This window comes from Variovorax sp. LjRoot130, from assembly GCF_964253755.1.
In the GTDB taxonomy this organism is placed as follows: Bacteria; Pseudomonadota; Gammaproteobacteria; order Burkholderiales; family Burkholderiaceae_C; genus Variovorax.
Genome location: NZ_CAXURM020000002.1, coordinates 503,445 through 558,624, shown reverse-complemented (window position 1 = coordinate 558,624; position 55,180 = coordinate 503,445). Strand labels below are relative to the sequence as shown.

Here is a 55,180-nt window from a genome sequence, read left to right as displayed (position 1 = left end):
TGTTGGCGGCGAACATGACGGAGGCGGCCGTCAGCTTGTGAATCTCGCCGCGGCCCGCGTCGCCACCGTGCAGCGCACTGACCGCCCGCAGGGTTTGGTAGGTGAACAGCCGCATGGCCTCCACCCCGACGTACATCTTCGCCAGCTTGTCCTGGATCATCTGGAAGTTGCCGATCGACTGGCCGAACTGCTGGCGCGTGCGCGCGTACTCGATGCTCAGCTCCAGCGCGCGCTCGGCGATGCCCAGGCACAGCGGCGCGATCATGGCGCGCTCGAGGTCAAGCCCGCTCATCACCACCTTGACGCCGGTGTTCTCCTCGCCGATGCGGTTGACGGCCGGCACGCGGCAGTTGTCGAACACCAGCTCGCCGGTCTGGCTGCCGCGAAAGCCCATCTTTTCGAGCTTCTGCGCCACGCGGAAGCCCGGCGCGTCCTTGTCGACCAGGAAGGCCGAGATGCCGCGCGAGCCCAGCGACTTGTCGGTCTTGGCATACACCAACAGCACGTCGGCGACCGGCCCGTTGGTGATGAAGATCTTCGTGCCGTTGAGCACGTAGTCGTCGCCGTCGCGCACCGCCGTCGTGCGCATCGAGCCCAGCGCGTCGGAGCCCGCGCCCGGCTCGGTCAGCCCGAGGGCACCGACCCGCTGGCCGCTGCACATGCCGGGCACGTAGCGCGCCTTCTGCTGCTCGTCGGCGTTGCGCAGCACGTTGTGCAGGCACAGGTTCTCGTGCGCCACCCAGCTCAGGGCCAGCGCGTGGTTCCAGCGCGCAAAGGCCTGCAGGACGAGGCCGCTCGTGAACAGACTCAGCCCGGCACCACCCAGCGCTTCCGGCGCGGTGATGCCGAAGTAGCCGTTGGCACCGATCTTCACGAACGCCTCGGCCGGCCACCATTCCTCGTCGTCCATGCGCTGTGCCAGCGGGTAGAGCTCGGCCTTGGCGAAGCGGTCGGCCTGCGACAACATTTCCACCTCGTCGTCGGACAGGCCACTGAAGACCTGTGCGATCGGGCGTTGGGCTTCGGACAAAACACTCTCGGACATCGGTACTCCAGACGGTCGGCGGCCGAAGACGGCGCCTTGTTCACAAGCTTCCACTGTGAAGCATTAATTGAGTCAGCCTCATAAAGTTACCACCACAAGCGCTATCTTCGACTGGGGAAAACCATCATGGGATTAAATGAGTTGAACTCAATAATGGAAATCCGACGGGCCGAAGGCTCGCAAATATGGAGTGCAAGTGCAAAAAGACTGGCCGTTTGATTCGGTACTGATCGCCAACCGGGGCGAGATCGCGCTTCGCATCGTTCGCAGCGTGCAGCGGCTGGGACTCAAGGCGGTGGTGGTCCACCACGCCGTCGATGCCTCGTCGCTCGCGGTGCGCCACGCCGATGCGGCGGTCGAGATCCACGGCAGCACGCCGGTGGCCGCCTACCTCGACGGGGCGCAGATCATCGAGGCTGCCAGGCAGTCGGGGGCCGGCGCCGTCCACCCCGGCTACGGCTTCCTGTCGGAGAACGCCGGCTTCGCGCGCGCCTGCCAGGCGGCCGGACTGGTGTTCGTTGGGCCCGCGCCCGAAGTCATCGAAGTGATGGGCGACAAGGTCACGGCCCGCGCCTTCGTCGCGCGCAGCGGCTTCCCGGTCGCGCCCTCGGCCATCGAGGACGACGACCCGGCCAGCTTCGTCGAACGTGCCCGCGCGGTGGGCTTTCCACTGCTCATCAAGCCGGCGGCCGGCGGCGGCGGCAAGGGCATGCGCATCGTGCGCGACCCGAAGCTGCTGGCGCCGGAAATCGAACGCGCGCGCAGCGAAGGCCAGCGCTACTTCGGCGACGGCCGCCTGTACGTCGAGCGCTTCGTCGAGAACCCGCGCCACATCGAGGTCCAGGTCCTCGGCGATAGCCACGGCAATGTGCTCCACCTCTTCGAGCGCGAATGTTCGGTCCAGCGGCGCTTCCAGAAGATCGTGGAGGAGACGCCCTCCCCGGCATTGACGCCCGAACTGCGCCGCGACATCTGCGCGACGGCGGCCGGCATCGCGCGCAGCGCCAAGTACAGCAACGCGGGCACCGTGGAGTTCATCTACGGTGACGGCGTCTTCTACTTCCTCGAGATGAACACGCGGCTGCAGGTCGAGCATCCGGTGACCGAAGAACTCCTGGGCATCGACCTGGTCGAACAGCAACTCCGCGTGGCGGCCGGAGAGCGGCTGGGCTTCGGGCAGGACGACCTGCGGCCCCAAGGCCACGCAATCGAATTCCGCGTCTATGCCGAAGACCCCGCCGCCGGCTACCTGCCGACCACCGGCCCGATCCTTGCGCTGCACGAGCCCGAGGGGCGTGGTGTGCGCATCGACGCCGGCATCGCGGCCGGGCAGGACGTCACAGCCGCCTTCGACCCGATGCTGGCCAAGCTGATCGTCTCCGGCCCGACGCGCGAGGCGGCGATCGAACGCGCGCAGCAGGCCTTGCGGGACTATGTGCTGCTCGGCTGCAAGACCAACATCGGCTTTCTGCGGCGGCTGCTGTCGCACCCCGCGTTCGTAGCCGGCGAGATCCACACCGGCTTTCTCGATGCGCACCCGGAAGTCGCCGCCGAGCCCGCGCTCGACACGGCGACGCTGCACAAGCTGCTGGCCGTCGCGGCGCTGGCTTCGCGGCCCGTGCGCGACGCGGCCGATGCCGTGCCCACCTTGCATGCCGCCATCGGCGCCTGGAGGAATTGATGGCCCATGCATTCCACCTGCTCGGCACCGACCATGAAATCTGGTTGGCCCGCGCGGGCACCACCTACCGGCTGCACGTCGGCGATGCGAGTCTGGCCGTGGCCATGTCGCCGCGCGGCGACCATGCGCACGAACTGATCTTGCACGACGACAGCCACCGGGTGTTCGTCGCACGGCGCGGCGACGACGTCCACATCCACCTCGACGGCGACACCTACCTGCTGCGCTACTCGCACAGCCTGGCGCGCTTCGCCGATCAGACGGTCGACGAAGGCGAGGCCGTCGCGCGCGCGCCGATGCCCGGCTCGGTGATCTCCGTTGCCGTACAGCAAGGCGAAGTCGTGCAGCGCGGACAGGCACTGCTCGTGATCGAGAGCATGAAGATGGAAACGACGATCAACGCCAGTTGCGATGGCGTCGTCCAGGCCCTGCACGTCGGCCTGGGCCAGACCTTTGAACGTGACGCTCCGCTGGTGACACTGGAGCGAGGAACAGCAGCGCCATGAAACGCATCGACTCTGCACTCAACACGCGCTCTGCCGACTTCCAGGCCAACCGCCAACACAACCTGGCGCTGGTGGAAGGCCTGCGGCAGCAACAGGCCAGCGTGCGCCACGTCCGCCCGGAGCGTGACATGGAGCGCCTGGCCCGGCAGAGCAAACTCTTTGTGCGCGAGCGGCTGCAGCAGTTGCTCGACCCCGGAACGCCCTTCCTGGAACTCTCCACCCTCGCCGCCAACGCGGACTACGACGGCGAGGTGCCGGGCGCCGGCGTGGTCACCGGCATCGGCATCGTCAGCGGGCGCGAGGTGATGGTGAACGCATCGGACGCCAGCGTCAAAGGCGGCGCCTGGTACCCGCTGTCGGTCAAGAAGATCGTGCGCGCCACCGACATCGCGGTCGAGAACCGGCTGCCGATGGTCCACCTGTGCGACAGCGCCGGAGGCTTCCTGCCGCTGCAGGCCGACCTCTTCCCGGACCGCCACAACGCCGGGCGCATCTTCCGCAACCAATCCATCCTCTCGAAGATGGGCGTGCCGCAGGTCTCCATCGTGCTGGGCCATTGCACGGCCGGCGGCGCCTACGTGCCGGCGCTGTCGGACTACAGCGTCATCGTGCGCGGCAACGGCGCCATCTTCCTCGGCGGCCCGCCGCTGGTGAAGGCGGCCACGGGCGAAGAAGTCAGCGCCGACGAGCTAGGCGGCTGCGACGTGCACACCCGGATCTCGGGGACCGCTGACTATCCGGCCAGCAACGAGTTCGAAGCGATCGCCATCGCGCGCGACGTGGTCGCGCAGTGGAAGCGTCCGGTCAAGGCCGACGTGCAATGGCAGGAGCCCGAGGCGCCCCTCTACGACCCGCAGGAGCTCTACGGCATCATCCCGCGCGACATCAAGGTGCAGTTCGACATGCGCGAGATCCTCGCGCGCATGGTCGACGGCAGCCGCTTCCACGAGTACCAGCCGGCCTACGCGCCCACGCTGCTGTGCGGCTTCGCGAACCTGTGGGGCTACAAGGTCGGCATCCTGGCCAACAACGGCGTGCTGTTCAACGAGAGCGCGCAGAAGGGCACGCACTTCATCGAGCTGTGCAATCAGAACCGCACGCCGCTGATCTTCCTGCAGAACATCACGGGCTTCATGGTCGGGCGCGACTACGAGCGCCGCGGCATCACGAAGGACGGCGCCAAGATGATCATGGCGGTGGCGGGCTCCGAGGTGCCCAAGTTCACCGTGATCTGCAACGGCTCCTTCGGCGCCGGCAACTACGGCATGTCGGGCCGCGCCTTCGATCCGCGCTTCCTGTTCATGTGGCCACAGAGCCAGATCTCGGTGATGGGCGCCGAGCAAGCGGCCAACGTGCTGGCCGACGTGAAGTTGCGGCAGCTGGCTCGCACGGGCGCGAACCTGAGCCTCGAGGAAGTCGCGGCCATCCGCGACCCGGTGCTGGAGGACTACCGCCGCCAGTCGAGCGCGCTCTATTCCACCTCGAAGATCTGGGACGACGGCATCCTCGACCCGGTCGACACGCGCAACGCACTGGGCATCGCGATCTCGGCGGCGCTGAACCAACCGATCGCGCCGCCCAGCTACGGCGTGTTCCGCATTTGAGGCCGATGGTGTCCGAAGACGACGCGCCAGTCCATGCCGCACAGCCCGAAACCGGCGTGGCGGTGCTGACGCTGCGCCGCAAAGCAGGGCCGAACGTCATCGACGGCGCCTTCTGCGAACGGCTGAGCAGCGCCTGCGAGAGCTTCTCCAGGGACGATACGCTGCATGCGGTGCTGCTTCGCGCCGAAGGGCCGGCCTTTTGCGTCGGCGCGGACATCGGCCAGATGCAAGCCCGCCTGGACGACCTCCCCGCCTACCTCGGCGAGTTGATCGACCAGGCGCATGCGGCGGTGCTGGCGCTCAGCGGCCTGCCGGTGCCGGTCATCGCTTGCGTACACGCCGTGGCCGCCGGCGGCGGCTTCTCGCTGGCGCTCGCTTGCGACAGCGTGATCGCGTTGCGCTCGGCGCGCTTCGTCGTCGCCTATCCGCAGCTCGGCGCCACGCCGGACACCGGTTTCACGCATTCGCTCGCGGCGCGGGTCGGTCCGCACCGCGCGCTGGAGATCTGCCTTTCGCCGGCACCCCTGGGGGCCGAGCTGGCGCATCGGCTTGGCATCGTCAGCGAACTGGTCGACGAAGGGGGGCTCGATGATGCAGGCCTGGCGGCCGCCCGGCGCCTGGCCGCGCTGCCGCGTCTGGCGGTGGCCGGCGCGAAGGCCCTGCTCCAGGCCAGCGCACTGCCGGCCCTTGAGGAACGCCTGCGGCGCGAAAAGGAATGGTTCCTCCGCTGCGCTCGCACAGAGGCGCTGCGCGAGCGCGTGCGGGCCTTTTCGCAGCGCACCACCGGCGCCGCACATTGAACATTTTCAAGGAGCAAGACGATGGCAGGCCACTGGTTCGAGGAGTTCAGCGTCGGACAGGCGTTCGCGCACGAGATACGCCGCACCGTCACCGAAGCGGACAACATGTGGTTCAGCAACGCGACCTGCAATCCGGCCGCGATCCACATCGACGCCGAATACTGCAAGGGCACCGAGTTCGGCCACCCCTTGGTCAACAGCATCTTCACGCTCGGACTGGTGATCGGCCTGTCGGTGCAGGAGACGACGCTGGGCACGACGGTGGCGAACCTCGGCATGACCGACACGCGCTTTCCCTTTCCGGTATTTGCCGGCGACACGATCCGCTCGCGCACCACGGTGAAGGATCTGCGCGAGAGCAAGTCGCGCCCGAACGCCGGTATAGCGACCTTCCTGCATCAAGGCTTCAACCAGCGCAACGAAGAGGTCTGCACCTGCACGCGGCAGGCACTGATGCTCAAGAGGTCGAGATGAGCGGTTTCAAGCTCCGCTCGATGCTGTTTGTCCCGGCGGACAGCGAACGCAAGCTCGCCAAGTCAATGGAGAGCGCGGCAGACGTGCTGATCCTCGACCTCGAGGATTCGGTCGCGGATTCGCGCAAGTCCCGCGCGCGCGGCGCCGCGGCTTCCTTTGTCGGCGCCCAGGCGACCACACTGGCCTCGCGGCTCTTCGTGCGCATCAACCCGCTCGACACGGCGCTGGCGATGGATGACCTGGCAGCGGTTGTCACCCGGGGCCTGGCCGGCATCCTGCTGCCCAAGATCCGCAGCGCCGCGGACATCATCCACCTCGGCCATTGCTTGGATGCGCTGGAGGCGCGCGCCGGCATCGCGCCGGGCACCATTCGCATCGTGCCGGCCGCAACCGAGACGCCGCAGGCGATGCTCGGCATGCAGTCATTCAGTACACCCCTGCCCCGACTGGCCGGCCTGACCTGGGGCGCCGAGGACCTCTCGACGGCCATCGGCGCGGTCTCCAACCGCGAGGAAGACGGCGCGTATTCGCCGCTGTACACGCTGGCCAACTCGCTGTGCCTGTGCGCCGCGGCCGCCGCTGGCGTGCCGGCGATCGATACGCTGCACGCCGACTTCCGCGATGTCGCAGGCCTGGAGGCTGTCTGCCGGGTGTCGCGTCGACGCGGCTTCCGCGGGCGCATCGCGATCCATCCCGACCAGGTGGCGACGATCAACGCGGCCTACTCACCAACCGAAGCCGAACTGGCGCATGCGCGCAGCATCGTCGACGCCTTCGCCGCGCAGCCGGAGGCCGGCACGCTCAGCATCGACGGGCAGATGGTGGACAAGCCCCATCTCACGCAGGCACTGCAGACGCTGGGGCTCGCGGCATGAACGCCCGGCCCGCGCCGCATAGTAAGCTCCGTGCGAAGACAACAGGCGCAATCCCGCACCCCATGAAGATCAGCACAAAGCGACCGCGCAGCAAGAGCGAAAAGGCCGACAAGCGCGCCACGGACAGCGCGCTCGCCCCGCTGTCGGAGCGGCGCCAGCGCCGCGCCAACGAAATCCTCGCTGCCGCGCGCGAGGTGTTCCTGGAAAAAGGTTTCCAGGGAACAGCCGTCAGCGAGATCGCGAGCCGCGTCGGCATCGTTGAAGGCCTGGTGTTCAGTTACTTCCCGACCAAGCGCGACCTGCTCCATGAAGTGCTGCGCGAGCTCTATGAGCCGCTGATCAAGGATGTCGACGAGGGCTACGAGCGGCTCCAGGGCCTGCGGGCGCGCCTGCGCTTCATCATCTGGCGCCACGTGCGCGTCTATGTCGAAACGCCCGGCCTCGCCAAGCTGGTGCTGCACGAGGTGCGTACCGGTCCCGAATACACGAGCTCGGGGCTGCACGCGCTGCACGTGCGCTACACGCAGTACGTCAGGCTTGCGCTCGAGGATGCGGCCCGGGAAGGCGAGATCGACGGCTCCGTCGACGTCGAATGCGTGCGCTCGATGCTCTACGGCGGGCTGGAGCACCTGATGTGGCCGGTGCTATTCGGCACGCAGCGCGCCAATGTGGACCTCATCGCCGACCGCTATACCGATCTCATGCTGCGGGGCCTCCAACCCGCGCAGGAGCGCCGCAAGGACGATGTGGAGTCGCGACTCGCGCGACTCGAGGCACTGGTCACAACAACCAAGGCCACGCAGCGAAAATCTTCCTGACCCTCTTCTGAATTCCACTCAAAGGCCGCCGGCGACATCGCCCGCGGCCTTTCTCATTGGAGATCCTCCCAGGCAAACTAAGTGTTTGCACCTAAGGCTCATTCATGTTTTTGACTTAGACTCAAATTATCGCGAGCCGAAACCGGCCGATGGCTGTTGAAAGTCTTCGAAGCTAAAACGAGCTCGACTCAAACAATCGCGCCCTGACACGGCGGATACTGGAACGGAGACAGCGTGAGCGCAACGGAATCCGGGAGCCCTGTGGTCCTCGAATGCGAGGGCATCGAACGCTCGTTTGGCGGCCTGAAGGCGCTCAAGGGCGTGAGCTTCGCCGTTCGCCAGGGCGAGATCTTCGGGCTCGTGGGCCCGAACGGCAGCGGCAAGACGACCATGATCAACGTCGTTACCGGCTTCTACCCGCCGCAGGCAGGCCGCGTGCACCTCTTCGGCCAGGACATCACCGGCATGCGGCCCTACCGCATCGCGCAGCAGGCCGTGGCGCGCACCTTCCAGAACCTCGCACTCTTTCGCGGCATGAGCGTGCTCGACAACATCCTGCTCGGTCGCCACGTCCACATGCGCCCGAGCGCGCTGGCCTCGCTGTGCTACTGGGTCTGGGCGGCGCGCGAGGAAACGGCGCACCGCCGCGTCGTCGAGGAGATCATCGATTTCATGCAGTTGCAGGACATCCGCGACGAACCGATCGAGTCGATCCCGCCGGGCCTGCAGAAGAGCGTTGAACTGGCGCGCGCCCTCGCCTCGGAGCCGAAGTTCCTGATCCTCGATGAGCCGATGGCCGGCATGAACCAGGAGGAGAAGGAATACCTCGCGCGCTACATCCTCGATGCGCGCGACGAGCGTGGCATTTCCATCCTGCTGATCGAGCACCACATGGACGTGGTCACCTCGCTGTGCGACCAGGTGCTGGTCCTCAGCTACGGCGAGGCCATCGCGCAGGGACCGGCCCGCGAGGCGATCTCGTCGCCGGCCGTGGTCGAAGCCTATCTGGGCCATCGAGCAGCGCAGCGCGCGGGGGCGATCGCATGAGTGTCACCCGAACGAGCGAAGGCGCTCGCCTCCGCTTTCAGGAGGGGGCAGGGGCAGCAGACGAAGTGGCGCAGTCTGGCGCAGAAGGCCGTGCAACCGAACTGCGCACGCGCCTCGTTGCCGCCAGCGAACGCTGGCAAGGCGGCAGCGAAGGCGAACCCGCATCGCTGATCGCGGCCATGGCGCGCAACGTGCTCGCGTATCCAGCGCGCGTCGCGGTGCGCGAGCGCGATCGCGGCATCTGGGTCGAACACGACTGGGCGGCGATCCTCGGCGACGTGATCGCCCTGGCCGCCGGACTCCAGGAAGCCGGCGTGCGGCCCGGCCACGCGGTGATGGTGATCGGCGACAACCGTCTGCGACTGTACGAGGCGATGCTCGCCACCATGGCGCTGTGCGCCTTCCCCGCCCCCATCTATCCCGACGTGCCGCCGTCGGAGCTCAAGCACTACAGCCAGTTGGGCCACCCGGAGGTGGCCATCGTCGAAGACCAGGAGCAGGTCGACAAGCTGCTGGAGCTGCGCAAGCACAGCGACGGCCAGCCGCGCACCATCGTCTACCACGACCCGCGCGGTCTCAAGGCTTGCAACGAGCCGGGGCTTGTCTCGCTGGAGGCGCTGCTCGAGCGTGGACGCGCACGGCTGGGCCGCGAGCCGGCGCTCATCGACGCACTGATGATGCAGGCGACGGCGCGGGACACGGCCGTGCTGCTTCATTCCTCGGGCACCACGGGCATGCCCAAGGGCATTCCGCTGAGTCAGGCGAACATCATCGGCGGAGTACGCAACGCGGCCGCCGCGGGCTACTTCCAGCTGCACGAGGAGCACTACGCCTACCTGCCGATGGCCTGGGTCGGCGACTTCGTCTTCACGCTCGGCGCGGGGCTGGTGCTGGCCTTCACGATCAACATTCCCGAGCGCCAGGAGACGGTGCTGCACGATCTGCGCGAGGTGGCGCCCACGATGTATCTTGCGGCGCCGCGCGCCTGGGACCACATGCTCACGCGCGTGCAGGTCGGCATGGCCGAGTCGACGCGCTTCAAGCGCTTTCTTTACGAGTGGTTCATGGGCCGCGCCATCGAGGTCGAGCGACGGCGCCTGGACGGGCACGCGCCGAACATTGGCGAACGCTTCGTGCGGCAGCTCGGCGAATGGCTGGTCTTCGCGCCGATCCGGGACATCCTGGGCCTCTCGCGCGCGCGGCGCGCCTACACGGGGGGCGAGGCGCTCGGCGAAGACACCTTCCTGACCTTTCGCGCACTGGGCATCAACCTGCGCCAGTTCTACGGACAGACCGAAACAGCGGCGCTCACGGCCGCCCAGGGCGATGGCGATGTCAAGCTGCACACCGTCGGCCGGCCGATGCCCAACGTCGAGGTGCGCATCGACGAGCGCGGCGAGATCCTGGTCCGATCGGCGTCGGTGTTCGACGGTTACTACGAGAACCCCGACGCTACGGCCGAGGCATTGCACGAAGGCTGGCTCTCAACGGGCGACACCGGCTACTTCGAGCCTGACGGGCAACTGATCGTACTGGGCCGCGTCAGCGAAGTCATGCATACCGCGGGCGGCGAGCGCTTCGTTCCGAACTACATCGAGAACCGGCTCAAGTTCAGCCCCTACATCCGCAATGCGGCCGTGATCGGTGCGGGCCGCGAGCGCCTCGGCGCGCTGGTATGCATCGACTTCGAGGCGGTGGGCCACTGGGCCGAAGAACGCGCCCTGCCCTACACCTCCTATGCGGATCTTTCGCAACGCCCGGAGGTGGTGGCGCTGATCGCAGGCGTGTTCGAGCGCGTCAACCGCGTGCTCAAGCCGGAGCTGGCCCTGCGCCGCTTCGTCAACCTGCCCAAGGACTTCGATGCCGACGACGGCGAGATCACGCGCACCCGCAAGCTGCGCCGCGGCACGGTCGAGGAGCGCTATGCGGTGGTGATCGAGGCACTGTACGGCGCTGCCGAGACGGTCGATTTCGACACCGCCATCACCTACGAAAGCGGCCAGACCAGCGCGATGCGCCGCACCTTGCAACTCAAGAGGGTCGACTGATGGACATCCTGCTGTATGCGGAACTCACGATCAATGGCGCCCTGGTGGGCCTGATGTACGCGCTCGTGGCGCTGGGCATCGTGCTGGTCTACAAGGCCTCGGGCTATGCCAACCTGGCGCAGGGGGCCTTCGCGATGGCGGGCGGCTACGCCTGCCTGCTGATCACGACGGCACTCGGGCTGCCGGTCTGGGCCGCAGCCCTGCTGTCGCTGGTGGTGCTGTTCTTGGCGGGCATGCTGGTCGAGCGCCTTCTGCTGCGTCGCATGATCGGTCAGCCCGTGGTGATGGTCATCATGCTCACGCTCGGTCTCGAGATCCTGTTGCGCGGACTGGTTCCTGGGTTGCTGGGCTCCTCTGTGAAGCGGCTGGATCTGGGCATCCCGCAAGCGCCGGTGCTGCTGGGCGACATCCTGGTCAACCGCGCCTATCTCGCGGGCGGCCTGATCGCCCTGGTGCTGATCGTTGGCGCGATGGCCTTCTTCAACTCGCCGCTGGGCGTGCGCATGCGTGCCGTGTCGGACGACAAGATAGCGGCCTGGTCGGTCGGCATCCGGGTCGAGCACGTGATCGCGGTCGCCTGGGGGCTGGCGGGCGTGTCCGCCGGGGCCGCGGGCATCCTCTGGGGCTCGGTGCAGGGCGTCGACTGGACACTGTCGCTACTGCTGCTCAAGGCGCTCGCGATCGCGATCCTCGGCGGACTCGACAGCGTGCCGGGCGTGCTGGTCGCCGGCCTCGTGATTGGCATCGCGGAGAGCGTCGCGGCCGGCGTGCTGGACCCGCTCCTGGGCGGCGGCACACGCGACATCGTCGCCTCGGTCTTCATTCTGCTGACGGTGCTGGTGCGGCCGCACGGCCTGTTCGGCAGCGAGCACATCGAACGGGTCTGACACCATGTTCTACCGCGCCGCTGGCATCCGCCACGTCAACTACCTGCAGACGCGCAAGCTCTGGCCGCTGCCGGCCGACCGAGCGACGCTCGGCATCATCGCGGCGCTGTTCCTCACGGCGCCCTGGCTGTTGAGCGCCCTGTACCTGAACTCCTACCTGACGCCGCTGCTGCTGTGGACCAGCGCGGCACTGGGCCTGAACCTGCTGATGGGCGGCGCGGGCCAGGTCCACCTGGGCTACGGCGCGGTGATGGCGATCGGCGCCTACGGCACCGTGCACATGACGCGCGCCGGCCTGCCCTTCGAGCTGGCGCTGCTGCTGGGCGGCACGCTGGCGGCGCTGGTGGGCACCGTGTTCGGTGCGGCGGCGCTGCGGGTCAAGGGCCTGTACCTCGCGGTGTCCACGCTGGCGCTGCAGTACCTGACCGACTTCGTCATCGTGCACGTGCCAGCGATCAGCGGCGGCTCGCAGGCCTCGCTGCAGGTGCCGGTGCTGCGGCTGCTGGGCATGCCGGTCACGTCCGACGCCGGGATGTACTTCGTCGCGCTGGGCGTCTGCGCGCTGCTGACGGTCTGGATGCTCAACATCCGGCGCACCAGCTTCGGCCGCGCGCTGGCGGCGATCCGCGAGAAGGACTACGCGGCGGAGATCCTCGGCGTGAGCGCCTTCCGCTACAAGCTGCTGGCCTTCTGGGTCAGCTCCTTCATCGGCGGCATCGTCGGCGCGCTGTACGCCTTTTGCTACTACAAGGCGGTGTCGCCCGAGCAGTTCCACATCGAGCTGTCGATCCAGCTGCTCGCCACCGTCATCGTCGGCGGCCTGGGCAGCGTGCTGGGCTGCTACTTCGGCGCGGCGCTGATCCTGCTCGCGCCGCCCCTGCTCAACAACGCGCTGGCGGCGCTGTCGCGGCAGTACGGCGGCGCGATCGGCAGCGACCTGCTGACCCATGCGCCGCTGATCCTCTACGGCGCACTGATCGTCGGCTTCCTGCTCTTCGAGCCGCTCGGGCTGGCCAAGATCTACGACAACGTGCGCAAGAGCCTGCTGGTCTGGCCTTTCCGACACACGCGGCGCCAGTGAGCAGGCGTGACGCACGAGCCTTTCGACAAACCAGTAGCCAACCGTCGCCAGGGCGCCCGCCTGGACGGTTCGGGCGCCCCGGGACGGGTGCCCTGGCAACTCTGACCGGGCGAACAAAGGAGACAGACATCATGACGGTTGACAGACGACAGTTCGTCGCGGCCGGCGCGGCGACCGCACTCATCGGCGCCCTGCCGCACACGCGCGCCCAGGCGCAGGAAAAGATCATCAAGTTCGGCATGGCACAGGACTTCACGGTCGTCTACACCTTCGTGACCGCCGAATACAGCCAGGGCCAGCGCGACTACTTCTCGCTGGTCAACGAGCGCGGCGGTGTCAGTGGATGGAAGATCGCGGCCGACATCGTCGACACGGGCAACGCGCCGCAGCGCGGCATCGAGGCCTACGAGCGCTTCAAGCGCAACGGCGTCATGCTGGTCGATCCGCTGTCCACGCCGGTGAGCCGGGCGCTCGTCTCGCGCGCGCTGCAGGACAAGATCAACTTGGTGACCACTTTCTCGGGGCGCAGCGACGCCGCCGACGGCACCGTCTTCCCATACGTGCTGCCGCTGTCGGCCAGCTACTGGTCGCAGGCCTCGATCCTGATCGAGTACATGGCGCGCCAGGACAAGGATCTCAAGGGCAAGAAGATCGCGTTCGTCCACATCGACACGCCCTACGGCCGGGAACCTCTGCCCCTGCTGCAGGCCCTGGCCAAGCGCCGCGGCTTCGAACTGCTGCCCTTCCCTTATGCGCCGCCCGGCAACGAGCAGTCGGCCGTATGGACGCAGCTGCGGCGCGCGCGGCCGGACTGGACCTTGATCTGGGGCGGCGGCGTCGGCCAGACGGTGTCGCTCAAGGAGGCCTTGCGCAATGGCATCGCGCCCGATCGCATCGCCTCCGTCGTGTGGCTGTCGGAGTCGGACATGAAGGTGGTCGGCCCCGATCAAGTCAAGGGCGTCCTCAAGTTCGAAGGCGCAGCCGCAGGCAGCGAACCCAAGGTGATCCAGGACATCCTTCGCGACGTCGTCGGCAAGGGCAAGGGTGCGGGCTCGCGCGAGATGGTCGGTACCACCTACTACAACATCGGCGTGATGGCCGCCGCGGTCATGGTCGAAGGCGTTCGCCGGGCGCTCGAAGTGACCAAGGGCGGGGCGGTCACCGCGGAAGCCCTTAACGAAGGGCTGCGCAGCATCAAGAACTTCACCGCCGACGGACTGATTCCGCCGCTGACGACGAGCAAGACCGATCACCAGGGCGGCGGCATGGGCCGCGTCGCCCAATGGGACGGCAGCCGCTGGGTGCCCAAGAGCGACTGGCTCGCGAGCGACCAGGACGTGGTCTGGCAACTGATCCGCGCCTCGTCGGAAGAGTTCAAGAAGACGGGAACCTGAGATGCCCCTCCTGGCGCTCAACAACGTCGAGGTCGTCTACGACAACGTGTCGCTGGCCGTCAAGGGCGTCTCTATCGACATCGAGGCGCGCGGGCTGGTTGCGCTGCTCGGCGCGAACGGAGCCGGCAAGAGCACCGTGCTCAAGGCGATCAGCGGCCTGCTGAGCGCCGAGCGCGGCAAGGTGAGCGGAGGTGGCATCACCTTCGATGGCGCTGACCTGCTGGGCCTCGGCGCGCCCGAGCGCGTGCGCCGGGGCATCGCCCACGTGCTCGAAGGCCGGCGCGTCTTCGAGCACCTGACGCCAGCTGAGAACCTGCTCGCCGCATCGTCGATGCACCGCGACCGCGGCCATGTCCGCGAATTGATGGACAAGGTGATGGCCTGGTTCCCGCGCTTGGCGCAGAGGGCAGGATCGCCGGCGGGCTACCTCTCCGGCGGCGAACAGCAGATGCTGGCCATCGGCCGCGCCCTGATGACCGAACCGCGCCTGCTGATGCTCGACGAACCCAGCCTCGGCCTGGCGCCGCTGCTGGTCGACGAGATCTTCGACATCGTGCAACGCATCAACGCCGACGCGGGGCTGTCGGTGCTGCTGGTGGAGCAGAACGCCGTTGCGGCGCTCGGCATCGCGCAGCGCGCCTACCTGATCGAGAATGGACGGGTCGTCATGACCGGCAGTGCCGATTCCTTGAGCAGCAATCCCGACGTGCAGGAGTTCTATCTTGGGGGCGCACAAGGTCAGCAGAAGGACTACCACGCCGTGAAGCACTACCGCCGGAGAAAGCGGTGGCTGACATAGACAACAGCGGGATCTCCATTTCTGGAATGGTTCATTCTTGCGGGCGATCGCGCAAGGACTCTGCAACCTGAAGCTCGCCAACGAATATTTCCCAGACTCCAACGCCGCCTCCGGACCTCGCGCAGCGCAGCACTGCCGCAATCTGGCACCCCTGCACGCAGATGAAGCGTTCCGATACGGTGCCACCCCAACCGCTATCGTGCCCTGGACCTGGACGTGGAGCAGATGCGGCAGTACGCAGCGTGTCGAATCGAACAGCCGACCTTGTGGATCGGCGGTGAGCGCGATCCAGCCCGCTATCTGGTTCCAGGATTGGATCGCTACACCGATCCGATTCCTCGATGCACCGACCCACGCGGCGCAACCGTGCTCCCCGGCGTCGGGCACTGGATTCAGCAGGAGGCGCCAGAGGCCGTCAACAGCATGATCCTCAGATTCCTGGACGAGCTGAAATGATTGTCCCGTTGAGCGCATCGAACAGCCCGGCGTTGCTCGAAGTGAACAGTTTCAAAGCGCTCGCCGTTCGATTGCAAGCGGGGTTGAACACCGAAGGCCTCGACGCTGCACTGGGAAGCCTGGGACGCATGGAAGGCACGCGCGCCTGGCTGTCGATCACGGCGTTGAAGGCCCTCGGACCCGACGAGACCGCCTGGAAAAGCAGCTTCGATGCAATGATTTCCTATGCGGACGGCGCGGGTTGGGTCTCGCAGGACAAAGCACTCGTGCGCGCCCATATCGACCTGTCCGAGCGCTGAAGTTCAATCCTGCAAGATCTGATCGCAGCTACCTTCCGTTGACGGTCTTAGCCATGGCTCATGCAGCCTCAAGCTGCTCAATGGTTGCGAGCTCTTCGGCCAATTCATCCTTCGCCATGGCCGTGTCGTAGGCGGTCTGCAGGTTCGTCCAGAAACAATCGCTCATGCTGAAGTAGCGAGCGAGGCGCAGGGCGGTATCTGCAGTCACAGCGCGTTCGCCGGAAATGATTGCGGCGATACGGGTCTGCGGCACATGGATAGCCTTCGCCAGGCGATAGGGCGTGATGCCCAGGGGCTTCAGAAAGTCCTCGACGAGGATCTCGCCGGGGTGCGGGTACGGTACTTGGCGGGTCATAAAAATCTGCCTTTCAAGGTCAGGAAACGGTGGTCAGTGATAGTCGACGATCTCCACGTCGGACGGGCCGCCTGCGGTCCATTTGAAGCACAAGCGCCATTGGTCGTTGATGCGGATGCTGTGCTGGCCTTTGCGGTCCCCTGCCAGGGCTTCGAGCCGATTGCCGGGCGGCACCTTCAGATCGCCGAGGACCACGGCCGCGTGCAGCATCGCCAGCTTGCGCATCGCTCCCGTAGCGATGTTGGCCCAGCGGGCGACTCGTGAGCCCTCGAACAGTCGGCGTGTCTCGTCGCAGCTGAAGCTCTGAATCATGGGCAAATAGTAACGTCAAACGTTATTAACGTCAAGCGTTACTATCGCTCCGCGTTGCCATGAAATCTCGCGCCCTGGAGGGCGCCACGGGCACCCGGGGGTGACCTTGGTGTCTCCTGGGGAGGGCAGCGCAGGCATCAGGGGGAGGCTTCAAGGGCCTGGGCGTGTTCAGGTGCGCGAGCTCGACATCGACGTGCTCAAGATCAACGAGGCTGGCGAGGACGCCGTCTTGAAGGACGTGCAGGACGCGCGAGCCCGGCAGGTGTCCACCGGCGATCTCATGCCGCAGGTCATCTTCTTTCTGACCTTCATCGCCTACGTGGGCGCTTCGGCCCCGCAAGGAGCGCAGCCGCGGTCACCCCATGAGCCATCACGAGGGGGAGGAGATCCTGTATGTCCTGAGCGGGAGCATCAGCCTGCAACTTGCCGATCGTTCGGAGACGCTGAAGGCGGGTGATTGCGCGCACTTCAATGCGGCGGTTCCTCACAAGATCACGTCAGTTAGCAAGGACGATGCCGAGGTGCTACTTGTGATTGCCGGCGAGCCGGCGCAAGCCAGGGATGGTGCGCGCTGACAGCGATCATCGCGGCGAAGTTGGCCTTGCGGAAACCGATCGCGCGACAGGCGTGTTCGTGAAGGCACTGCGCGCCGCCATCGCCAGCCCGACAAAGGGACAGCATCCGCATCAAGAATCTCGAGGAAGACATGGGCGGCAAGCTGCTGTACTGCAGCAGCCAGGAGGTGACGCTGACGCCGTCCGGCAGGAGTTGCACATCGCGCTCACTGCGCCGCACCGGATTCCGAGCCCGCCCGTCACTGGCATGTGTAGTTGGCCGCCATCTTAGCCGAACCATCCCCCCAAGTCGTCTTCTTCGGGTAAACGCAGATCGGGTAGCTCACGCTGTTGTCTCTGGAGCTGATGACGATGTCGTCAGGCGCCACGCCCTTCTCCACCCAGTCGACCAGCGCAAGGCTAACGTTCGCCCCACTCGCGCGGCCCATTCAGCAGCCCAAATGGCCTCCTCCCAGAAGCGAGTTGTCGGGAAAGGGTCAGCTACACCGATCCAATCCCGCCAGAAACGCTTCGATTGGCCATCCTGCATGGGGTTGTTGCTCCGAATTACATTCCGCAGTTGAGGGTGCTCCTGGACGAGGCCCCGGTGGGCGTGCTTTCGGACATCACGAGGCAACTCGAGCGAGAAGACGGTGTGCGCCCCCGGTCGACGTGGCAAAAAATGCGCCAGTTGGCGGCTGCCCTGGGTTGCACACGAGGAATCTGGTCGTGAGTGCCCCAGACTTCACGCGCCCGGGAGTCTGGCAAGAGTTGCTCGCGCAAGCGCTGCAACTTACCGATCACCTGGCCGATGTAGTGCGCAACCCAACCTGGAGTTTCGGTGGCGGCACAGTCCGGGCGGGTCGCAGGCCTCAGTCGGTGCTCTGGAACGACCCGGATAAAATAGTTGGTGATGACGACCTCCGTGACCACGAACAAGCTTTCCAACGACGGCTTCCGCTATGTCAAGAAGACCGTCGGGACCATCATCGACACCCCCCGCGCCGAATCCATGATGTCGTGCTTCCGCTGCGGCAAGTTCAAGCTGCGTAACCTTCTGGTCTCCAAGCGATTTCTCGGCAAGAACATGCTGGTGTGCGCAGAGAAGTGCACGGGTTAATTCCTGGCGGCGACTCGCTCAAAAGCAGCCCAGGTACACGGCTGGTTGAGACGGTCGAGCGTTCAGTCCCCTTGCTCGACGGCAGTAACCTTGAGCTCCTGCTCAACCTCCTCGCACCGATGGCACAGTGCCGACAAGAGCGACAACCGGTCATGTCGACGGCATCGCGGGCAGAGACCGCGGCTCGTTCGGCGAACACGGACCCCGACCGACGCGCCCGCAGCCACCCCGACGCGTGCGACACCGAAAAAATCCCTCATCTCGTCCGGCATCACCAGGAAGAGCTCCTCTGAGCAAGGCAGTGTGACCTCCAGCTCAAGCTGGGCGGCGCTCTTCAAACCGTTGGCCAGGCCCGCCTCCACATGTTGGTGGACCCGGTGCTTGAGACCGCTCAGCTGTTCGTAGGCCGCCCGCAACTCGACAGCTCGCTCCACCTTCGGCATTTGCAGTCCCTCGAGCGTCAGAAGCAAGGCCGAGGCCTCGGCACAGCCCATGGGCTTGCGGACCAACTGGAAGACCTCTTCAGCCGTGAATGGCAGCACCGGCACCAACAGCCGCATGAGCGTGTCCAGCACCCGGCCGAGCACAAACTGCGCTTCACGCCGGCGGGCAGAGTTCGCGGCGTCACAGTAGAGCGCATCCTTGACGGCCGTGAAGTAGTCGCTTGAGACCGCGTCGGCGTACTGCATCAGGGCAGCCGTTGCACCTGCGAAGTCGTAGCGTCCCGCGGCGGCCTGCACCGTGGCCACGAGCTCTTGGAGTTTGACAAGCTGCAGCCGATGCATCGAGTGCGTGAGCTCGGCGGGCGCTTTGAAGTCGAAGTCGACCAGGTTCTGCAGGCAGAACCGCAGCGTGTTGCGCAGCTTGCGATAGCGCTCCACGGTACGTTCGAGCGACTGCGACGATAGCTTCAGCTCCTTGGTGAAGTCTTGCTGCAGGGTCCAGAGCCTGAGCACGTCAGGGCTGTATCGCTTGAACATCTCGTCCATCGGCTGATAGTTCTTGCTCGACTTCGAATACTTGCGGCCGTGCTCATCCACGACAAAGCTATGGGTGAGCAGCGCCTTGTAAGGCGCCGGCCCACCTGCGGCCACCGCTGTGAGCAAGGACGACTGGAACCAGCCACGGTGCTGGTCAGAGCCCTCCAAGTAGACGTCCGCCGTCCTGCCAAAACGTTTGCGCATCACGAGCTCGTGAGTCACGCCACTGTCGAACCAGACATCGAGGGTGCGGCGTGGCCCGTCCGCCTGCCATGCCTCGACGCCCTCCTCCGCGACCCGCGCGAGCAGCGCGGCGTCCGCGGCGTTGCCCGTGTCTGCAAGGGGCGTGCCCCACAGGCGATTGCGCGACAAGCACCAGGACGTCCGCGACCGCAGCATGTTCCCAAGCCGCTCGCGCGCCGTCTCCGGTACGAACTGCACCTCCTTCAACGCCGCGAGGGCGCGTGGCCCCACTTCCGCCAGTTCAAGAACCCATTCCTCTGAGGCCTTGAAGAAGACGGGCCGCTTGTGCCGCCAGCAGTGCGGGTACTCGTGCTGGAGGCTCGTGCGGGAGTGCACCAGATCGCCCACACGCTCGAGCACGTGGTCCGACCCTTCGCGCAAAGTCATGCCCGCCATGTCGCCGTGCAGGAAGCGGCCACCCTCGTCGACGTAGTGCTCAACGCCCAGCCCGTGAGCTTCTCCGACTCGGAAGTCGTCCATCCCAAAGGCTGGCGCCAAGTGCACCAGGCCGGTTCCGCTCGACGTCACATAGTCCGCCGCCAGCAGGGGCACGAGGTCGCCCGTGTAAGGGCTGCGCGCGTGAAGGCCGTGCAGGTCGACAGCCACGCCCGTCATTGCTTCACCTGGCGGCTGTGCTCGGACAAGGGTCCTGCCGCCCTCCTCGACCGCTGCGTAGTCGAGGGCGGGATTGAATGCGACCGCCTTGTTGGCAGGCAGAGTGTAGGGCGTGGTGGTCCACACCTGCAAGAACGTGTTTTCCCGTCCCTCCAGGGCGAAGAGGACCACCACGCTGTCTGATGTCCGCTCCTTGTACTCGACCTCCGCTTCGGCCAATGACGATGCGCAGTCCGGGCACCAGTGCACCGGACGCAGACGCTTCACCACCGACGGCAGCGCGCTGAAGAGGCGCGACGCGCCGGCTTCGAATTCGGGGTCGAGCGTGAGGTACGGCTGCTCCCAATCGGCTGCGACGCCGAAGGTGCGGAACTCGGCCGTCTGGCTGGCCACCTGGCCCTCGGCGTAGGCTCGGCACGACTCGACAAAGTCGCGCGTGTCGGCTTTGGAGTGCCCGAGCTTCTCCACTTCGAGCTCCACGGGGAGCCCGTGGCAGTCGAAGCCCGGCACATAGGGCGCGAAGTAGCCATCCAGGCGCTTGAACTTCACCAGGGCATCCTTGAGTGTCTTGTTGACGAAGTGACCAAGGTGCAGGGCACCGTTGGCATAGGGCGGCCCGTCGTGCAAGAGGAAGGTCGGCCGCTCCCCGGGGCTGCGATGTAGCGCATCGACGGTGGCGGGCGCGCCCCACAGGGCGAGATAGGAGGATTTGTCCGAGTGCACTTGCGCGAGCTCGAACGACGACTTGAAAAGATTGAGGCTGTACATGATTTCGGGTCCAGAAAAGCAAAAAGGCAGCGAGGGTGAGTCGCTGCCTTGGGAGGTCGAGGTCGAAAGTGGGGCTAACCGCCCAACGTAATTCGCCCCCGGTGCTCGTTGGCAGCGGAGGTCGGAATAATCGGCATGGACCAGTGCTTGGACACGGTGAAATCGGGCGATGAGTTTGGGTCAGACGCGTTGTATCGCGTAGCCATTCTAGCGGGACGCCATGGTGCCGCGCAAATGCGCACCCCGAGCCCCTTCGGCCCTATCCGTACCCGGAACCCGATCGACTTCATCGCGAATTTCACGGGTCACAGACAATACATGGGTTCTTGTCGCTACTTGGGCTGCATCATTTTCTTGATCTCGTCCACGTGCTCGGCGGCACGCTGCGTGATATGGGCCATCGCATCGGACTGAGAGCGGCGCGCCATCTCGGCGAGTTCTTTCATATCGGCGATCGTCTTTTCGAATGCGCTGCGAACCACTTCAGTTTGCTTTGCCGGGTCTATGCCCCCGCTGGTAGCGCCCTTGGCAACTTCCTGCATGACTTGCATCGCCTCGGCCATCATTTCGCTTTGCTTGCGGACCATGGCCTGCATGGATTCATAAGCGGCCTTGTTGGCCTCAACCAATGCTTCCACATCCTTGCGTCGCGCCTCGACGATGGCCGTCATGTCGACGCCCGGCATCTTCAACTGCTCGAGCATTTTCTTCATATCGCCAAACGGATTGATCTCTGTTGCCATAGCGTCTCTCCTGGTGATGGGGCCGGAACAAAACCTGCGCCGGCGCAGCATCATTGCATATGGTGGCAGCTGTGGCATCCCCCGTCCGCCCACGGTGTCGTGCCGCTCTCCGCTGCGCCCGCGGCGTTCGACGGGCCGAACGGCTACGCGCGCAGCAACGCGTTCAGCTGATCCACCATCTCGGCCCAATCGGCGTCCTCGCCGATCTCTTCCCGCAGGAACTGCGCTTGCCCAGGCGTCCAGAACGGAGCGTCCGCCAACTCGATCTCGCCGCGCAAGGGCCGATGCCTTGAGATGAATGAATCAATCTCGGGCTGAGTGCTTGGCAACCCAAGCTGACGAAACAGGTTCGGGAGGCTGTGGTCGGTGAGGTCCATTGACGGATTCTCCATCGAACGCGCATCTCTGATCGCGTCCAGGTGTGCCATTTCGCTCGACGGCAACCCTGGTTGCAGCTCGAAGCGCGACGTGGCGTCCATGACATACGACCAATGCCAGGCTTCCTTCTCGCTCGACCAATGTGATCGCAACGTCGTGACCGTTGTAGTGGAACTCGGTCTCCAGCTCCGCCATGGGCACCTCCACGGGATTGAGCCCACAAGTATGACCTTCGCGACCATGGCGCGCGGCCTGTGCGGCCGCCATGGTCAGATCCGGTGCACAGGCGCAGCGCGTCCGCCCGCAGGGTCCTGGACGCAGATCCGCAGGGGTCCCGCCAGTGCTCAGGCGACGATCCGGGCCCTGCAGTTGAGCGGCGCGCACGAGACATCACGAAGGCGGATTGACTGCCCGAAGGCGCGCCACCTCATCTGTGACCATCGTGCGCCCACCACTGCTTCAAGCGGCGCAGCAGCTGAACCGGACGCTTGTCCGCTCGAACGCGGCCCAGGTGCTCGCGATAGAGCGCACGCTGGGTAGTCAGTGCTGCCCGGAGAGCGACAAGATTGTCCTCTGTGTACAGCCAAACGCCTTGGAGCACGAAGTTGCCGGGCTTGCTCGAGTCCGGCTTCGGTCGAACATGGACGTCCGTGGCGCCGATGCTTCGCAACAGGTCGGATCGGGCTGCGGCAACCATCATGCCCTCGCCATACATCTCTATCTCCCGCGTCAAGGTAAAGCACACGGTCTGGATGCTAGGGAAACGCTGATCAATAGGTCGCGGCGGGCACGGCCCGTGCATGCGTGAAGACAGAGCAACTCACAGCACCACCGAGATGAACCAACGCAGTTTTGCCAGCGCCGAGTACGCGATGAAGAAGAAGCGCACGCGCCGCGAGAAGTTTCTGGCCGACATGGAGCGCGTCGTGCCGTGGTCTCGTTTGATCGCCGTGATCGAGCCGCTGTACCCCACGAGCGGGCGCGTCGGTCGCCAGCCGATCGGTGTTCCCCGGATGCTGCGCATGTACTGCCTCCAGCAGTGGTACGGGCTGGCCGACGAAGCGCTGGAAGATGCGCTGTACGACAGCCAGGCGCTGCGCGACTTCGTGGGCATTGACTTGTCGCGCGAGTCGGTGCCCGACGCCACCACGCTGCTGAAGTTCAGGCGACTGCTGCTGGACAACGACCTCACCAAGGCCCTGTTCGAGGAGATCAACGCTCATCTTGCCGAACAGGGCCTTCTGATGCGCGCGGGCACCATCGTGGACGCGACCATCATCGCCGCGCCCAGCTCGACTAAGAACGAGGGCAATACGCGCGATCCCGAGATGCACCAGACGAAGAAGGGAAAGGCCTGGCACTTCGGCATGAAAGCGCACATCGGTGTGGATGCCCAATCGGGCCTCGTGCACACGGTGGTCGCCACGGCGGCCAACGTCAACGACGTGACACAAGCCGGTGCGCTGCTGCACGGCCAGGAGTCGGTGGCCTTCGGCGATGCCGGCTACCGAGGCGTGCACAAGCGCGAAGAAGCGCAAGGCCCGCAGTGGCACGTGGCGATGCAGCCGGGCAAGCGCCGGCAGCTGGACCTGACGCGCAAGTGGGCGCGCCTGCTGGACAAGGCCGAGCAGCTGAAGGCGAGCGTGCGGGCCAAGGTCGAGCATCCGTTCCATGTGATCAAGAACCTGTTTCGTCACAAGAAGACCCGCTACAAGGGCCTCGCGAAGAACGAGGCGCAGCTGTTCAGCCTGTTCGGGCTGGCCAATCTGGTCATCGCCAAGAGGTCGCTGTTGGCCGCTCATGCCCGAGGTGCGTCTTGAACGCCGAAAGTGGCCTCGCAAGAGGCGCGAAACGCACCGCGGGTCGACCCTCACGGCGTGAAATCGACCGCATCGCTTCGTGATGCCCACAGATCCGACGGCGTCGTTCATTGATCAGCATCTCCCTAGGGAAGCGCTCAGCCAGAAACATGGTGACCTCGACCAGCAAGAGCGGGCCGAAGTTGCGTTGCTCGCTGCCCAAAGCCGGCGAAGCCAAGAAGCGACTGATGTGAACATCCGACCTGTCGACGCTGACTTCAATCGGATCGAGCGAGCCAAGAAAGCGACCCCGGTCATAGACGAACACGGGTTCGCCCAGTTCATAGTTCGACAGGTCCGGGCCCGCGAGGTGCAGTTTCTCAAAGATCAAAATTCATCAGGGTCGATTTCAAGTCATCCGGCGGCTGAAGGTCAAACCGAGGATGACACATCCTCTCTCGGGCAGGTATCGCGCGTTTCGGTGATCAAGGCGGACAATGTGCCCCACTTCACATTCGGGCCGAGATCGTTATAGAGCATAAGCACCGGCAACGCCAACGAGCAGCGGTATCAGGTAGCTCTCCCGATCCGCCCCCCCCAGCACGGCCACGCGCTTCATCCCCTTCTGATACACCAGCAGCTCGCCTGGCACAGGGTCAGCCTCGATGTCCTCGGGGTGCATCTTTTGCCCCTCTCGCCGGCAGCGGCAAATGATGGCGAACACATGCGGAACATACTGTATGGGCGCATGGGGTTTCCGGCTAGCTCCAGTGAACGGACAAGAACTGGATGCGCATCCATGCTTCAGCGCTAAACGCAAGTCGGATGCGGATGGAAACGACCGCCGTTGACCGCCCGCCCCTTGCATACTATGGTGCGCTCACGACCGGCACTGAGCGCGAGCCGCACCAGCAGGTCGGAGGTGTCTGCGCTGAAATCAAGCGGGGGATGAACAAATGTTTGTCGACCTCTCTCACGTATTCCACGACGGGATGCCCGGCGTCCTCTTCAAGGCTGAGAACGGCGAAACAGTCGAACTCACGGCGCACATTCGACCCTACATGACGCATGCGCAGTCGCGCCCCCACTACGAGAACAAGGCCTCGTTCGAGATCTCTGACGTGGCATTCCAAAGCTCCGTCGGCACGAAGATGGATGCCCCGCGTCACCGTTTCGAAGGCGCGAACGATGTCGCTTCCATCGAGCTCAGCCGCCTGATTCTGGACGGCGTCGTCATCGACGCCCGGCACGCGGGTCCCAGGCAGCAGCTGAGGTTGACAGACCTGCAGTTTCCCGAGCATCTCGCAGGCCGGGCAGTGCTGGTGAACTTCGACTGGGATCGCCATTGGGGAACGGAGACCTACCGATTGCACCCGTTCGTCTCGCATGAAGTGGTGACCTGGCTCTGCGATGCGGGAATTGCCCTTTTTGGGGTGGACTGCGCGAACGTCGACTCCACGCAGGATCCAGAACGTCCAGCACATACCCGGTTTCTAAGGCAAGGCATCCTCATCGTGGAAAACCTCACCGGACTGTCGCGCCTGCACGGCGCGGCGTTCCGCTTTTTCTCCATCCCGCTGAAGGCGAGGGACGCGGCAGCCTTCCCGGTCCGTGCTTTTGCAGAGGTGCGTGAATAAACACAGGCGAAACCGCATCTTGTCACGGGCTGGTGAGCGCAAGCTGCGTCGAGCCGCTGGAGGACATTGCCGCGGACCTTTGGCGCGACGCCCGTCTGCGCGCCATGACGCCGGCCGAAGCTGCCCAAAACTGGCTCGAGCCGGTAGCATGTGCCGATGGCCATCCTCGTCGGCACAGCCTCCTGGACTGACAAGACGCTGATCGACTGCGGGCGCTTCTACCCGAAGGAAGCGAAGACGCCCGAGGCGCGTCTGCGCTACTACGCGTCGCTCTTTCCTTTGGTCGAAGTCGATTCGAGCTACTACGGGATCCCCACGCCGACCAACGCCCACAACTGGGCCGAGCGCACGCCCGAGGGCTTCGTATTCAACGTGAAGGCCTTTCGCCTGTTCACCGGCCACCAGACCGACCCGAAGGTGCTGCACAAGGACATCAAGGAGGCGCTGGGCACGAGCCAGACGCTGTACTACCGCAGCACGCCGCCGGAGATCCGCGCCGAGCTCTGGCGCCGGTTCGTCGATGCAATCACGCCGCTCAAGGCGGCAGGCAAGCTCGGCCTGGTCCACTTCCAGTTCCCGCCCTGGCTGATGTGCAACCGCGAAGGGCATGCGCATGTCGAGCACTGCATCGAGCAGATGGAGGGGCACACCTGCAGCGTCGAGTTCCGGCACAAGTCCTGGTTCGACGAGGCGAGCCGCGCCGGCACGATCGACTTCTTGCGCGCGCTCGGCGCCGTGCACACCATCGTCGACGGGCCGCAGGGCTTCGCCAACAGCGTGCCGCTGCTGGCGGAAACCACGAACCCCGACTACGCGCTGGTGCGCCTGCACGGCCGCAACGTGGACACCTACAACATCAAGGGGGCGTCTTCAGCAGCCGAGCGCTTCGACTACGACTATCCGGACCAGGAACTGCGCGAGATCGTGATCGAGGTGGTGCGGCTGGCCTACAAGGTGCGCAACACGCACCTGATCTTCAACAACTGCGACGAGGACAAGGGCCAGCGCAACGGGCTCACTTTCCTGAAGATGCTGCTGGCGCACGGTTGAGCGAGCCAGGGCGATGGGGCGTCGGCTCTTTATCCTGGCGTAACACTGGTGCCTCATCCTTGGAGGTGACAGTCGATCGGCGCTGGTAGAGGATGCTTCGGCGCCCACCCATTGATGGGTGGGTCCTCGATGCCGGCGACTGTCGCGACCTATGGAGTGCAAATGTGAAAGGCGCATCGCAGAAATTCGCCAGTTCTCGCGAGTCCTCGTGAGCTTCGTGGCGCTCACGCGATCACTGTGCGACGACAGCGATGCCGCGGATCTGCCCTGCCCTCGCCGCGGACACCGGCCGAGGATAGCGCGCAGGCGCAAAGCGCTGCAGCAGCCGCGCCTCGCGTCCGCGCGCCGACGCCAGGTTGGCGAGCTTCACATGGCCGAATCCCCGGATTGCGAGCGGTATGGCGGCAAGCTGCGCTGCGAGCGCCTGATCCTCGGGTGAGAGCTCGGCCACCAGCTCGTCCAGCCGCGCCTCGAACTGGGCGATCAGGCTGCGTTCCAGGCGACGCTCCTGCGTGTAGCCGAAGACATCGAAAATGCCACCGCGCAGCACCTTGCCCCGCGCGAGCCACGTCATGAACGACTTCTCATACTCGCCCCTTAATTCACGATTCTTCGATCGCCTTGATGTAGTCCATGATGTCAATCGCCGGCATCTCCAATGCCTTGCGACGATCTCGCTCGGGCAAGGTATCGCGCACGAAGTCGATCTGCTTCCAGTTGGGAAACGGCGTTTCCCGCCCTGGCGCGGGCACGAACGGCGAACTCGAGACTCGCTGAAGCTTGGGGATGTATCGAGGACAGTTCAGGAAGATCTCGCTGACGGCAACCCGGACCACGAACTGGGCTTCCGGGTACTCGGAGATCAACGGGTCATCCCTCATCACGGACGCCTCTCCGCTGATCCGCAGGCGGTTGGGCTTCTCGAAGTCGATGAACAGGATGCCGACCTTCGGATTGGCCAGCACGTTGCCCATGGACAGGTACATGCCGTTCCCGTCGTAGCAAGGGAAAGCCAGAGTCCGTTCGTCGACCACCTTGACGAAGCCCGCCGGACCGGCCTTGAAGGAGCAGCTTGGCTTTCCCGAGCCATCGGCCGTCGCGAGAAAGAAGAAATCCTTCGTCGCGATGAACGCGGTGTCCAGCGGGTTCAAGGTGTCGTGCAGGTTGTGGGTCTCGATGACATCCGCCAGCCGGCGCGTGTCGAACGCGTCCTGCAACTGGCGCTGTTGGTCGTGATAGATGCTCATGCGGTACTCCGCTCAGGCGGACAGGGCCTGCGCCGCTGCGGGTTCCGCCACGGGGGTAATCTGCGCCATCTCAGCCGCGGGAGAAGTCTGGACGACGACGGCTTCCCGCCGGGTCTTGTTCAAGAGCAGCTGCGTCACGTCGGGCCGCGCGTAGTGGCCGCTGGGGTCGGCGGCCGCCTTGGCGAGCGAAATCAGTCCGAGATCGATGTCCGCGACGACGAAACCCTCTTCGGCCTCGGCCAGGTTCGTGCCCAGCGGCGAGCCGTCCGGCCCGTAGATGCGCGCGAAGCCACCACCGGCGAGCAGCAGCTGCTTCTTCGTCGGGTCGGTGCACAGCAGGTCGACCATGGGGCTCGATACCGTCGCGCATGGCGCGATCACGAAGCACTGGCCCTCGGCTGCATAGAGCTGGCTGGCGCCATTGTTGACCTCCGGGCCGAGCGCGTAGGCGCCGCCCCGGTAGAGGGAGAAGCTCGGCCAGGCGGCGCAATGGATCTGCTCGTTCTGCGAGTACATGGCGTACTTGGAAAGCGGCTGCAGATGCTCCCAGCAGCACAGTGACCCGATGTTGCCGATCTCTGTTTCGCACACCGTCAGGTCGGAGCCGTCGCCCTCGCCGAAGACGGTGCGCTCGACGTGGGTGGGCTTGAGCTTGCGGCGCGTCTGCACGACGTTGCCCTTGTCGTCGATCAGGAACTGAGCGATGTAGAGGCTGCCTCCGGCCTTCTCGCTGAAGCCCGACGAGATCCAGATGCGATGCTTGCGTGCGGCGTCCCTGATGCGCTCGAACTCGGGCGATCCGATCACCAGCGAGTTGTCGTGGTAGCGCTGCACGAACTGCATGCCCCAGGCCGGCGAATCCAGCCAGATCCACCAGGGGTAGCCTGGCAACCAGGTCTCGGGGAACGCCAGCAGCTGGATGCCATCCTTCGCCGCGCGGCCCATCAGGTCGATGGTCTTGTCGATCGTCGCGTCGAGATCGAGAAACACGGGGGCGGCCTGGACCGCGGCGACGCGCAGCCTGGGGTGGGTCTTGCTTGCCATGATGGAGAACTCCGGTGGATTTCGTGCGTGGTGCCCGAGGGCTGAGGGGTTGTCCCCGCCTTGTCAGCAGGTTGACCGAAGACTAGGGCGGCTTCGGCTTTGACGCTTGTCCAAGCGTTGCAGCGTTCTTGTCTAAAAGTCGCGCATCGTCGGATTTCGCTGCTGGCACATCCGGCACAGAATGCGGCCGATCAACACCCCTCCGTCGTCGCCGCAGCCGCTTACGTTTGGCGGCTGGCTCATGACTGATCGACCAAACGCTCGAAGGGCGCGATGCCGGTGGTTGCTTCGCAGCGGCCGAACACCTTGGCGCGATGCACGTCCAACGCCGCCAAGTACGCCCAGGCGCCATCGCGTGCGTACTCGTGCTCCACGCGCATTACCTGCCTGCCTCGGTGGGCAGGCTCGGATGCATGCGCAGCCGAGCCTGGATACTGGTCTTCTCGTCGGTCGAGATGACGAACTCGTCCTTGCGCAGTGACTGCCCTTGCCAGCGTCGCTCGTACAGATCCAGGATGCGGCCGGCCTTGGCATGGAAGTGCGGGTCCCGCGCAAAGATCCAGCAACGGTGCCGCCAAGGGCGAATCGCGTCCTCGTGCAACCAACGCCAGACCGTGCTGTCGCTGATGCGCGCCACCAGGCCCGAGCGCTGCGCGTGTCGCGCCACGTCGGCAACGCTCAGGCGCGACAGCGGCAAGCCCAAGGTGGCCGGCAACTCGCATGCGAGCGCCTTGATCTCAACCGTGACCTTTGGGGGGAAAGACCCGTGGGCGTCCCGGGCGGGCTCTCTCTTCGAGACCCGCCAATCGCTCCTTGAAGAAACGCTGGCGCCAGTGACTGGCCACCTCGCGCCGGGTGTCCAGCCGCGGGGCAATCTCGTCGTTGTCCATGCCGTTGGCGGCCATCAGGATCATCTTGGCTCGAACAACCTCGAAATACGGCAACGTATATCTGGTTGCGCGACGATTCAACTCGGCCGACTCATCCAGCGTCAACTCGATATGGAACGGGCTCTTCCTTGGCATATGCAACCCCTGGTCGAAGGATTGCACAAGACGCCATACGCGGCCGAACTTATCAAGAATATGCGTGGCCGCATTTATGAAACTGCCTACTTAATCAGGCAATTGCTGGAGTTCGGCCAGCGTCGCTCGCAGGGTGCCCAACGCTTTCACGGCGGCAGCGAACTCGCCCACTTCCACGCCCTGATCGCTCAAGCTCTGTAGCACGAACTGCTCAAAGGCGTCGCCGGTCTTTCCCTCAAGCAACTGGTGATCTTCGAGGATCACATTTCCAAGCAACAGCAGCTCTGCCAGCGCGCGAGCAGGCCGGCGATGGGAACGTTCGAACTCGACTCGCAGGGCTGCGATCTCATCACTGGTGGCCGTCATGAGCGTAGTTTGCCCCAGCCTTCCGCCATTCTCCAAACGAGATATTCCGCAAGCGGTTCGCGCCAGCTTGCTGGCAAAGGATGTACTGACCTAGGCCGGAAGTGCAGCGGACAAACACCATCGCTCGAAACATACTTTCCTATCCAAGTCCTGATCGGGCCGGCGGATGGAAACTGGAAAGCTGCTCGCGATTGTGGAGGTTGCACAAGCCAGACGGTTTGCATGTCAGGCCGCAGGCTGTGGCCGCACTGTTTTTCGGCAGCTTTACGTCGTCGTCCACAGCGAGGGAATCATCGTCCTGGGCGCAGGCTGCTATCGAAAGATGCTCGGCACCGAAGTCTCAGCTCGGCCGCTGCATGGGACGCCTGATGTCCGCCGTCTCACCGAGCGGGAGTGCAGCTTGCTCGCGGAGAATCCGGCTCAGCTGATGGCGGAGTTCGACGCGGGGCACGCATCCGCCTTCGGTGCTCTCTCGGCGCGTCCGAGCCCGCGCGAGGCCACCCCGCGCGCGCGAACTCCTCGCTTGCCCATTTGGACCAGACGCCAGTTTGGTGCGCAGGCGGAGAAAGAGGTTGAAGCGCAATACGGGCGAAGCTCGGACCTCAAGGGCTGGCGTTCGCTGGTCGACCTCCGCATCAGGGAGCTCGCGGACCGGGTCACCGCGTCGAAGGCGTAGCGGCCCAGCAGGTGCTTGGGTGCAGATCTGACTCAAGGATGGCGGGTGCCGCAACCCTCCATGGCTCAAGCTGTCGATCGGCGGCCAGGATCGAAGGCCGTGGCGTTGCGCATCAAGGACTTTGGAGCAGCTCTGCCAAGCTACTTTGAACGCGCTGGGCAACACACTTTGAATTTTCCGGTGGGTTTTTCACCCATCTTTGAATTTTCCGGGGGCCGCGAGGGGATCACGAGCCGCCGCCGGTTAGGTCGCAACCGCCGGTTGAATCCGCAGCCCTTTGCGGACATTCCCACTTCTCGAAAGCGGCCGTTCAGGCAACTACGCAGAACACCCCCGATGACGCCCGGTGCATCTGTCAATTCCCCCTCATACACGGCCAAAAGATTAAGCCTCAGGAAGGCGGATAGTGGACCTTGTTGAGCATCTCTGATACGCAGGGTCGCGGCTTGGGTGTCCACCGGAGCCGCTAGCCGCGGTGACTCGCCCGCGCACATTGCTGCAATGCACTCACGCTTGAACTCCGGTGCTGGAAGTCGTCGAGCCTTTTCATGACAGGGCTACTCCGGCTTCACGTTGGCAGTCTCCGCCACCGCTTTCCATATGGCGATGTCTTCACGCATGAGTTTGCGTAGCTCGTCAGGTGGAAGGTAGGCCGGCTGGACACCGAGGCCCAGAAGGCGGTCGGCAGTTGCCTTTTCTGCGAGGGTGTCGCGAAGTGCAGCGGACAGCTTGTTCACGACGGTTGGCGGGACGCCAGCAGGGGCGAGCAAAGTCCAGCTCAGCTCACTACGAAAGTCAACGCCTTGGTCCGGATAGGTGCCCACTTCCGGCATGCTCGGCGAGCGGCTACCACAAATTCCCAAGGCGCGAATCTTCCCGGACTTGACCAGCGGAGATGCGGTTCCCATATCCAACACACCCACTCGGATGTGCCCGCCAAGCAGGCCCGTCACGAGGTCACCCGAGGATTTGAAAGGGATATGGTCCAGCTTCGCGCCCGCCTTTTGGACGAGCACCTCACCACAGAGATGACCCGTCGAACCGTGGCCCCAAGTGCCGTACTGCAAGGGCTTGTCCTGTCCCTTGGAATTCGCGACAAGGTCCTTGAGGTTTTTGGCTGGAAAATCAATGCTGGAGACCACCACGACACCTGCTGTTCCGATTCTTCCAATTTGGCTGAAGTCGGTAACGGGGTCGTACGGAAGTTTGGCGTACACCGCTGGCGCGATGATGTGGGAGGTCATGCCTCCCATGGTGATGGTGTACCCGTCGTTTGGTGACCTTGCAGCTTGCGCTGCGCCAATGGTTCCGCCTGCTCCGACACGGTTGTCGACATAGATTGAGCCGTTCAACTTCTTTGCCATCGACTCGGCAAGCATGCGACCGATGGTGTCGCCGCCGCTTCCGGCTGACAACGGCAGCAAAAGTTTGATGGGCCTTGTCGGATAGTCGCTGGATTGCGCGCACGCGTGCCCGGCGTACGCCAGGCCGACCCCCAGAGCGAGTGTGTACAGAACCTTCAAGATATGTCTCCTTATGTTTGGTAAGAGCACCATGCGCTTAGCGCAGGTACTTGAACGTGAACCCGTGGTTGCACGAGTGGATGCGACCGGCCGTGGGCGCCGGGAAGTGCATGGTGAGCAGCAGCGTGTCCGTGTCGGCAAACCGTTGTGCAAGCGTCTGGCGAGTTGCCCGCGCGAGCTCCGGATTCCAGTCTCCGGTATTGATGAGCCCAGGCTCTAAAAAAATGATGGGGTGATGGAAGATGTCGCCAGTCATGACCCCGTGCTGGCCACCCTCCTTCACATTCACCGTTACGTGCCCGGGGGTGTGTCCCTGCGAATCCTCAAGCCAGACACCCTTTGCCAAGTCGCCTTCAACCAGGTGATTTGAGTCAACGAGCAGCGCTTGGCCGGACTCGACGACCGGCAGGACACTGTCGACGAAGGAGCCTTGGTTGACGGGCAGGTCGGGCTTCTTCTCGTGAAGCCGAAGGTAGTGTTCAAACTCCTTCTTCGCGAAGATGTACCTCGCATTGGGAAAGGTTGGCACCCATCTCCCATTGCTGAGTATCGTGTTCCATCCGACGTGGTCCGTATGAAGATGCGTGCACAGAACCATGTCGATGTCACCGGGGGTCAGACCGAACCTGGCCAGATTGCTCAGGTACTCGTCCGACTTAAACATGTGCTGCCATTTGGCGCGTGGTCGGTCCTTGTGATTGCCATTGCACGCGTCGACCAGAATGTTCGCGGTTCCAGTCCGAATGAGGTAGCTGTGGAAGCTCAGGTTGAGTTTGAAGTCACCCGGACTTATGAGGTTAGGCCCGAGCTCGGCCTGATGCCGGGCCGCCACTCCCGGCTCGATGTTGGGGTAGAGCCATGCTGGGTCCACCCAGAAATTGTCAATCTCTACGACCCGGTCGACGCGGGTGTTTCCAAACTTGAGTTGCTTCATCTTTAGGGCTCTTGCTGCAACGCCATGGCGCGGTCATCAACCTTGTCGGAGCTGACCTCCCGCGCCTTTCTAGACGTCTTGCTGCTTGACACCAGCGTCACGGGTGATTTGGGCCCACTGGGCGGACTCTTTCTTGATGACCTGCCTGAATTCGTTGGGACCGACGAACTGTGGAATGGCACCAAGTTCTTCGATGCGCGCCTTCACTGCAGGTGTTGCCATCGCCTTCTGAATCTCGACAGAGATGGCGTTGACTACGTCATCCGGCGTACCCGGCGGCGCAACGATGCCCACCCAGAACTCCTTGGTCTCATTGATGACCAGACCCGACTCTTCGAACGTCGGGATGTCTTTGAGTGCAGGGGAGCGGTTTTTTGACATCACGGCCAGCGGCTTGAGTTGGCCTCGCGCTGAGGAAATCAACGGAATCGCGCCCATCATGGCGTCGACCTGCCCGGCCATCAGCGCCTGAATGGCCGGCGCACTGCCGGTGTACGGGACGTGCAGCATGTCTTGGACGCCGGACGCTCGCATGAACAGCATCGTTGCCGCATGCCCGGTTGTTCCCACGCCCCACGTGGAGAACGTCATCTGCTTGTCCTTTGCTAGCGCGATGAACTCCTTCAGGTTCTTGACCTCGAGGTCCTTGCGCACTGCCAGGGCAAACGGCACGAAGGAGATGACCGCCACCGGCACGTGGCCCTCCGGGTGGAAGTTCTTGTTGTTGAAGAAGTGCGGATAGACGGTGTGTGTGTCGCTGCTGGCGGCGAGTAGCGTCTGGCCGTCGCCAGGCGATTTAGAAAGGAGGGCCGAGGCGAGGGTCCCAGAAGCGCCCGGCTTGTTGTCGACGACGATTGGCTGACCAAGGGAGGTCCCCATGGCGGTAGAAACCAGGCGCGCCAAGATGTCCGAGTTACCCCCGGCTTGGCCTGGTACAAGCAACGTAATCGGCCTTTTGGCAGTCCAGTTTGCCTGAGACCAGGCTGAGGATGCGAGGGTCCCGAGGGCGATGGCTGCGCTTTGTGCGAGGTAGTGTCTCCGAGTATTCATGGTGTCGCTCACTTGTTGGCGTGGGTTTGAAGGTTCTTAAAGCCGGCGCCCTTGGGCGTGATGTAGCCAGGAATCGGCAGTCCCTTGCTCTTCAGGTAGCTGAGAATCCCGTCTTCGATGGCCCCTGCGTCGCGGATGTTGAGAAAGGCATCTCCATCGAAGTTGATGTTGGCGCCGTACACCACCATGAAGCCCTCGGCAGCCTCCTTCGCGTCCTCGGGCACCGAGAAGGTGTGGATGGAGCCTGCTGGTTCGTAGAGGTAGCTGCCGGCTGTTTGCGGGTCCTTAGGGTGCTCGGCGTAGTTCCACTGACCCTTGGTGGTGAAGAAGTGGACGGTGCCCGTGTGGAAATGCTTGGGCAGCTTCGTGCCAGGGGCAAACTTTCCATACAAAACCCAAATACCGTTCTCGCGGTCAAGGAACAGCGGAATGATTTCCGAACCGGGCGCGGCGCCGGGTACGTAGGTCATGCCGTGGATGTTGACCGTCAGCAGTTCTTCCTGCTTCGTGATGGATGTGGGGGTTGTCACTCGTGCTCCTGTTGCTTAAGCGCCACCGGTTGCAGAAACGTTTCCGCATGGTAGATACTAGTGGGTGTTAGATTCATTGGGGCCAACCCGACGAGTCGAGTAGGCCGCTGGTTCTTTAAGAGTTTTAGGGTTGCAGAAAGGTTGTGATGTCAGCAGTCGGTATCCATGACGTCGCTCGATTGGCAGGCGTGTCTATCAGCACAGCGTCGCGAGCCCTCAATAGGACGGGTCGCGTCAGCAGTGCCACCATCAAGAAGGTCGGCGACGTTGCGGCAAAGCTGGGCTATCAGCCCAACGCCATCGCGCGCACCATGCGGTCCAAGCAGAGTCATGCGGTTGGCATCATCGTCAGCGACATTTCCAATCCCTTCTATGGACGCCTGGTCAAGTCGGTCGAGCGGCGACTTTCTGCACAGGGCTATGCACTGTTCGTGGCCAGCTCGAACAACGACATTGCCACCGAGGTCCAGCTGATTCGTTTTTTCAAGAGCCGCAAGGTCGACGGCATCATCCTGGGCCCGTGCCAAACGGATTCGGTCGCTCACGTCATCAATGAGGTCCGAGACATCTCGACGGTGCTCTTCGACCGCGATGGCGGCCAACAGCTGGGCGCAGTCAAGGTCGACCACTATCGGGGCACCACTGAAGCGCTCGAATACCTGATTGGGCTGGGACACAAGCACATCGCATTGATGACTCCTGGCAGCCAGATTCAGCCAATCCGGGACCGGGTACAGGCGTACCAGGATTGCTTGACTGCAGCTGGATTGGCCTATGACCCAAGCCTGATTTGCTTTGCCGATTCGTCGATGAACTTTCCGACTGACCAAGCTGCTCGGATGCTGGCGCGCAAGGACCGACCAACTGCATTTCTGTGCCTCGGTACCCGAATCCTCGCCGGCGTGCTCGCCGCCATGCGGTCGGCCAAGTTGAGCATCCCTGGGAACGTGAGCATCGTGTCCATCGGCGACACGGAGTTCTCCGAGCTCCACAGTCCATCGATAACTGCGCTTGCATGGGACATCCGTTCGCTCTCGGATGAGATTTCGTCGATGCTGCTGACAAGGATGCACAACGAGGCTCCAGAGGTTCAATCTGCGGTGGTCGATATGCGGCTAATCGAGCGGGAATCGTGTGCGGCGCCCGAGGCTTGAGGAAATTGCCCGTCGCGAGAACTAGAGCAACCCGAGGGCGATGAGCTTCAGGTCGGGCGACGAGTAAGGGCGCTCGCAAATAATCTTCGCGGAGCCGGGCCCGAACAGGAACGTTGCCGCCAGTCGCACCTTGAACGACCTGCCAGTCGGCGGATAGGTCTTTTCTCGAACCTTGAACTCGCCCAAATGGGTGCCGATGAGGAAGAACTCCACGAGAACCGTGTCTCGCTCGTCGTCGGCGGCAATCGAAATAATTTCATTGGCCTGGTCCGGAAAGGCTTGGCGCGAAGACTGGAAGTAGACCCGAACCTGCTCCTCGCCGTCGTAGACAGCACCGTTGCCGTACATCTCGTAGCGCGGATGCTCGAACGTGTTGATGACGCCGTCCCAATCTTGGGTGCACTCGAGCGCCATGTGGTCACGCACCGTTTTCAGGCGTGCTTGTCGAAGTTCGTCTTTCGTCATGGGTGCTTTCTCAATCGTGTGGAAACGTTTGCGCAATTCTGCGCCTGACACAAATTCTCGAAAGTGGGGTTTACCCTTAATGCCGGACTTTGACACCTCACCAATGGCTGTTGCTCGAGAGACACTGGCGCCAGGGGTTAACCCGTTGCTACTGCATGGCCAAGAGCGCTAGCATTGCGGAATCGTTTGCGCAAAGGAATGCCATGAAGCTGAAAGACAAGGTGGCCCTCGTGACTGGGGCCGGAACATTCAAGAAGGAATTCACAGGCGTCGACCAGGTCGGCAACGGCACTGCATGCGCTTTGACCTTCGCCCGCGAGGGCGCGCTGGTTGTCTGCACTGACCGTTCGTTGGAAGCAGCTGAGCTCGCGGCGCAGCTCATCCGAGACGATGGCGGAAAAGCAATCGCAATGGCGATGGACGTCACGGACTCCAAGCAGGTCGACGCAGTCGTTGCCGAGGTGGTGTCAATGCATCAGCGGGTCGACGTGCTGCACAACAACGTCGGCATCGAGATTCTGGGCGAGCTCGTCGACGTAAAGGATGACGACTGGGACAAGGTAATGGACATCAACTTGCGGGGTGCAATGGCCACTGCAAGGGCCGTCATGCCAATCATGCGCGCTCAGAGGTCCGGTTCCATCATCAACGTATCGTCAACCGCCAGCCTCAAGTGGAGCCCGATGCAGTTCCTGTCGTACAGCACTTCGAAAGCTGGCCTGAATCACATGACGCGTGTCATCGCCAGGCAGTACGCGCCCGACCAAGTCCGATGCAACTGCATCGTGCCTGGGATGATTCGGACACCGCACGCGGATGCGCTCTACAAGACGGCGGATGAGGCTGCAGCAGGACACAAGTTCCGCGACTCGCGCTGCCCTATGGGTAGGCAGGGTACTCCGTGGGAGATTGCAAAGGCAGCCCTGTTCCTGGCATCTGACGACTCGTCATACATCACCGGCATTCAACTTGTGGTGGACGGAGGCTCAAGCCTCTAGTCAAACGTGCACCAGCGACTGGTTACCTGCACTCGACTGTCGCACGGCGAGGGAGTTCTGGCGAATGTCGGCTTCGGAAGGAACTTGGTTGACGTTGCGAAGGTCCGTTCCTGGCCGGGTTCTGCCTGTCGGGCCTCCGCCCAGAACGTCGTCAGTCGTTGACGTTTTGGTACTGCTCGATTTGACACGCATAGGTGCCTGGCTGAGTCGAGCATACCGAATAGCCCTGGGGCGAGTTGCTGGCGCAGCCGGCCAGAACGCACAGAAGTATTGCGCTCGCCACCTTGAACATGAAGTCTCCCGGACGACAGGCCTGACAGCCGGTCTTGGCCGACTACGGTAGCACGCGAGCATAGACCCAAGGACCGCTCCCGCTGCGAAGCTGCCTCGAGCCGAACTTCGCTTCAAGACTGGCTGCAGTCATTCGGCTCCTCACCGTACGCGGCGCGTGTGCGCTCTTTTCTGCCGGCCAGCCCTGACGAAGCGGTCAGCCACGAAATTCGGCGGCCAATAGCTGCCGCGCTCTCCCACCGGCGAACTCGCTCGATACCTGCCGTTCGGCTTGACCATAGACCGGACCTTTGCGGTCGGTGCGGTGCCAGAGTCGGAGCCCGCGTCGGGCCTGTCAGCCTGCGGGGCTCCCGTCGGCACGGGCGACCGGCGTGATCTGGGCGAACATGCTGCGGGCGTTCCAGGTTGGGAAGGCTCTTACGAGCGACATGGGGCCGTGGAGTCGGATGCGGCCCTCGCGGGTGGCTTGGGCCCAGGTGAGATGGCCGGCGTGCCATTTGACGAAGGCTTCGGCTTCCGCCGTGATGTAGAGGTCCTCGTCGCGGCCGGGGCACGTCTTGCAGATCTCGGTGTCTCCGAGCTCGATGAGTAGCCAATAGCGCTCAGGGCGCGGCCGACCGGTGAAGTCGAAGCGGATGACGATGCGTCGATCCGGGAGCCGGTCTCGGCGGAGCGCGTGGCACATCGACCACAGGGCCACATATGGGTCGAGATTCTCGGGGGCGATCTCGAGCCAACGCGCACCCCACTCACCGAGTACCTGGCAAACTGTGAAGAGCTCGTGGCCCGCGGACGTGAGCTTGTAGTGGCGCCCGCGTCCGTCGGGCTTGGGTGCCGACTCGACGATACCGCGCCGTTCGAGCTGCCTGAGCCGCTCTGAGAGCAGGGTGCGCGACAGTCCGGGCGCGCCCTCCAGGATCTCACTGAAGCCTCCGCACCCCAGGTGCAAGTTGCGGATGATCAGCGGCGTCCAGCGCTCGGCGAAGATCTCGGCGCCACGGGCGATGGGGCAGTATTGGCCGTACGTCCTCATAATCCCAGTGTCGCGCACCCACCTTCGGCTGTGAAGTCCAGATTTTTGACTTTACGGCCGCGGTCCGCGGTGGTCCGATGTGGTCCTCGAAGTGGAGGACACCATGACGACACCAACGACCGCGGAATTGGGCCACCGGGGCAAGCAGCCAACCCTCGTTGAAATCGACGGGTTTCGAGGCCGGCTGATCAGTGCCCACCACGCCGACTACGACATCGCGCGTGCCGTGTGGAACGGCGCCATCAACCGGCACCCGCGTCTGATCGCCCGATGCATCGGGGTCGCCGACGTGGTCGCGGCTGTGCGGTTCGCCCGCGACCACGATCTGGAGATCGCCATACGAGGTGGAGGCCACAACGTGGCGGGCACCGCCGTTTGCGACGACGGGATCGTCATCGACCTCTCGGCCATGCGGGCCGTGCGGGTCGATCCCGCCCATCGCAGGGCCTGGGTGCAGGGCGGTGCGCTGTGGGGCGACGTCGACCACGAGACGCAGGTGCACGGTCTGGTCACCACCGGTGGAATCGTGAGCCACACCGGCGTCGCCGGGCTCACCCTCGGCGGTGGCGTCGGATGGCTGATGCGCAAGCATGGACTTACGGTCGACAACCTTCTCGCCGCCGATGTCGTAACAGCCGACGGCGAGCTGCTGCGCGCGTCCGAGGACGAGCACCCCGACCTGTTCTGGGCGCTGAGCGGCGGCGGCGGCAATTTCGGCGTGGTCACCTCGTTCGAGTTCCGCCTTCACTGCGTCGGGCCGACCGTCCTGGCCGGGCCCATCCTCTGGGACGCGAATGACGCCAGCGAGGTTCTCCGCTTTTACCGCGACTTCGTCCGCGACGCTCCCGACGAGCTCGGCACAGTAGTGAGGTTTGGCACCGCGCCACCGCTGCCGGTTATTCCCACGGATCTGCACTGGCGCCCGGTGATGATGGTCGGCAACTGCTATGCCGGGCCGATCGAGGACGGTGAGCGGGCGCTCGGCCCGCTTCGCGTGTGTCGGCCTCCTCTTGTCGACCTGGTCGGCCCCACACCATACGTGGGATTCCAGAGCGCACTCGATTCGACCGTCGTCCACGGCTGGAACTACTACTGGAAGTCAACCCACCTCCCCGATCTCAGCGATGACCTCATTGACGTGATTGCCGAGCACGCGTTCACCTGCGCGTCGCCACGGTCGTACGTGGCGATGTTCCATCTGAAGGGCGCGGTGAGCCGAGTGGCCGAGGGCGGGACAGCGTTTGGGAACCGGCAGGCTTCGCACGCGATCACGCTCGATGCGGTATGGCGGCCCGGCGAGGACTTCGCCACGCGGGACACCGCTTGGGCAAGGGGGTTCTTAGCCGCCCTCGGCCGGTTCCGGGAAGGCGTCTACGTCAACTTCCTCGGCGGCGACGAAGACCCCGGCCGGGTCCGCGAGGCGTACGGCGCCTTCGTCTATGACCGGCTGGTGGACGTAAAGACCAAGTACGACCCCGACAACGTCTTCCACAACAACCAGAACATCCGCCCTCGGTTGAGTCATGCGTGAGCAATGGCGACTGCCTGCTGCGAGGCCCAGAGGCAGCCATTCGACCGGCCGCTCTGGGATGCCAGTGGATTGGGACCTTGAGATCCACGAAGGACCGCGACGGGTCGAGCGGCGCCAAGCGGCCGCTATCTGACGCCAGCATCGAAGGGCTGGTGCTGGCCGAATCCGGCCATCGGCCGCATTCTGCCCTGCCCTGCCGATTTCCCCGCCTGGGTCGCACCGCGGGCTCAGTGCTGGATCGCCCCCGCGGGCGCGAGGCCAAACCTGAGCATCCTCGAAAGTTAGGTGGCGCGTTCACGAAGGTCCAGTGTCGTTGCGGAACGCTCCTGAACTACGGCTAAAAATTCCGTGCACGTGCTGAGCGCTCACCGATGCGGCCTAGAAGGCCTGTAAGCCTGCGCAGCCCGGATGGGGCCGTCGACCGAAAATGCGCATCGGGGCCCAGTGGACCTTCGAGATGCGCGCCACTGGGGCGGCTGTCCAGGCTCGCACCCAGTTGATCTTTTGGATCGGGCGAAAAATGGGTCGCCGGAAGCGTGGCCCGGGACTAATATTCAATCGTTCGATGCGCGGCTTAGCACGAGGCTGCTGCGGACTAATTGCTCACTCGTGCAAGGAGAGTAGTGATGGCAAGTCCGATGAATGTCACCAAGCTCCAGACGAAATCCCATGACGAACCGGATGAGGTTCGGGAGCCGGAAAAGACTCGGGTCGAAGTGGTCCGCCTCGAGGGGTACACGCTTGGACGCTTCAAGTTTCAGCCCGGGTGGCGCTGGTCGACGTGCATCAAGCCGGTCGTCGGCACGGATAGTTGCCAAGTAGCTCACGTTGGGTACGCGGTTTCCGGTCGAATCACCGTGCAAATGAATGACGGCTCGAAGACCGCAATTGAGGAAGGCATGTCGTACACCATTCCTCCGGGCCACGACGCATGGGTCGAAGGCAACGACCCGTTCGTTGGCTTCGAGATGATGAGCGCAGAGGAGTACGCAAAGCCCAAGAGCTGACCCCGACTGGTCTGACCTCCCTTCAGTGATGAGCGGATCGCGAGCTACTTGAGCCGGCGGCGACGGCTGCCGTCGGCTGGACCGAAGGTGGCGCGCGGAAACAGCATGCTCGGGAGCGAGGCTTCTTTCGTGCTCGTCGCCGCTCAGGACGAGAGGTCGTAGTTCCAGTCGCCGGCAGCCCAGGAGGCGGGCTGCGAATGCGGACTCGAACTACTGCGCGTACCAGCCCTAGTCCGGGACCACGCCGCGCACAGCCCAAAACGAGGTTGTAAGTGCGCGCGGACCGTCGGGAACACCACAAAGATACGCTGCCCGGACATGGCGCTGCTGCTGTCAGTGACGGCGTACACCTCGACCGGCGCCGCCTTGCCCCGGAACGACGCCGCCCCGAGGGGCTTGACCGGAATGCGTCCAACGAGTGCCTGCAGGTTGCCGGATCGATCAGGATCATCCGCTTCGCAAGCTTGGTGTGCGCCTCGAGCCGTGCGGCAAGGTTCACCGTGCCGCCGATGCAGGTGTAGGTCGCGCGCTGCTGCGTGCCGGCGTAGCCCGCCACCATTTCGCCGGTGGCGATTCCCACGCCGATTCGGATCGCAGGCTTGTCCGCAGCGATGCGCTCTGTGTTCAGCAGCTCGATCATCTCGACCATGTCGAGCGCCGCGCGCACCGCGGCCGCGCTGTGGTCGGGCAGCGGCAGCGGGGCGCCGAAGATGGTCATCAGCCCGTCGCCGTCCAGCGGCGACCTGCGCTGAAAGCGAAAAAGCCACACGGTCGCCTCTGGGACCGCCTCGAGTTTTTCGACAGAATTCTGCGGCGAGCTGACGATCGACAGCCCCCACTTCTACGGCAGTGCGGCGTAGTCGACAATGGGCCGCCCTCCGCAACCCCTGGAGTCACTCATGTCGCCGATCAGAAGCCTCGTCTGCGCCGCGCTGCTCGCCACCGCAACGCTCCTGTCGGCCTGTGCCACGCATGGCGCGGCAACGAGCCCAGCGACGACGAGCGTAGAGGCGAAAGCGTCTCCTGCGCTCGTGCCGTTTGCGTCCGATGAAGGCCTGGCACGTCTTGGCCGCTCGGGCGCAAAGATTGATTTCGCGGCGCTCGCCAACCAATTTGAAGCCCAGTACAACGGCACTTTCTGCGGGCCCACCTCGGCCGCGATCGTGCTCAACGCCGTGCACAGCCGCAGTGCCGACCTGCCACGCGACCACACGCGGCTGCGCAAGGACGATGTGCAGTTCATGCGAGCCGGCGCCGATCCGATCGTCCCGCGGTTCACGCAGGACAGCGTGATCGACAGGGGCCCCAAGACACGTGCGCAGGTGCTTGGCGAGCCGATCACCATTGGCGGCAAGCAGGTCAAGGATTTCGGCTACCAGCTGCGCCAGTTTGACGCAATGCTGCGCGCAAACGCGCTCGTCACCAGAGTTGTCGTCGTTGACGATGCGCTTTCCGAGCAGGCCATCCGCGCTGACCTGGCAAACAACCTCGCGCGCGGCGGCGACTACGTGATCGTGAACTACAGGCGTGAGGCCGTGGGCCAGAAGGGGGGTGGCCACATCTCGCCGCTCGGCGCCTACGACGCTGCGTCAGACTCGTTTCTCGTGCTCGATGTCAACCCGGCTGTAGCGGGCTGGGTCTGGATGCCGACGGCCACGCTGGTGAAAGGCATGCGCACTTTCGACACGGTGGAGAACCGTGGCTACGTGCTGGTCCACGCGCCATAAGCCCTCGGGCAACGCGAAGAAGTGTCGCTAGCTCATGTCCGTGCGTCAGGTGGCTCAGTCGCCATTTTCTGGCACCAGTGGCCGCGGTCCCCGCTCGCGCATTGACCAACCCACCGGCACGGTTCCCTGCCTGCCGCTCTGTGACCAGCTCGATCGCCATCGCCTTGCGGCAGACGAGCCCGCCATCTCGTGGGCACTTGTCGCGCCCCCCGACAACGATCGCCAGCGACTGCGCCGGCGCCCTTGCCTTGATGCAGCTCATGAAATATCGGATCGACCGCGCCTAGACTGCGCGCAGACCTCCGCCGCGCGGCGCGGGATGGCCCAGGAGCCGAATTTGCTGACCGCTTACATCACTCACCCCGACTGCGCACGCCATGAGATGGGCGCCGGCCATCCGGAATGTCCGGAACGGCTTTCGGCCATCCACGAACGGCTTCTGATCAGCGGTCTGCTCGACTACATGGTCCCGTACGACGCTCCGCTCGCCACCGATGATCAACTGGGGCGGGCACACTCGCTCGCCCATGTGCGCGAACTTGCTGCGGCTTCGCCGGACGAAGGGCATCACCAGTTTGACCCCGACACCAGCATGAACCGATACACCATGCAGGCCGCACGGCGCGCGGCGGGCGCCTCGGTTCTGGCTTGCGACCTGGTTCTTTCGGGCAAGGCGCCCGCGGCATTCTGTTGCATCCGGCCCCCGGGCCATCATGCCGGGCGCGCCGCCGCCATGGGCTTCTGCTTCTTCAACAACGTGGCCGTCGGCATTCGGCACGCGCTCGATGTGCACGGCCTGCAGCGCGTGGCGCTGATCGACTTCGACGTCCACCATGGCAATGGCAGCGCCGACATCTTCAAGGGCGACGAGCGTGTGCTCATGTGCTCCATATTCGAAAAAGGGATCTATCCTTTCTCGGGCGAGGAAGACGAGGGTCCGAACATGGTCAACGTCGGCTTGCGTTCGCGCTCGGGCAGCGACGCTTTCCGCGCAGCGGTCATCCACCAATGGCTGCCGGCGCTCGAGGCCTTCGCCCCCGAGCTCATCTACATCTCCGCCGGCTTCGATGGCCACCGGGAGGACGACATGGGAAATCTGGCGCTGGTGGAAGGCGACTACACATGGGTGACGCAGCAGACCATGGCCGTCGCGCAGCGCCACTGCCGGGGCCGGGTCATCTCCTGTCTCGAAGGCGGCTATGCACTGAGCGCTTTGGCGCGCAGTGCCGCGGCGCACGTCAAGGTCCTGATGGATGCAGACTAAGGTCATGGACAAGCACTACCTCACGCCGCTGCTGGCGCCGGGCTCAGTCGTTGTCTTCGCGGGCCACGCCGAAGACCCGGTAGGCCAGACTTCGCACGCCCGGGCCGTGCGCGAAGCGCTTCGCGCAGACCGGTTCAACGGAACGCTGCAGTTTCTGGACGTCCGCACCAGCGGCACGCTGGGGGATCTGGCGCAGACGCGCGCCGATCTCGCGATCATCGCGCTGCCACCACAGGAGATCGCCTCTGCGCTGGAGGTCGTCGGCCGCATCGGCTGCCGCGCCGCACTCGTCATCTCCAACGGCATCGCCGCCGAGCAGGCTGCGCAGCTGCGAAAGATCGCGCGCCGCGACGGCGTTCACCTCCTCGGTCCGAATTCGCTCGGCTTTCAGCGCCCCCCGTTGACGCTCAATGCCAGCACGGCCGGCCCGCTGGCCAAGGCCGGCCCGCTCGCGCTGGTGTCGCAGTCGGGCGCCCTGACGGCATCGATGCTCGATTGGGCGCGCGAGAACGCGGTCGGGTTCTCCAGCGTCGTTTCGCTCGGCCGCCATACGGCGGTGGACATCGCCCAGGTGCTGGACTTCCTGGCCAACGATGCCGCCACCCACAGCATCATCGTCTACCTCGAAGGGATCTCCAGCGCACGTCGCTTCATGAGCGCCCTGCGGTCGGCCTCGCATGCCAAGCCGGTGGTGGTGCTCAAGGCCGGTCGCAAGCCCGCCGGCAACGAAGCTGCGCACACGCACAGCGGCTCGACCGTCGGCAGCGACGATGTCTTCGACGCTGCGCTGCGACGCGCCGGTGCGGTGCGGGTGCGCTCGTTCGTCGAACTGTTCTCGGCCGCCAAATGCCTGGCCTCGCGCTATCGCCCGGTCGGCCGGCGCCTGGCCATCGTCACCAATGGCGGCGGCCCGGGTGTTCTGGCGGCGGACTGGGTCAACGAGATCGGCCTGCAACTCGGCAAGCTGTCACCCGACTCGCTCAAGACGCTGCAGCCCCGGCTGCCCGCGTCGGCTTCGCTCACCGATCTGATCGACCTTTCGGAGGAAGCCGAGCCGGCGCACTTCCGGGCCGCGGTCGATGCGGCCGCCGCCGACCCGCAGATCGACGGCGTCCTGGCAATCTTCTCGCCCAAGACAGGGGCCGATGCGGTCGCGGTGGCGCGCGTGCTGGCCGACATCCCGCGGCCGATGAGCAAACCGCTGCTGTCATGCTGGATGGGCGACGCCTCGGTCGGCCCCGCGCGTGCGGTGCTGGGGGAGGCCACCATCCCGAGCTTCCGCACGCCGGAAGCGGCGGTTGGCGCGTTCGGCAACATCGCGGCTTTCTATCGGAACCAGGCGCTGCTCCAGCAGACCCCGCCGCCGCTGTCGGCGCTCGCCAAGCCGGATATCGAGGGTGCGCGGCTGCTGATCGAGAGCGTGCTGGCGGAACGGCGCAAGGTACTGACCGAGATGGAGTCGAAGACCTTGCTGTCTTCCTTCCATATCCCGATCACCCGCACCTTGCTGGCGCGCAGCGCCAACGAAGCGATGATGATCGCCGCCCAGCTGGGCTTCCCCGTCGCGCTCAAGATCGATTCGCCCGACATCAGCCACAAGTCGGATGTGGAGGGCGTGGCGCTGAACGTCATGAACGGCGCCGGTGCACGCGACACGTACAGCGACATGATGGAACGCGTGGCGCGCCTGGCGCCCGACGCGCGCATCAACGGCGTGACCGTTCAGAAGATGGCCACGGCCCGGCGCGGGCGCGAAATCCATGTGGGCCTGGTGACGGACGATCCCTTCGGCCCCGTCATCGTGTTCGGCGCAGGCGGCACCATGATCGAGCTGCTGGACGACCGTGCCATGGAGCTGCCGCCGCTCAACCAGTTCCTGGCGCGCCGGCTGATCGAACGCTCGCGGGTCGCCGAAACCCTGCACGAATGGCGCGGGGCCGCAGCCGTGGACATGGAGGCGCTGGAACAGGTGCTGCTGCGGGTTTCCGAGATGGTGTGCGAACTTCCCGAACTGCGGGAGATGGACATCAACCCGATCATCGTCGACGAAACGGGCGCAGTGGCGGTCGATGCTCGCATCGTCGTCGACAGCACGCCGCAAGGCACGAGCGGCCTCATCAACAGCTACCAGCACCTGGCCATCCTGCCCTACCCTGCGCGCTACCAACGCGAGTGGCCTTTGCCCGGTGGGGGCACCTACACCGTGCGAGCCGTTCATCCCGACGACGCGCAGATGCTTCAAGCCCTGGTGCAGCAGCTCTCGCCGGAAAGCCGCTGGTTCCGGTTTGTCTCGCGCTTCCACGAGTTGCCGCCGTCCATGCTTTCGCGATTCACCTTGATCGACTACGACCGCGAGATGGCGCTGGTCGCAGTGGTGCGGGAGCGTGGCGTCGCGGACGATGGCGCGGTCCGCGAGACCGAACGCATCGTGGGCGTGTCGCGCTACATCACCAATCCAGATCAATCGAGTTGCGAGTTCTCGTTGGTGGTTGCAGACGACTACAGCGGCAAGGGACTGGGATCACGCCTGTTGGAGGCGATCATCGATGTGGCCCGCGACAAGGGCCTCTCGGAGATCGATGGGCTGGTGCTGAGCAACAACGCCGATATGCTGAAGCTCGTGAAGAGGTTGGGTTTTTCGATCAAGTCCTTTGCCGAAGATCCGGACTTCAAACTGGTGAGTCGGGCCTTGTGACTCGATCTCGCTGAGCATCAATGCGCCGAGGGCTGCTGCGGCTCGGACCGAACCGGGGTTGCGCGGAGCTCTGTGATCGCGTCTGCGCGTTGCCGTTTGCAGGATCGAATCGCGAGTTCCGCAGATGCAAGGCAGTTCGCGCGGATGCGTTCACTTCCCATCCGCGTATCGCATCGCCATGCCTATCCCCTCGTTGAGGGCATCAGCCCGCGAGCGGGCCGGCCGCTCGTGGGTGCGAACGCGAGAAGTGCCCGCGCTTTCACCACTTCAGCCTGCAACTTCTTAAAGCGCGCCGATGCGGAAGCGGCGTCCTGCTCCTCCATGAAGCTGCGAGCGGCATGCAGGCACGCCAGAAAGTTCGGAACCGCCCGAACCCTTGCGTTGACAGGAATGCTCACGACGCCGGTGCGACGCCGAGTGCCTGGTCCAGTTCCTCGTCAGACACGACCTGCCCCGCCAAGGCTTGCCGCAGACCGGTGATGGCGTCTTCAGCCTGCACCAGATTGGCATGCTCCAATTCAAGCGCATGGTAGTAGTCCAGCCGGCGCGCGTCGATCAATGCCACGTAGCTCGCACCGTTCTTGGTCAGCACTTTCTCAGAGCCGCTGCCCACCACGTCTTCGGCGAGCTCGGTGAGTCTGGCGCGCGCTTCGCTGATGGGAACGATGTCTGATGCTCGCAACGGCATTTTGCAGTATCCGTTAAGGTTGGCGTTAATCCTAGTCTAGCGACCAAACCCTGTTCTCGGCAATCGGTGCTGGACATGCTCGGTTCCCCTTTGCGGCCACCCGCATCGCCAGTGGCTGCCGGGACAACGGACCGTGTGGGCATTTGGCAAGTCCTTTTCTCGCGCGCCAGGCACGATAGGCTTTCGCTTCGCGATCGAGACGTCGAACGCGATGCGGTAGCCGGCCCATTGCAATGACACTTTGAGCCACAAATTCGATTGCTGACCGACGGCAGTGGGCCCAGCCGAAGTTCGGGTTTCTCGAAAGCGGTTGGCTGCGCCAGAATCGCGACGGCGCTTTACTGTCCGAACCCTAGCTGCTGCGTTCGGCCAGCCGCAGCGACGTCATCTGCTCTCCAGTGCGCGTTCAGGTCGGCGCTTCGCAAGACAACATTGATGCTTTAGGCTCCCACGAAGGTGAGCCGCACCTCGTGCGCCAGCCCATCGCGAACGATGTTTCGGGCATCGTCGTCTGCGAATTCGAAGAGTGCATCGGGGATATCGTCCTCCTCGAGCGCGAAGAGGATCTCGATGGCCCCTTGCTGGGCTTCGGAGAAGGTGCCGACCTGGGTCAAGCGGTTGAACTTCGCAGCCGTCTCCTGCGGCGCCAGCTGGCGCAACTCGAGCAACTCGAGCACGAGCTCGATCTGCGACGGGGTGAGGGGCTTGGGGGCAGCGGAAGACTTCATGGCGTTCGATCCTTTTCGGTGGGGCTCGGGACTGTTCCTTTGCTGAGAATCAGTCTCTTCGTCGATCCTTAAGCGTCGCTGAAAAGTGCTCGCTTCCCGGCTCGGCAGCGATCAAGAGCACGCAGCGTTTGACTCAGGCCCAAATGTGGGGCGCGTACAGAGGTACTGACGTCCTCTCCGGGGCGCACCCGGATCAATCGTCCCAATCCCGACGGTGGTGATGGCGATGGCGCCAACGCTCGCCCGGCCCGTCATAGACCTGCGCCGGCGGCCCGTAGTACACCGGTGCCGGGCGGTAATAAGCTGGCGGCGGCGGCCGGTAGTACACGGGAGGAGCCGGCTGATAGTAGGTTGGTGCAGGACGCGAATAGACAGGTGCCGGCTCGTAGTACACGGGGCCAGGCTCGGCAACGCCGATCGCCACGCCCGGAGCACTGATGCCGACGGACCAGTTCACCTGGGCATTCGCTGACGCGGCGGCGAAAAGTGCACCAACTGCCACAGCACCGGCCGCGGACCACTTGAAGAAGGCTGAACGATTGAGGTTCACAGAGACTCCTGAAGGGGCGAAAACTGCCCCCTGCAGTACACAACGCGCGCCCCGGGAGCGAAGTCACGTCTGCTCTGTGAAGATGGTTGCCGAACGTGACCGATCCGCGCTTGTGCCTTCGCTGCGAGATCCTGTCGCTTGCCGCCAGCGCCTACGATCGGGGGATGATCCGACTGATCGCCTGCCTTCTTTTCGCCCTTCCATTCTTCGCGCAAGCCCAGCCCCGCCTCTGTCTCGTCGTAGGTGTCTCTGACGGCGACACCCTCAGCGCTCGCTGCGGTGCTCCAGGAGCCTATGAGCAGGTCAAGGTGCGCGTTGCGGCGATCGATGCTCCTGAATCACGCCAGCCCTTCGGCCAGCGCAGCAAGCAGGCTCTCAGCGGGCTCTGCTACATGGAGCAAGCGCGAATCTCGCCGCGCGACACCGATCGATATGGCCGCACCGTCGCCGATGTGAAATGCAGGGGCGAAGATGCCGGCCGGCACCAGGTGGCCGGCGGATGGGCCTGGGTCTACGAGAGATACGCGAGTCGCGACGACGGCGCGCTGTTCAAGATGCAGTACACAGCCCGCGCGCAGCGTCTAGGGCTATGGGCCGATGCGAAACCTGTAGCACCGTGGGATTGGCGAAAGGCGCAGCACGGCGGCTGACGCTGAGGATGCCAGGGATTGCAGGCATATGCACAAGTGAAACCGGGACCCGACGCGTCTGTCATTTGACGTCATCTGCGCCCGGGTGAACGCGCCGTCGTCGGTCGTCGGCCGCATCCAGGACAGATCTCGCCAAAGTCTTTAGAGGAAAAGGCCGTGCTTCTTAGAGCATCGTCTGCGCCGTTTCAGAATGGCCGCGCCGCGCTACCTACTCCTTGTCGCGCGGCTCAGCCGCTTTGACCTGGAGATCGTTGGGCTATCCCATGGCGTACCCCGGAAAAGACAGACGCTGAAAAGCAGTCTGGTACACGCAAGCTTGGGCGCTGCCCCGAAAAACTCGTCGCGACCCGCGCCAGCACTCGCTCTCCCCCTGGGCCAGTCGGCACAGGGCGCTCCAGTCGTCTCGGGGCCGACTCAGGTGGCGTAGACCGCTTCCAGGTCGCGAAACCCCTTGATCTCGATCGGATTGCCGAAGGGGTCGAGAAAGAACATCGTCCACTGCTCGCCGGGCTGGCCTTCAAAGCGCACCTGCGGCACCAGCACGAATTGCGTGCCTGCATTGACGAGGCGCTCGGCCATGGCCTTCCAGTCGGCCAGCGCCAGGATCAGTCCGAAGTGCGGCATGGGCACCAGCTTGTCGCCCACGTGCCCGGTGGCCGCGGTGGCGAAGGGCTGCCCCAGGTGCAGGGAGATCTGATGGCCGACGAAGTTGAAGTCGACCCAGGTGTCGGTGCTGCGGCCTTCCTGGCAGCCGAGCACGTTGCCGTAGAACTGCCGCGCGCGGTCCAGGTCGGTGACGTTGAAGGCGAAGTGGAAGATGGATTGCATGGGGTTGAGGTGTTGTGGATGTGTGATGAACAGGACAGGTTTGATGCCGAGTGCCGCGTCTCAGTACCCCTTGCCGAGGTCGACGACGCCGCTCAGCGTCGGGCTCTCGAGTCCGGCGCTGACCTTGGTTGCGATCTGGGCGATGGCCTCTCGCACCACCGTCTGCGCGGCAATGTGAGGTGTCAGGACGATCTCCGGGCGCCGCCAGAACGCATGGCCGGGCGGCAGGGGTTCCTCTTGCGTGACGTCCAGCGTCGCGCCCGCCAGATGCCCCTCGTCGATGAGGCGCAACAGATCCTCCTCGACCAGATGCGCGCCACGAGCCACATTGATCAGATAGCCACCCGGCTTCAGCTGCGAGAGCGATGCGTGCGACAGGATGCCCTGCGTGGCGGGTGTCAGCGGCAGCATGCACACGAGGATGCGGGTCTCCGACAGGAAGCGATCGAACTCGTCGGCGCCCGACAGGCAGGTGACGCCGTCGATCGTCTTGGGGGACTGGCTCCAGCCGAACACCGGGAAATCGAACTGCGCCAGGCTCCAGGCGACCCGCTTCCCGAGCGCCCCAAGGCCCATGACGCCGACCGGGAAATCGCTGCGGATCGGCGGCTTGCGGGGTGCCCATGCACCGGAGGCTGCACTGAGCTCGTACCGATCGAACTCACGGAAGTGGCGCAGTATCGCGTGGCTGACGTACTCGGCCATCTGCACGGCCATGCCACCGTCTTCAATGCGCACGATACGAGCCTGCGGCGGAAGCCGGAGTTTCATCAGCGCGTCGACGCCCGCACCCATGTTGAAGATGATCCGCAGGCGCGGATGGGCGTCCATGAACGCCTGCGTGGGCGACCACACGATGGCGCATTCGGCCTGCTCGTCAGTGTGGGGCCAGGCGCTGATCGTGGCATGGGGCAGTGCGGCCCGCAGGCCGAGCTCCCAGGTGGTGGCTTCCGTGTGGCTGCAGCACAGCGCGATCCTGTCACGGACCTCCTGTGGTCCGGATGCGTCGCCTTGCGACGCGGTGGCAGCAGAAGAGGTGGAGAGGGATGCTTGCATGAAAAGGTTCGTGAAAGGGTTGATCGCGGGGTGCGATCGGTGGCGAATGTCAGGCGGCCACCGCCGCAGCGGATTTGAGACAGTTTGCGAGCATGGGCAGGTCGACGTTTCCGCCCGAGAGCACGATGACGCTGTCGCGCCCGCCCATCGACAAGTGACCGGCCAGCAGCGCCGCCAACGCGACCGCGCCACCGGGCTCGACCAGCATATGGAGTTCCTCGAGCGCGAAGCGCACGGCGACAGCCACTTCCAGGTCCGTCACGGCCACGGCCTTCTGCAGGAAACGCCGGTTGATCTCGAAAGGCAGTTCGGCCGGCGTGGCCGCCTGCAGCGCATCGCAAAAGGTCGCCGCGCCGGGCTCGTTCACCTCGCGCCGACCACTGGCGAGTGAGCGCACGGTGTCGTCGAAGCCCGCGGGCTCGGCGGCCACGAGACGCGTTGCAGGGCTCATCGTGTCGACGACCAGCCCACACCCGGCCAAGAGGCCGCCACCACCGCAAGGAGCGGCGAAGGTTCCCAGATGGCGCAGCGCATCGTCGGGCAGATCCTGGAGCGCTTCCAGCGCGACGGTGCCCTGCGCGGCGAGCACATCGGGATGGTCGCCCGGCGGAACGAGCGTGCCGCCCATCTCGGCCAGCAACTGCATGCCGATCGTTTCACGGCTCTCGCGACGGCGGTCGTAGTGCACGACTCGCGCACCCTGGTCCAGAGCACGGGCCACCTTGTTGCGTGGCGCGTCGATCGGCATCACGATGGTCGCGATCACCCCCAGCTGCCGAGCAGCCCAGGCGATGGCCTGGCCATGGTTGCCCGTCGAGTACGCGACGACGCCGCGCATGCGCTGCTCCTCCGAGAGGCCCAGCAGGGCATTGAAGGCGCCCCTTGCCTTGAAGGAGCCGGTGACCTGCAGGTTCTCGGCCTTGAGCCACACTGGCGCACCCGCGATCTCGTCGAGTCGGGCCGATCGCAGCAAGGGCGTGCGGCGAACATGTAACGCGATGGCGCGGCCGGCACGTTCGACGTCCTCGAAGGTAGGCACCCGCATGGCGCCGAACATTTCGTGCGTGATCGAAGGCGATGGACGGGTTCTGGTTTCTATCGTGCTCATGGGCATAGAGGCATGGGGTTACACAAGCGCGCGCACCGGTGATCGGGCGCGCGACATTCCGGACAAGGGCTTCGAGGCGCTCACGTCGCCGCGATGGCGATACCGTCGGCCAGTAGCGCAGCACGGATTTGCTCTGCGAAAACGACGGCGCCGGGCTGGTCGCCGTGGATGCAGAGCGTGTCGGCGGCGACCGGCACGTCCACACCGTTCACGGAACGCACGACACCGTCCAGCACCATGCGCCGGACCTGCGCAATGGCCTGTTCGACGTCCTCGATCATGGCGCCCGGCCTGGATCGCGGCGTCAGGGTGCCGTCGTCCTGGTAGCTGCGGTCCGCAAAGACTTCGAACCGGACCGTGAGCCCCTTGTCGCGCGCCGCCTGCGCAATGTTCTTGTTCGCCACGAAGAGCTGCAGCGCCGGATTGAAATCGAACACCGCCTGCGCCACCGCCTCGGCGAGTGCCGGCTGCTGCACGGTCATGTTGTAGAGGGCCCCGTGCGTCTTGACGTGATGCAGGGTTGCACCCTGGGACTGGGCAACGCCCTGGAGCGCACCGACCTGGTAGATGACCAGCGAATAGACCTCGCTCGGCGACATCTCCATCGCCCGTCGACCGAAGCCCTGGCGGTCGGGCAGGCCGGGATGGGCACCCAGCGCCACACCGTTGGCTATGGCGGCCCGCACTGTTTTTAGCATCGTGTCGGGGTCGCTCGCGTGAAAGCCGCAGGCGATGTTCGCGGAGGTCACGTGCGGGAGGATCCGGAGATCCTGTCCCATGACCCAGGGGCCGAAGCTCTCGCCCATGTCGCAGTTGATGTCGATGGATGGCATGAATGGATTCCTTGTGGGTGAAGCGGTTAGCGAGATGCAGCGGTCAGGTCAACGCCCGTCCGGCCGCCTCGCGCACCAACGCCAGTTGGTCTTCGACCAGCAGCCAGGCGTGCTCGGCGGCCTGCTGATCGATCGGGGTGAAGCGAATGGAGGCGCCGGGCAGCGCTTGAGCCAAGGCAGGCAGGTCGGCACTGGCGACATAGGCGATCTTGGGGTAGCCGCCCGCGCTCTGCCGGTCAGCCATCAGGACGATCGGCTGGCCGTTGGGAGGCACCTGCACCGTGCCGAAGCTCGTGGCCTCGGAGATCATCTCGAGCGGTCGCGACAGGACAATATCGGCCCCTTCGAGCCGGTAGCCCATCCGATCGGATTTCGAGGAAATCGTGAACGGCGTGCGCACGAACCGGTCGCGCGCTTCCTCCGAAAAATCCTGCCATTGCGGGCCCGGGATGAAGCGCAGGCCTTCGAGCGCCGCCGACGGCGGTTCCGCGTCGACGCATGCCGCCGTCACGAACGGCAAGCCGCTCTGCACCAGCGTGCGTTCCAGCGCCAGCGTGGGGTCGGCCCTGCGCGGGCGCGCCACGGGCACGCGGTCGTCCTTGCGCAACGCCCGCCCCTCGTGGCCGCCGAAAGCGCCCGGCCGATAGGTGCTGCGGCTGCCGAGCACCGGCGCCGTCGCGAAGCCGCCGCGCACCGCCAGGTACATGCGTGCGCCACGCGTGCGTTCACCGAACTCCAGCGTGACGCCACGGCGCAGTAGCACCGCGCAATTCATGGGAACCGACCGGCCCGCGGCCGTGATCCTGACGCGAGCGCCGCAGATGGCCAGCAGCATGTCGCAGGAAAACTGGACGCTGGGACCGGTCAGCGTGCACTCCAGCGTTGCCGCGTCGTCTTCATTGCCGACGAGCATGTTCGCCGTGCGATGCGACCACTCGTCCATCGCGCCGGTGACCGGCACGCCGAGGTGCTGATGCCCGACGCGCCCCTGATCCTGCAGAACCGAGAACATTCCAGGCCGCAACACCAGCATGTGCGCCACGGATGCCCGGGTCATGGCGGCCGCTCCTGCATCCGCTCCAGTTCGGACGCCGAGATCGGATAGAAGCGCACCCGCGCGCCCTGCGGCATCCTCGTGGGTGGGGTCTTCGTCACGTCGAACAGGTCCCAAGGCGTCCGTGCGATCACGTTCCAGCCCCCTGGCAGCGCCATCTGGTAAATGGAGGAGATGCCATTGGCGATGGCGACCGACCCCGCCTCCACGCGCAGGCGCGGCGTGCTGCGGCGAGGCACATTCAGCCGCGGGTCGAGGGGGCCGAAGAAGGGGTTGCCGGGCGCGAAAAAGTAGGCGTAGAGCGACAGCGGCGTTCCCGAATGCAGGGCGATGACCTCTTCGGCCGTCAGGCCGCAATGGCGGGCCACGTCGTCCAGGTCCGGACCGTAGTCGCCGCCGTAGCAGGCGGGAATCTCGATCACCTCCTCGTTGACCGGCAGCTCGGGAACGCGGCCTGCGAGGAGTTGCTCCACCAGGCGCGTCAATTGAGACGATGCCACGCCCTGCCGGCGATCGAACGCGAGTGGCCGGTAGTGCAACGCGACGGTAGTGAATGCGGGCACGACATCGACGACGCCGGGCAGTTGCGCCGACGACAGGTGTGCGGCCACCGCCTGCACGGTCCGGCTGGTGTCGGCGCCGACGCGGTCGCCCAGGCGCACCTGCAGGCAGCGGTCGCCCACGGGTTCGATCCGCCATCCCGAGATGGAAAGCGACGGTGTCTTGGAAGAAGTTCTCATGATGTCTGTGGCTGTGC

At 64.6% G+C, this 55,180-nt stretch carries 60 protein-coding genes (1 of these 60 running past the window's edge); 30 read left to right on the top strand and 30 right to left on the bottom strand.

Annotation, left to right across the window (positions count from 1 at the left end; all coding sequences use genetic code 11):
- Positions 1-1,045 carry the 5' portion of an acyl-CoA dehydrogenase family protein gene (locus tag ACSQ86_RS32380; protein WP_436307091.1) on the bottom strand. It extends 167 nt beyond the left edge of the window, so the window shows 1,045 of its 1,212 coding nt (coding positions 1-1,045); the start codon lies at positions 1,043-1,045; the stop codon falls past the left edge of the window.
- Positions 1,046-1,241: 196 nt separating this feature from the next.
- Here ACSQ86_RS32380 and ACSQ86_RS32375 point away from each other — a divergent pair, with 196 nt between their 5' ends.
- The 15 genes from ACSQ86_RS32375 to ACSQ86_RS32305 all read left to right on the top strand — a co-directional run bounded on the left by ACSQ86_RS32375 (position 1,242) and on the right by ACSQ86_RS32305 (position 15,814).
- Complete coding sequence (locus ACSQ86_RS32375; protein ID WP_436307092.1) at positions 1,242-2,726, top strand: acetyl-CoA carboxylase biotin carboxylase subunit; 1,485 nt, start codon at positions 1,242-1,244, stop codon at positions 2,724-2,726.
- Positions 2,726-3,232, top strand: a complete 507-nt coding sequence (locus tag ACSQ86_RS32370) for a biotin/lipoyl-containing protein (protein WP_436307093.1) — start codon at positions 2,726-2,728, stop codon at positions 3,230-3,232. The genes ACSQ86_RS32375 and ACSQ86_RS32370 overlap by 1 nt, the downstream gene beginning before the upstream one ends.
- The gene (locus tag ACSQ86_RS32365; RefSeq protein WP_436307094.1) at positions 3,229-4,836 is read left to right on the top strand and encodes an acyl-CoA carboxylase subunit beta; all 1,608 of its coding nucleotides are present in this window, start codon (positions 3,229-3,231) and stop codon (positions 4,834-4,836) included. The genes ACSQ86_RS32370 and ACSQ86_RS32365 overlap by 4 nt, the downstream gene beginning before the upstream one ends.
- 5 nt (positions 4,837-4,841) lie before the next feature.
- Positions 4,842-5,636 carry an enoyl-CoA hydratase/isomerase family protein gene (locus ACSQ86_RS32360; protein WP_436310493.1) on the top strand — a complete coding sequence of 265 codons (795 nt, stop codon included), beginning with the start codon at positions 4,842-4,844 and terminating at the stop codon, positions 5,634-5,636.
- Between the two features lie 21 nt (positions 5,637-5,657).
- A complete protein-coding gene (locus tag ACSQ86_RS32355) occupies positions 5,658-6,110 on the top strand; it encodes a MaoC family dehydratase (RefSeq protein ID WP_436307096.1) in 453 nt (150 codons plus the stop codon).
- Entirely contained in the window at positions 6,107-6,985 is an 879-nt protein-coding gene (locus ACSQ86_RS32350) for an HpcH/HpaI aldolase/citrate lyase family protein (RefSeq protein WP_436307097.1), read from the top strand. Before ACSQ86_RS32355 ends, ACSQ86_RS32350 begins: the two co-directional genes overlap by 4 nt.
- Positions 6,986-7,047: 62 nt before the next feature.
- A complete protein-coding gene (locus ACSQ86_RS32345) occupies positions 7,048-7,803 on the top strand; it encodes a TetR/AcrR family transcriptional regulator (protein ID WP_436307098.1) in 756 nt (251 codons plus the stop codon).
- Positions 7,804-8,037: 234 nt separating this feature from the next.
- The gene (locus ACSQ86_RS32340; protein ID WP_436307099.1) at positions 8,038-8,850 is read left to right on the top strand and encodes an ABC transporter ATP-binding protein; all 813 of its coding nucleotides are present in this window, start codon (positions 8,038-8,040) and stop codon (positions 8,848-8,850) included.
- A 65-nt stretch (positions 8,851-8,915) separates the two neighbouring features.
- Positions 8,916-10,898, top strand: a complete 1,983-nt coding sequence (locus ACSQ86_RS32335; RefSeq protein ID WP_436310492.1) for an AMP-dependent synthetase/ligase — start codon at positions 8,916-8,918, stop codon at positions 10,896-10,898.
- On the top strand, positions 10,898-11,785 hold the full coding sequence (locus ACSQ86_RS32330) for a branched-chain amino acid ABC transporter permease (protein ID WP_436307101.1): 888 nt from the start codon (positions 10,898-10,900) through the stop codon (positions 11,783-11,785). The genes ACSQ86_RS32335 and ACSQ86_RS32330 overlap by 1 nt, the downstream gene beginning before the upstream one ends.
- A gap of 4 nt (positions 11,786-11,789) precedes the next feature.
- Positions 11,790-12,866 carry a branched-chain amino acid ABC transporter permease gene (locus tag ACSQ86_RS32325; protein WP_436307102.1) on the top strand — a complete coding sequence of 359 codons (1,077 nt, stop codon included), beginning with the start codon at positions 11,790-11,792 and terminating at the stop codon, positions 12,864-12,866.
- 131 nt (positions 12,867-12,997) lie between these two features.
- Positions 12,998-14,260: an ABC transporter substrate-binding protein gene (locus ACSQ86_RS32320; protein ID WP_436310491.1), complete on the top strand. Its 1,263-nt coding sequence runs from the start codon at positions 12,998-13,000 to the stop codon at positions 14,258-14,260.
- A 1-nt stretch (position 14,261) separates the two neighbouring features.
- The gene (locus tag ACSQ86_RS32315) at positions 14,262-15,059 is read left to right on the top strand and encodes an ABC transporter ATP-binding protein (protein ID WP_436307104.1); all 798 of its coding nucleotides are present in this window, start codon (positions 14,262-14,264) and stop codon (positions 15,057-15,059) included.
- A 216-nt stretch (positions 15,060-15,275) separates the two neighbouring features.
- Positions 15,276-15,515, top strand: coding sequence for an alpha/beta fold hydrolase (locus tag ACSQ86_RS32310; protein WP_436307105.1), 240 nt, complete (start codon positions 15,276-15,278; stop codon positions 15,513-15,515).
- Between the two features lie 8 nt (positions 15,516-15,523).
- On the top strand, positions 15,524-15,814 hold the full coding sequence (locus ACSQ86_RS32305) for a hypothetical protein (protein WP_436310490.1): 291 nt from the start codon (positions 15,524-15,526) through the stop codon (positions 15,812-15,814).
- A 58-nt stretch (positions 15,815-15,872) separates the two neighbouring features.
- On the opposite strand, the gene ACSQ86_RS32300 is transcribed toward ACSQ86_RS32305, so the two are convergent.
- Both ACSQ86_RS32300 and ACSQ86_RS32295 read right to left on the bottom strand, forming a co-directional pair.
- Positions 15,873-16,169 carry a HigA family addiction module antitoxin gene (locus ACSQ86_RS32300; protein WP_436307107.1) on the bottom strand — a complete coding sequence of 99 codons (297 nt, stop codon included), beginning with the start codon at positions 16,167-16,169 and terminating at the stop codon, positions 15,873-15,875.
- A 33-nt stretch (positions 16,170-16,202) separates the two neighbouring features.
- Positions 16,203-16,481, bottom strand: coding sequence for a type II toxin-antitoxin system RelE/ParE family toxin (locus ACSQ86_RS32295; RefSeq protein WP_436307108.1), 279 nt, complete (start codon positions 16,479-16,481; stop codon positions 16,203-16,205).
- Positions 16,482-16,843: 362 nt separating this feature from the next.
- On the opposite strand from ACSQ86_RS32295, the gene ACSQ86_RS32290 reads away from it, so the two are divergent.
- A complete protein-coding gene (locus ACSQ86_RS32290; RefSeq protein WP_436307109.1) occupies positions 16,844-17,056 on the top strand; it encodes a cupin domain-containing protein in 213 nt (70 codons plus the stop codon).
- Positions 17,057-17,295: 239 nt separating this feature from the next.
- Here ACSQ86_RS32290 and ACSQ86_RS32285 read toward each other — a convergent pair whose 3' ends face one another.
- Positions 17,296-17,484, bottom strand: coding sequence for a tannase/feruloyl esterase family alpha/beta hydrolase (locus ACSQ86_RS32285; protein ID WP_436307110.1), 189 nt, complete (start codon positions 17,482-17,484; stop codon positions 17,296-17,298).
- Between the two features lie 464 nt (positions 17,485-17,948).
- On the opposite strand from ACSQ86_RS32285, the gene ACSQ86_RS32280 reads away from it, so the two are divergent.
- On the top strand, positions 17,949-18,155 hold the full coding sequence (locus ACSQ86_RS32280) for a hypothetical protein (protein ID WP_436307111.1): 207 nt from the start codon (positions 17,949-17,951) through the stop codon (positions 18,153-18,155).
- A 62-nt stretch (positions 18,156-18,217) separates the two neighbouring features.
- Here ACSQ86_RS32280 and ACSQ86_RS32275 read toward each other — a convergent pair whose 3' ends face one another.
- The 3 genes from ACSQ86_RS32275 to ACSQ86_RS32265 form a co-directional block, all read right to left on the bottom strand.
- Positions 18,218-20,761 carry an isoleucine--tRNA ligase gene (locus ACSQ86_RS32275; protein ID WP_436310489.1) on the bottom strand — a complete coding sequence of 848 codons (2,544 nt, stop codon included), beginning with the start codon at positions 20,759-20,761 and terminating at the stop codon, positions 18,218-18,220.
- Between the two features lie 332 nt (positions 20,762-21,093).
- Positions 21,094-21,504 (bottom strand): phasin family protein, encoded by a 411-nt coding sequence (locus ACSQ86_RS32270; protein WP_436310488.1) that lies wholly within the window; start codon positions 21,502-21,504, stop codon positions 21,094-21,096.
- A gap of 143 nt (positions 21,505-21,647) precedes the next feature.
- Positions 21,648-21,881, bottom strand: a complete 234-nt coding sequence (locus ACSQ86_RS32265) for a DUF2789 domain-containing protein (protein ID WP_093110540.1) — start codon at positions 21,879-21,881, stop codon at positions 21,648-21,650.
- Between the two features lie 837 nt (positions 21,882-22,718).
- Here ACSQ86_RS32265 and ACSQ86_RS32260 point away from each other — a divergent pair.
- From ACSQ86_RS32260 to ACSQ86_RS32245, 4 genes are all read left to right on the top strand, one after another.
- Positions 22,719-23,702 carry an IS5 family transposase gene (locus tag ACSQ86_RS32260; RefSeq protein WP_436306994.1) on the top strand — a complete coding sequence of 328 codons (984 nt, stop codon included), beginning with the start codon at positions 22,719-22,721 and terminating at the stop codon, positions 23,700-23,702.
- A gap of 82 nt (positions 23,703-23,784) precedes the next feature.
- Positions 23,785-24,216 (top strand): hypothetical protein, encoded by a 432-nt coding sequence (locus ACSQ86_RS32255; RefSeq protein ID WP_436310487.1) that lies wholly within the window; start codon positions 23,785-23,787, stop codon positions 24,214-24,216.
- 421 nt (positions 24,217-24,637) lie between these two features.
- Positions 24,638-25,318, top strand: coding sequence for a cyclase family protein (locus ACSQ86_RS32250; RefSeq protein ID WP_436307115.1), 681 nt, complete (start codon positions 24,638-24,640; stop codon positions 25,316-25,318).
- A gap of 156 nt (positions 25,319-25,474) precedes the next feature.
- Positions 25,475-26,368: a DUF72 domain-containing protein gene (locus tag ACSQ86_RS32245; RefSeq protein WP_436296924.1), complete on the top strand. Its 894-nt coding sequence runs from the start codon at positions 25,475-25,477 to the stop codon at positions 26,366-26,368.
- 232 nt (positions 26,369-26,600) lie between these two features.
- Here the strand turns inward: ACSQ86_RS32245 and ACSQ86_RS32240 are convergent, their stop codons facing one another.
- From ACSQ86_RS32240 to ACSQ86_RS32210, 7 genes are all read right to left on the bottom strand, one after another.
- Positions 26,601-26,942: a DUF6537 domain-containing protein gene (locus ACSQ86_RS32240; protein ID WP_436307116.1), complete on the bottom strand. Its 342-nt coding sequence runs from the start codon at positions 26,940-26,942 to the stop codon at positions 26,601-26,603.
- Positions 26,943-26,970: 28 nt separating this feature from the next.
- Entirely contained in the window at positions 26,971-27,585 is a 615-nt protein-coding gene (locus ACSQ86_RS32235; protein WP_436310486.1) for a pyridoxamine 5'-phosphate oxidase family protein, read from the bottom strand.
- Positions 27,586-27,627: 42 nt separating this feature from the next.
- Positions 27,628-28,659, bottom strand: a complete 1,032-nt coding sequence (locus tag ACSQ86_RS32230; protein WP_436307118.1) for a carbon-nitrogen hydrolase family protein — start codon at positions 28,657-28,659, stop codon at positions 27,628-27,630.
- A 239-nt stretch (positions 28,660-28,898) separates the two neighbouring features.
- Positions 28,899-29,039 (bottom strand): hypothetical protein, encoded by a 141-nt coding sequence (locus ACSQ86_RS32225; RefSeq protein ID WP_436307119.1) that lies wholly within the window; start codon positions 29,037-29,039, stop codon positions 28,899-28,901.
- The gene (locus tag ACSQ86_RS32220; protein WP_436307120.1) at positions 29,039-29,374 is read right to left on the bottom strand and encodes a hypothetical protein; all 336 of its coding nucleotides are present in this window, start codon (positions 29,372-29,374) and stop codon (positions 29,039-29,041) included. The genes ACSQ86_RS32225 and ACSQ86_RS32220 overlap by 1 nt, the downstream gene beginning before the upstream one ends.
- Positions 29,375-29,396: 22 nt before the next feature.
- Positions 29,397-29,711, bottom strand: a complete 315-nt coding sequence (locus ACSQ86_RS32215) for a helix-turn-helix domain-containing protein (protein ID WP_436307121.1) — start codon at positions 29,709-29,711, stop codon at positions 29,397-29,399.
- Positions 29,712-29,774: 63 nt separating this feature from the next.
- Entirely contained in the window at positions 29,775-30,050 is a 276-nt protein-coding gene (locus tag ACSQ86_RS32210; RefSeq protein WP_093110472.1) for a hypothetical protein, read from the bottom strand.
- A gap of 166 nt (positions 30,051-30,216) precedes the next feature.
- Here ACSQ86_RS32210 and ACSQ86_RS32205 point away from each other — a divergent pair, with 166 nt between their 5' ends.
- Positions 30,217-30,726, top strand: coding sequence for a hypothetical protein (locus ACSQ86_RS32205; protein ID WP_093110473.1), 510 nt, complete (start codon positions 30,217-30,219; stop codon positions 30,724-30,726).
- A 557-nt stretch (positions 30,727-31,283) separates the two neighbouring features.
- On the opposite strand, the gene ACSQ86_RS32200 is transcribed toward ACSQ86_RS32205, so the two are convergent.
- From ACSQ86_RS32200 to ACSQ86_RS32185, 4 genes are all read right to left on the bottom strand, one after another.
- Entirely contained in the window at positions 31,284-32,249 is a 966-nt protein-coding gene (locus tag ACSQ86_RS32200) for a Bug family tripartite tricarboxylate transporter substrate binding protein (RefSeq protein ID WP_436307122.1), read from the bottom strand.
- Positions 32,250-32,286: 37 nt separating this feature from the next.
- On the bottom strand, positions 32,287-33,183 hold the full coding sequence (locus ACSQ86_RS32195; RefSeq protein ID WP_436307123.1) for an MBL fold metallo-hydrolase: 897 nt from the start codon (positions 33,181-33,183) through the stop codon (positions 32,287-32,289).
- 69 nt (positions 33,184-33,252) lie between these two features.
- On the bottom strand, positions 33,253-34,233 hold the full coding sequence (locus tag ACSQ86_RS32190; RefSeq protein WP_436310888.1) for a Bug family tripartite tricarboxylate transporter substrate binding protein: 981 nt from the start codon (positions 34,231-34,233) through the stop codon (positions 33,253-33,255).
- Positions 34,234-34,241: 8 nt separating this feature from the next.
- On the bottom strand, positions 34,242-34,763 hold the full coding sequence (locus ACSQ86_RS32185) for a 2,4'-dihydroxyacetophenone dioxygenase family protein (RefSeq protein WP_436310485.1): 522 nt from the start codon (positions 34,761-34,763) through the stop codon (positions 34,242-34,244).
- A 146-nt stretch (positions 34,764-34,909) separates the two neighbouring features.
- On the opposite strand from ACSQ86_RS32185, the gene ACSQ86_RS32180 reads away from it, so the two are divergent.
- Positions 34,910-35,917 carry a LacI family DNA-binding transcriptional regulator gene (locus ACSQ86_RS32180; RefSeq protein ID WP_436310484.1) on the top strand — a complete coding sequence of 336 codons (1,008 nt, stop codon included), beginning with the start codon at positions 34,910-34,912 and terminating at the stop codon, positions 35,915-35,917.
- Between the two features lie 21 nt (positions 35,918-35,938).
- Here ACSQ86_RS32180 and ACSQ86_RS32175 read toward each other — a convergent pair whose 3' ends face one another.
- Complete coding sequence (locus ACSQ86_RS32175) at positions 35,939-36,382, bottom strand: ester cyclase (protein ID WP_436307127.1); 444 nt, start codon at positions 36,380-36,382, stop codon at positions 35,939-35,941.
- 203 nt (positions 36,383-36,585) lie between these two features.
- Between ACSQ86_RS32175 and ACSQ86_RS32170 the strand changes: the two genes are divergently transcribed.
- Complete coding sequence (locus ACSQ86_RS32170) at positions 36,586-37,380, top strand: SDR family NAD(P)-dependent oxidoreductase (protein WP_436307128.1); 795 nt, start codon at positions 36,586-36,588, stop codon at positions 37,378-37,380.
- Positions 37,381-38,005: 625 nt separating this feature from the next.
- Here ACSQ86_RS32170 and ACSQ86_RS32165 read toward each other — a convergent pair.
- Entirely contained in the window at positions 38,006-38,704 is a 699-nt protein-coding gene (locus ACSQ86_RS32165; RefSeq protein WP_093110544.1) for a winged helix-turn-helix transcriptional regulator, read from the bottom strand.
- Positions 38,705-38,807: 103 nt separating this feature from the next.
- Between ACSQ86_RS32165 and ACSQ86_RS32160 the strand changes: the two genes are divergently transcribed.
- Both ACSQ86_RS32160 and ACSQ86_RS32155 read left to right on the top strand, forming a co-directional pair.
- Complete coding sequence (locus tag ACSQ86_RS32160; protein WP_436307129.1) at positions 38,808-40,235, top strand: FAD-binding oxidoreductase; 1,428 nt, start codon at positions 38,808-38,810, stop codon at positions 40,233-40,235.
- 626 nt (positions 40,236-40,861) lie between these two features.
- A complete protein-coding gene (locus tag ACSQ86_RS32155; RefSeq protein ID WP_436307130.1) occupies positions 40,862-41,242 on the top strand; it encodes a cupin domain-containing protein in 381 nt (126 codons plus the stop codon).
- Between the two features lie 22 nt (positions 41,243-41,264).
- Here the strand turns inward: ACSQ86_RS32155 and ACSQ86_RS32150 are convergent, their stop codons facing one another.
- Positions 41,265-41,960: an adenylate/guanylate cyclase domain-containing protein gene (locus ACSQ86_RS32150; protein WP_436310887.1), complete on the bottom strand. Its 696-nt coding sequence runs from the start codon at positions 41,958-41,960 to the stop codon at positions 41,265-41,267.
- A 181-nt stretch (positions 41,961-42,141) separates the two neighbouring features.
- Here ACSQ86_RS32150 and ACSQ86_RS32145 point away from each other — a divergent pair, with 181 nt between their 5' ends.
- The 3 genes from ACSQ86_RS32145 (at position 42,142) to ACSQ86_RS32135 (ending at position 46,928) form a co-directional block, all read left to right on the top strand.
- Complete coding sequence (locus tag ACSQ86_RS32145; protein WP_436296927.1) at positions 42,142-42,969, top strand: phytochelatin synthase family protein; 828 nt, start codon at positions 42,142-42,144, stop codon at positions 42,967-42,969.
- 337 nt (positions 42,970-43,306) lie between these two features.
- Positions 43,307-44,233 carry a histone deacetylase family protein gene (locus ACSQ86_RS32140; protein WP_436310886.1) on the top strand — a complete coding sequence of 309 codons (927 nt, stop codon included), beginning with the start codon at positions 43,307-43,309 and terminating at the stop codon, positions 44,231-44,233.
- Positions 44,234-44,237: 4 nt separating this feature from the next.
- Positions 44,238-46,928, top strand: coding sequence for a bifunctional acetate--CoA ligase family protein/GNAT family N-acetyltransferase (locus ACSQ86_RS32135; protein ID WP_436307753.1), 2,691 nt, complete (start codon positions 44,238-44,240; stop codon positions 46,926-46,928).
- 394 nt (positions 46,929-47,322) lie between these two features.
- Here ACSQ86_RS32135 and ACSQ86_RS32130 read toward each other — a convergent pair whose 3' ends face one another.
- From ACSQ86_RS32130 to ACSQ86_RS32120, 3 genes are all read right to left on the bottom strand, one after another.
- Positions 47,323-47,616, bottom strand: coding sequence for a type II toxin-antitoxin system Phd/YefM family antitoxin (locus tag ACSQ86_RS32130; protein ID WP_436307132.1), 294 nt, complete (start codon positions 47,614-47,616; stop codon positions 47,323-47,325).
- A gap of 440 nt (positions 47,617-48,056) precedes the next feature.
- The gene (locus tag ACSQ86_RS32125) at positions 48,057-48,344 is read right to left on the bottom strand and encodes a hypothetical protein (protein ID WP_436302599.1); all 288 of its coding nucleotides are present in this window, start codon (positions 48,342-48,344) and stop codon (positions 48,057-48,059) included.
- 193 nt (positions 48,345-48,537) lie between these two features.
- Complete coding sequence (locus ACSQ86_RS32120) at positions 48,538-48,894, bottom strand: hypothetical protein (RefSeq protein WP_436302598.1); 357 nt, start codon at positions 48,892-48,894, stop codon at positions 48,538-48,540.
- Positions 48,895-48,989: 95 nt separating this feature from the next.
- Between ACSQ86_RS32120 and ACSQ86_RS32115 the strand changes: the two genes are divergently transcribed.
- The gene (locus ACSQ86_RS32115) at positions 48,990-49,544 is read left to right on the top strand and encodes a thermonuclease family protein (protein ID WP_436310885.1); all 555 of its coding nucleotides are present in this window, start codon (positions 48,990-48,992) and stop codon (positions 49,542-49,544) included.
- Between the two features lie 414 nt (positions 49,545-49,958).
- Here ACSQ86_RS32115 and ACSQ86_RS32110 read toward each other — a convergent pair whose 3' ends face one another.
- The 6 genes from ACSQ86_RS32110 to pxpB all read right to left on the bottom strand — a co-directional run bounded on the left by ACSQ86_RS32110 (position 49,959) and on the right by pxpB (position 55,163).
- Entirely contained in the window at positions 49,959-50,372 is a 414-nt protein-coding gene (locus tag ACSQ86_RS32110; RefSeq protein ID WP_436294921.1) for a VOC family protein, read from the bottom strand.
- 60 nt (positions 50,373-50,432) lie between these two features.
- Positions 50,433-51,428, bottom strand: coding sequence for a 2-hydroxyacid dehydrogenase (locus tag ACSQ86_RS32105; RefSeq protein ID WP_436307133.1), 996 nt, complete (start codon positions 51,426-51,428; stop codon positions 50,433-50,435).
- A gap of 49 nt (positions 51,429-51,477) precedes the next feature.
- Entirely contained in the window at positions 51,478-52,473 is a 996-nt protein-coding gene (locus ACSQ86_RS32100) for a threonine ammonia-lyase (RefSeq protein ID WP_436310483.1), read from the bottom strand.
- A gap of 143 nt (positions 52,474-52,616) precedes the next feature.
- Positions 52,617-53,369 carry a LamB/YcsF family protein gene (locus ACSQ86_RS32095; protein WP_436307135.1) on the bottom strand — a complete coding sequence of 251 codons (753 nt, stop codon included), beginning with the start codon at positions 53,367-53,369 and terminating at the stop codon, positions 52,617-52,619.
- Between the two features lie 43 nt (positions 53,370-53,412).
- Positions 53,413-54,426, bottom strand: coding sequence for a biotin-dependent carboxyltransferase family protein (locus ACSQ86_RS32090; RefSeq protein ID WP_436310482.1), 1,014 nt, complete (start codon positions 54,424-54,426; stop codon positions 53,413-53,415).
- Entirely contained in the window at positions 54,423-55,163 is a 741-nt protein-coding gene (gene pxpB, locus ACSQ86_RS32085; RefSeq protein WP_436307136.1) for a 5-oxoprolinase subunit PxpB, read from the bottom strand. Before pxpB ends, ACSQ86_RS32090 begins: the two co-directional genes overlap by 4 nt.
- Between the last annotated feature and the right edge of the window lie 17 nt (positions 55,164-55,180).

Coding starts and splice junctions, on each gene's coding strand:
- ACSQ86_RS32370 (WP_436307093.1), top strand. CDS start 2,726: ATGGCCCATGCATTCCACCTGCTCGGCACCGACCATGAAATCTGGTTG.
- ACSQ86_RS32365 (WP_436307094.1), top strand. CDS start 3,229: ATGAAACGCATCGACTCTGCACTCAACACGCGCTCTGCCGACTTCCAG.
- ACSQ86_RS32360 (WP_436310493.1), top strand. CDS start 4,842: ATGGTGTCCGAAGACGACGCGCCAGTCCATGCCGCACAGCCCGAAACC.
- ACSQ86_RS32355 (WP_436307096.1), top strand. CDS start 5,658: ATGGCAGGCCACTGGTTCGAGGAGTTCAGCGTCGGACAGGCGTTCGCG.
- ACSQ86_RS32350 (WP_436307097.1), top strand. CDS start 6,107: ATGAGCGGTTTCAAGCTCCGCTCGATGCTGTTTGTCCCGGCGGACAGC.
- ACSQ86_RS32345 (WP_436307098.1), top strand. CDS start 7,048: ATGAAGATCAGCACAAAGCGACCGCGCAGCAAGAGCGAAAAGGCCGAC.
- ACSQ86_RS32330 (WP_436307101.1), top strand. CDS start 10,898: ATGGACATCCTGCTGTATGCGGAACTCACGATCAATGGCGCCCTGGTG.
- ACSQ86_RS32325 (WP_436307102.1), top strand. CDS start 11,790: ATGTTCTACCGCGCCGCTGGCATCCGCCACGTCAACTACCTGCAGACG.
- ACSQ86_RS32320 (WP_436310491.1), top strand. CDS start 12,998: ATGACGGTTGACAGACGACAGTTCGTCGCGGCCGGCGCGGCGACCGCA.
- ACSQ86_RS32315 (WP_436307104.1), top strand. CDS start 14,262: ATGCCCCTCCTGGCGCTCAACAACGTCGAGGTCGTCTACGACAACGTG.
- ACSQ86_RS32300 (WP_436307107.1), bottom strand. CDS start 16,169: ATGACCCGCCAAGTACCGTACCCGCACCCCGGCGAGATCCTCGTCGAG.
- ACSQ86_RS32295 (WP_436307108.1), bottom strand. CDS start 16,481: ATGATTCAGAGCTTCAGCTGCGACGAGACACGCCGACTGTTCGAGGGC.
- ACSQ86_RS32290 (WP_436307109.1), top strand. CDS start 16,844: ATGAGCCATCACGAGGGGGAGGAGATCCTGTATGTCCTGAGCGGGAGC.
- ACSQ86_RS32285 (WP_436307110.1), bottom strand. CDS start 17,484: ATGGGCCGCGCGAGTGGGGCGAACGTTAGCCTTGCGCTGGTCGACTGG.
- ACSQ86_RS32280 (WP_436307111.1), top strand. CDS start 17,949: ATGACGACCTCCGTGACCACGAACAAGCTTTCCAACGACGGCTTCCGC.
- ACSQ86_RS32275 (WP_436310489.1), bottom strand. CDS start 20,761: ATGTACAGCCTCAATCTTTTCAAGTCGTCGTTCGAGCTCGCGCAAGTG.
- ACSQ86_RS32270 (WP_436310488.1), bottom strand. CDS start 21,504: ATGGCAACAGAGATCAATCCGTTTGGCGATATGAAGAAAATGCTCGAG.
- ACSQ86_RS32265 (WP_093110540.1), bottom strand. CDS start 21,881: ATGGACCTCACCGACCACAGCCTCCCGAACCTGTTTCGTCAGCTTGGG.
- ACSQ86_RS32260 (WP_436306994.1), top strand. CDS start 22,719: ATGAACCAACGCAGTTTTGCCAGCGCCGAGTACGCGATGAAGAAGAAG.
- ACSQ86_RS32255 (WP_436310487.1), top strand. CDS start 23,785: ATGCCCACAGATCCGACGGCGTCGTTCATTGATCAGCATCTCCCTAGG.
- ACSQ86_RS32250 (WP_436307115.1), top strand. CDS start 24,638: ATGTTTGTCGACCTCTCTCACGTATTCCACGACGGGATGCCCGGCGTC.
- ACSQ86_RS32245 (WP_436296924.1), top strand. CDS start 25,475: ATGGCCATCCTCGTCGGCACAGCCTCCTGGACTGACAAGACGCTGATC.
- ACSQ86_RS32240 (WP_436307116.1), bottom strand. CDS start 26,942: ATGACGTGGCTCGCGCGGGGCAAGGTGCTGCGCGGTGGCATTTTCGAT.
- ACSQ86_RS32230 (WP_436307118.1), bottom strand. CDS start 28,659: ATGGCAAGCAAGACCCACCCCAGGCTGCGCGTCGCCGCGGTCCAGGCC.
- ACSQ86_RS32225 (WP_436307119.1), bottom strand. CDS start 29,039: ATGCGCGTGGAGCACGAGTACGCACGCGATGGCGCCTGGGCGTACTTG.
- ACSQ86_RS32210 (WP_093110472.1), bottom strand. CDS start 30,050: ATGACGGCCACCAGTGATGAGATCGCAGCCCTGCGAGTCGAGTTCGAA.
- ACSQ86_RS32205 (WP_093110473.1), top strand. CDS start 30,217: ATGGAAACTGGAAAGCTGCTCGCGATTGTGGAGGTTGCACAAGCCAGA.
- ACSQ86_RS32195 (WP_436307123.1), bottom strand. CDS start 33,183: ATGAAGCAACTCAAGTTTGGAAACACCCGCGTCGACCGGGTCGTAGAG.
- ACSQ86_RS32190 (WP_436310888.1), bottom strand. CDS start 34,233: ATGAATACTCGGAGACACTACCTCGCACAAAGCGCAGCCATCGCCCTC.
- ACSQ86_RS32180 (WP_436310484.1), top strand. CDS start 34,910: ATGTCAGCAGTCGGTATCCATGACGTCGCTCGATTGGCAGGCGTGTCT.
- ACSQ86_RS32175 (WP_436307127.1), bottom strand. CDS start 36,382: ATGACGAAAGACGAACTTCGACAAGCACGCCTGAAAACGGTGCGTGAC.
- ACSQ86_RS32170 (WP_436307128.1), top strand. CDS start 36,586: ATGAAGCTGAAAGACAAGGTGGCCCTCGTGACTGGGGCCGGAACATTC.
- ACSQ86_RS32165 (WP_093110544.1), bottom strand. CDS start 38,704: ATGAGGACGTACGGCCAATACTGCCCCATCGCCCGTGGCGCCGAGATC.
- ACSQ86_RS32160 (WP_436307129.1), top strand. CDS start 38,808: ATGACGACACCAACGACCGCGGAATTGGGCCACCGGGGCAAGCAGCCA.
- ACSQ86_RS32155 (WP_436307130.1), top strand. CDS start 40,862: ATGGCAAGTCCGATGAATGTCACCAAGCTCCAGACGAAATCCCATGAC.
- ACSQ86_RS32150 (WP_436310887.1), bottom strand. CDS start 41,960: ATGACCATCTTCGGCGCCCCGCTGCCGCTGCCCGACCACAGCGCGGCC.
- ACSQ86_RS32145 (WP_436296927.1), top strand. CDS start 42,142: ATGTCGCCGATCAGAAGCCTCGTCTGCGCCGCGCTGCTCGCCACCGCA.
- ACSQ86_RS32135 (WP_436307753.1), top strand. CDS start 44,238: ATGGACAAGCACTACCTCACGCCGCTGCTGGCGCCGGGCTCAGTCGTT.
- ACSQ86_RS32130 (WP_436307132.1), bottom strand. CDS start 47,616: ATGCCGTTGCGAGCATCAGACATCGTTCCCATCAGCGAAGCGCGCGCC.
- ACSQ86_RS32125 (WP_436302599.1), bottom strand. CDS start 48,344: ATGAAGTCTTCCGCTGCCCCCAAGCCCCTCACCCCGTCGCAGATCGAG.
- ACSQ86_RS32110 (WP_436294921.1), bottom strand. CDS start 50,372: ATGCAATCCATCTTCCACTTCGCCTTCAACGTCACCGACCTGGACCGC.
- ACSQ86_RS32105 (WP_436307133.1), bottom strand. CDS start 51,428: ATGCAAGCATCCCTCTCCACCTCTTCTGCTGCCACCGCGTCGCAAGGC.
- ACSQ86_RS32100 (WP_436310483.1), bottom strand. CDS start 52,473: ATGCGGGTGCCTACCTTCGAGGACGTCGAACGTGCCGGCCGCGCCATC.
- ACSQ86_RS32095 (WP_436307135.1), bottom strand. CDS start 53,369: ATGCCATCCATCGACATCAACTGCGACATGGGCGAGAGCTTCGGCCCC.
- ACSQ86_RS32090 (WP_436310482.1), bottom strand. CDS start 54,426: ATGACCCGGGCATCCGTGGCGCACATGCTGGTGTTGCGGCCTGGAATG.
- pxpB (WP_436307136.1), bottom strand. CDS start 55,163: ATGAGAACTTCTTCCAAGACACCGTCGCTTTCCATCTCGGGATGGCGG.